The sequence below is a fragment of the Candidatus Poriferisocius sp. genome, from assembly GCF_965204145.1.
Taxonomy (GTDB): Bacteria; Actinomycetota; Acidimicrobiia; order Acidimicrobiales; family Bin134; genus Poriferisocius.
The window spans coordinates 1,313,871-1,371,541 of sequence record NZ_OZ241977.1; the positions used below are offsets into that span (position 1 = coordinate 1,313,871).

The 57,671-nt window shown below is 65.0% G+C and carries 53 protein-coding genes (2 of these 53 cut by a window edge); 33 read left to right on the forward strand and 20 right to left on the reverse strand.

The features are described 5' to 3' along the window. Positions 1-756, reverse strand: partial view of a chlorophyllase/cutinase-like alpha/beta fold protein gene (locus tag ACOGI7_RS05965; RefSeq protein WP_419850997.1) — the 5' portion only. 480 nt of this gene lie to the left of the window's left edge; the window shows 756 of its 1,236 coding nt (coding positions 1-756); the start codon lies at positions 754-756; its stop codon lies off the left edge, out of view. A gap of 91 nt (positions 757-847) precedes the next feature. Here ACOGI7_RS05965 and ACOGI7_RS05970 point away from each other — a divergent pair, with 91 nt between their 5' ends. Beyond that, positions 848-2,014: an amidohydrolase family protein gene (locus ACOGI7_RS05970; protein WP_419850998.1), complete on the forward strand. Its 1,167-nt coding sequence runs from the start codon at positions 848-850 to the stop codon at positions 2,012-2,014. 4 nt (positions 2,015-2,018) lie between these two features. Here ACOGI7_RS05970 and ACOGI7_RS05975 read toward each other — a convergent pair whose 3' ends face one another. Genes ACOGI7_RS05975 through ACOGI7_RS05985 form a run of 3 tightly spaced genes read right to left on the reverse strand, consistent with a single transcriptional unit; the run spans position 2,019 to position 4,295 of the window. Next, positions 2,019-3,143 carry a zinc-binding dehydrogenase gene (locus tag ACOGI7_RS05975; protein WP_419850999.1) on the reverse strand — a complete coding sequence of 375 codons (1,125 nt, stop codon included), beginning with the start codon at positions 3,141-3,143 and terminating at the stop codon, positions 2,019-2,021. 47 nt (positions 3,144-3,190) lie between these two features. Next, on the reverse strand, positions 3,191-3,934 hold the full coding sequence (locus tag ACOGI7_RS05980) for a hypothetical protein (RefSeq protein WP_419851000.1): 744 nt from the start codon (positions 3,932-3,934) through the stop codon (positions 3,191-3,193). A gap of 58 nt (positions 3,935-3,992) precedes the next feature. Then, a complete protein-coding gene (locus tag ACOGI7_RS05985) occupies positions 3,993-4,295 on the reverse strand; it encodes a DUF2510 domain-containing protein (RefSeq protein ID WP_419851001.1) in 303 nt (100 codons plus the stop codon). 54 nt (positions 4,296-4,349) lie between these two features. On the opposite strand from ACOGI7_RS05985, the gene ACOGI7_RS05990 reads away from it, so the two are divergent. From ACOGI7_RS05990 to ACOGI7_RS06005, 4 genes are read left to right on the forward strand one after another with little or no spacing between them, the layout of a single operon-like run. Continuing rightward, positions 4,350-4,889 (forward strand): nuclear transport factor 2 family protein, encoded by a 540-nt coding sequence (locus ACOGI7_RS05990; RefSeq protein ID WP_419851002.1) that lies wholly within the window; start codon positions 4,350-4,352, stop codon positions 4,887-4,889. Positions 4,890-4,924: 35 nt separating this feature from the next. Then, a complete protein-coding gene (locus ACOGI7_RS05995; protein WP_419851003.1) occupies positions 4,925-5,641 on the forward strand; it encodes a dienelactone hydrolase family protein in 717 nt (238 codons plus the stop codon). Beyond that, positions 5,638-6,435 carry a 3-hydroxyacyl-CoA dehydrogenase family protein gene (locus tag ACOGI7_RS06000; RefSeq protein ID WP_419851004.1) on the forward strand — a complete coding sequence of 266 codons (798 nt, stop codon included), beginning with the start codon at positions 5,638-5,640 and terminating at the stop codon, positions 6,433-6,435. Before ACOGI7_RS05995 ends, ACOGI7_RS06000 begins: the two co-directional genes overlap by 4 nt. Positions 6,436-6,454: 19 nt before the next feature. Next, entirely contained in the window at positions 6,455-7,552 is a 1,098-nt protein-coding gene (locus ACOGI7_RS06005) for a Zn-dependent alcohol dehydrogenase (RefSeq protein WP_419851005.1), read from the forward strand. Between the two features lie 24 nt (positions 7,553-7,576). On the opposite strand, the gene ACOGI7_RS06010 is transcribed toward ACOGI7_RS06005, so the two are convergent. The 6 genes from ACOGI7_RS06010 to ACOGI7_RS06035 form a co-directional block, all read right to left on the reverse strand. Continuing rightward, on the reverse strand, positions 7,577-8,605 hold the full coding sequence (locus ACOGI7_RS06010; protein ID WP_419851006.1) for a DNA-processing protein DprA: 1,029 nt from the start codon (positions 8,603-8,605) through the stop codon (positions 7,577-7,579). Beyond that, complete coding sequence (locus tag ACOGI7_RS06015; RefSeq protein ID WP_419851007.1) at positions 8,598-10,676, reverse strand: RecQ family ATP-dependent DNA helicase; 2,079 nt, start codon at positions 10,674-10,676, stop codon at positions 8,598-8,600. The genes ACOGI7_RS06010 and ACOGI7_RS06015 overlap by 8 nt, the downstream gene beginning before the upstream one ends. Before the next feature lie 2 nt (positions 10,677-10,678). Next, on the reverse strand, positions 10,679-11,326 hold the full coding sequence (locus ACOGI7_RS06020; protein WP_419851008.1) for an alpha-ketoglutarate-dependent dioxygenase AlkB: 648 nt from the start codon (positions 11,324-11,326) through the stop codon (positions 10,679-10,681). A gap of 38 nt (positions 11,327-11,364) precedes the next feature. Next, positions 11,365-11,907, reverse strand: coding sequence for a DnaJ domain-containing protein (locus tag ACOGI7_RS06025; RefSeq protein WP_419851009.1), 543 nt, complete (start codon positions 11,905-11,907; stop codon positions 11,365-11,367). A 28-nt stretch (positions 11,908-11,935) separates the two neighbouring features. After that, positions 11,936-12,724 carry an alpha/beta fold hydrolase gene (locus ACOGI7_RS06030; protein ID WP_419851010.1) on the reverse strand — a complete coding sequence of 263 codons (789 nt, stop codon included), beginning with the start codon at positions 12,722-12,724 and terminating at the stop codon, positions 11,936-11,938. 147 nt (positions 12,725-12,871) lie between these two features. Continuing rightward, the gene (locus tag ACOGI7_RS06035) at positions 12,872-14,989 is read right to left on the reverse strand and encodes a sodium-translocating pyrophosphatase (protein WP_419851011.1); all 2,118 of its coding nucleotides are present in this window, start codon (positions 14,987-14,989) and stop codon (positions 12,872-12,874) included. A 110-nt stretch (positions 14,990-15,099) separates the two neighbouring features. Between ACOGI7_RS06035 and ACOGI7_RS06040 the strand changes: the two genes are divergently transcribed. The 4 genes from ACOGI7_RS06040 to ACOGI7_RS06055 all read left to right on the forward strand — a co-directional run bounded on the left by ACOGI7_RS06040 (position 15,100) and on the right by ACOGI7_RS06055 (position 20,032). Beyond that, entirely contained in the window at positions 15,100-15,705 is a 606-nt protein-coding gene (locus tag ACOGI7_RS06040; RefSeq protein ID WP_419851012.1) for a 5-formyltetrahydrofolate cyclo-ligase, read from the forward strand. 66 nt (positions 15,706-15,771) lie between these two features. After that, positions 15,772-17,115 carry a Trk system potassium transporter TrkA gene (gene trkA, locus ACOGI7_RS06045; protein ID WP_419851013.1) on the forward strand — a complete coding sequence of 448 codons (1,344 nt, stop codon included), beginning with the start codon at positions 15,772-15,774 and terminating at the stop codon, positions 17,113-17,115. Positions 17,116-17,122: 7 nt separating this feature from the next. Further along, positions 17,123-18,427: a TrkH family potassium uptake protein gene (locus ACOGI7_RS06050; RefSeq protein WP_419851014.1), complete on the forward strand. Its 1,305-nt coding sequence runs from the start codon at positions 17,123-17,125 to the stop codon at positions 18,425-18,427. Positions 18,428-18,451: 24 nt separating this feature from the next. After that, positions 18,452-20,032 (forward strand): TrkH family potassium uptake protein, encoded by a 1,581-nt coding sequence (locus tag ACOGI7_RS06055; RefSeq protein ID WP_419851015.1) that lies wholly within the window; start codon positions 18,452-18,454, stop codon positions 20,030-20,032. Here the strand turns inward: ACOGI7_RS06055 and ACOGI7_RS06060 are convergent. Next, entirely contained in the window at positions 20,016-21,296 is a 1,281-nt protein-coding gene (locus ACOGI7_RS06060) for a M18 family aminopeptidase (RefSeq protein ID WP_419851016.1), read from the reverse strand. The two genes, ACOGI7_RS06055 and ACOGI7_RS06060, sit on opposite strands and share 17 nt — an antisense overlap. 175 nt (positions 21,297-21,471) lie before the next feature. Between ACOGI7_RS06060 and gltB the strand changes: the two genes are divergently transcribed. Together gltB and ACOGI7_RS06070 are read left to right on the forward strand one after the other, a co-directional pair. Continuing rightward, positions 21,472-26,064, forward strand: coding sequence for a glutamate synthase large subunit (gltB, locus tag ACOGI7_RS06065; protein WP_419851471.1), 4,593 nt, complete (start codon positions 21,472-21,474; stop codon positions 26,062-26,064). Continuing rightward, the gene (locus ACOGI7_RS06070) at positions 26,057-27,517 is read left to right on the forward strand and encodes a glutamate synthase subunit beta (protein ID WP_419851017.1); all 1,461 of its coding nucleotides are present in this window, start codon (positions 26,057-26,059) and stop codon (positions 27,515-27,517) included. The genes gltB and ACOGI7_RS06070 overlap by 8 nt, the downstream gene beginning before the upstream one ends. 12 nt (positions 27,518-27,529) lie before the next feature. Here ACOGI7_RS06070 and ACOGI7_RS06075 read toward each other — a convergent pair whose 3' ends face one another. Beyond that, complete coding sequence (locus ACOGI7_RS06075) at positions 27,530-28,213, reverse strand: alpha/beta fold hydrolase (protein ID WP_419851018.1); 684 nt, start codon at positions 28,211-28,213, stop codon at positions 27,530-27,532. 462 nt (positions 28,214-28,675) lie between these two features. Then, positions 28,676-29,431: a glycerophosphodiester phosphodiesterase gene (locus ACOGI7_RS06080; RefSeq protein WP_419851019.1), complete on the reverse strand. Its 756-nt coding sequence runs from the start codon at positions 29,429-29,431 to the stop codon at positions 28,676-28,678. Between the two features lie 37 nt (positions 29,432-29,468). Here ACOGI7_RS06080 and ACOGI7_RS06085 point away from each other — a divergent pair, with 37 nt between their 5' ends. From ACOGI7_RS06085 to ACOGI7_RS06120, 8 genes are all read left to right on the forward strand, one after another. Next, a complete protein-coding gene (locus tag ACOGI7_RS06085; RefSeq protein ID WP_419851020.1) occupies positions 29,469-30,254 on the forward strand; it encodes a SirB1 family protein in 786 nt (261 codons plus the stop codon). Positions 30,255-30,325: 71 nt separating this feature from the next. Next, positions 30,326-31,744, forward strand: coding sequence for a pyruvate kinase (pyk, locus tag ACOGI7_RS06090; protein ID WP_419851021.1), 1,419 nt, complete (start codon positions 30,326-30,328; stop codon positions 31,742-31,744). Between the two features lie 19 nt (positions 31,745-31,763). Further along, on the forward strand, positions 31,764-32,210 hold the full coding sequence (locus tag ACOGI7_RS06095; protein WP_419851022.1) for a DUF3151 family protein: 447 nt from the start codon (positions 31,764-31,766) through the stop codon (positions 32,208-32,210). A gap of 1 nt (position 32,211) precedes the next feature. Beyond that, the gene (locus ACOGI7_RS06100; RefSeq protein ID WP_419851023.1) at positions 32,212-32,775 is read left to right on the forward strand and encodes a flavin reductase family protein; all 564 of its coding nucleotides are present in this window, start codon (positions 32,212-32,214) and stop codon (positions 32,773-32,775) included. Between the two features lie 26 nt (positions 32,776-32,801). Next, on the forward strand, positions 32,802-33,356 hold the full coding sequence (gene mobA / locus ACOGI7_RS06105) for a molybdenum cofactor guanylyltransferase (protein ID WP_419851024.1): 555 nt from the start codon (positions 32,802-32,804) through the stop codon (positions 33,354-33,356). 10 nt (positions 33,357-33,366) lie between these two features. Then, positions 33,367-34,542: a ribonuclease D gene (locus ACOGI7_RS06110; RefSeq protein ID WP_419851025.1), complete on the forward strand. Its 1,176-nt coding sequence runs from the start codon at positions 33,367-33,369 to the stop codon at positions 34,540-34,542. Then, positions 34,542-35,054, forward strand: coding sequence for a phosphoribosyltransferase (locus ACOGI7_RS06115; protein ID WP_419851026.1), 513 nt, complete (start codon positions 34,542-34,544; stop codon positions 35,052-35,054). The genes ACOGI7_RS06110 and ACOGI7_RS06115 overlap by 1 nt, the downstream gene beginning before the upstream one ends. Positions 35,055-35,205: 151 nt before the next feature. Beyond that, complete coding sequence (locus ACOGI7_RS06120) at positions 35,206-35,424, forward strand: hypothetical protein (RefSeq protein ID WP_419851027.1); 219 nt, start codon at positions 35,206-35,208, stop codon at positions 35,422-35,424. A 21-nt stretch (positions 35,425-35,445) separates the two neighbouring features. Here ACOGI7_RS06120 and ACOGI7_RS06125 read toward each other — a convergent pair whose 3' ends face one another. Then, positions 35,446-37,062, reverse strand: a complete 1,617-nt coding sequence (locus ACOGI7_RS06125; RefSeq protein ID WP_419851028.1) for a chloride channel protein — start codon at positions 37,060-37,062, stop codon at positions 35,446-35,448. A 130-nt stretch (positions 37,063-37,192) separates the two neighbouring features. Here ACOGI7_RS06125 and ACOGI7_RS06130 point away from each other — a divergent pair, with 130 nt between their 5' ends. From ACOGI7_RS06130 to ACOGI7_RS06145, 4 genes are read left to right on the forward strand one after another with little or no spacing between them, the layout of a single operon-like run. Further along, on the forward strand, positions 37,193-38,635 hold the full coding sequence (locus tag ACOGI7_RS06130) for an FAD-binding oxidoreductase (RefSeq protein WP_419851029.1): 1,443 nt from the start codon (positions 37,193-37,195) through the stop codon (positions 38,633-38,635). Continuing rightward, on the forward strand, positions 38,636-39,547 hold the full coding sequence (locus tag ACOGI7_RS06135; RefSeq protein ID WP_419851030.1) for an FAD-binding protein: 912 nt from the start codon (positions 38,636-38,638) through the stop codon (positions 39,545-39,547). Positions 39,548-39,582: 35 nt separating this feature from the next. Then, entirely contained in the window at positions 39,583-40,746 is a 1,164-nt protein-coding gene (locus tag ACOGI7_RS06140) for a (Fe-S)-binding protein (protein ID WP_419851031.1), read from the forward strand. Then, positions 40,736-40,912: a hypothetical protein gene (locus ACOGI7_RS06145; protein WP_419851032.1), complete on the forward strand. Its 177-nt coding sequence runs from the start codon at positions 40,736-40,738 to the stop codon at positions 40,910-40,912. Before ACOGI7_RS06140 ends, ACOGI7_RS06145 begins: the two co-directional genes overlap by 11 nt. On the opposite strand, the gene cofH is transcribed toward ACOGI7_RS06145, so the two are convergent. From cofH to ACOGI7_RS06170, 5 genes are all read right to left on the reverse strand, one after another. Then, positions 40,909-43,149, reverse strand: coding sequence for a 5-amino-6-(D-ribitylamino)uracil--L-tyrosine 4-hydroxyphenyl transferase CofH (cofH, locus tag ACOGI7_RS06150; RefSeq protein WP_419851472.1), 2,241 nt, complete (start codon positions 43,147-43,149; stop codon positions 40,909-40,911). The genes ACOGI7_RS06145 and cofH overlap by 4 nt on opposite strands. A gap of 53 nt (positions 43,150-43,202) precedes the next feature. Beyond that, positions 43,203-44,345 (reverse strand): transaldolase, encoded by a 1,143-nt coding sequence (tal, locus tag ACOGI7_RS06155; RefSeq protein WP_419851033.1) that lies wholly within the window; start codon positions 44,343-44,345, stop codon positions 43,203-43,205. A 2-nt stretch (positions 44,346-44,347) separates the two neighbouring features. Beyond that, the gene (gene tkt, locus ACOGI7_RS06160; RefSeq protein WP_419851034.1) at positions 44,348-46,324 is read right to left on the reverse strand and encodes a transketolase; all 1,977 of its coding nucleotides are present in this window, start codon (positions 46,322-46,324) and stop codon (positions 44,348-44,350) included. An 81-nt stretch (positions 46,325-46,405) separates the two neighbouring features. Then, a complete protein-coding gene (locus tag ACOGI7_RS06165) occupies positions 46,406-47,521 on the reverse strand; it encodes an FIST signal transduction protein (protein WP_419851035.1) in 1,116 nt (371 codons plus the stop codon). A 68-nt stretch (positions 47,522-47,589) separates the two neighbouring features. Further along, positions 47,590-48,342 (reverse strand): fatty acid desaturase, encoded by a 753-nt coding sequence (locus ACOGI7_RS06170; protein ID WP_419851036.1) that lies wholly within the window; start codon positions 48,340-48,342, stop codon positions 47,590-47,592. Positions 48,343-48,498: 156 nt separating this feature from the next. Between ACOGI7_RS06170 and ACOGI7_RS06175 the strand changes: the two genes are divergently transcribed. The 8 genes from ACOGI7_RS06175 to ACOGI7_RS06210 are packed head-to-tail and all read left to right on the forward strand — an operon-like array spanning position 48,499 to position 54,397. After that, positions 48,499-49,143: an acetate--CoA ligase family protein gene (locus ACOGI7_RS06175; RefSeq protein WP_419851037.1), complete on the forward strand. Its 645-nt coding sequence runs from the start codon at positions 48,499-48,501 to the stop codon at positions 49,141-49,143. Then, positions 49,140-50,609: an acetate--CoA ligase family protein gene (locus ACOGI7_RS06180; protein ID WP_419851038.1), complete on the forward strand. Its 1,470-nt coding sequence runs from the start codon at positions 49,140-49,142 to the stop codon at positions 50,607-50,609. Before ACOGI7_RS06175 ends, ACOGI7_RS06180 begins: the two co-directional genes overlap by 4 nt. A 22-nt stretch (positions 50,610-50,631) precedes the next feature. Next, the gene (locus tag ACOGI7_RS06185) at positions 50,632-52,125 is read left to right on the forward strand and encodes a D-alanyl-D-alanine carboxypeptidase (protein WP_419851039.1); all 1,494 of its coding nucleotides are present in this window, start codon (positions 50,632-50,634) and stop codon (positions 52,123-52,125) included. 23 nt (positions 52,126-52,148) lie between these two features. Then, a complete protein-coding gene (locus tag ACOGI7_RS06190; RefSeq protein WP_419851040.1) occupies positions 52,149-52,787 on the forward strand; it encodes an LON peptidase substrate-binding domain-containing protein in 639 nt (212 codons plus the stop codon). A 27-nt stretch (positions 52,788-52,814) separates the two neighbouring features. Continuing rightward, positions 52,815-53,183, forward strand: coding sequence for a hypothetical protein (locus ACOGI7_RS06195; protein ID WP_419851041.1), 369 nt, complete (start codon positions 52,815-52,817; stop codon positions 53,181-53,183). Next, entirely contained in the window at positions 53,180-53,401 is a 222-nt protein-coding gene (locus tag ACOGI7_RS06200) for a hypothetical protein (RefSeq protein WP_419851042.1), read from the forward strand. The genes ACOGI7_RS06195 and ACOGI7_RS06200 overlap by 4 nt, the downstream gene beginning before the upstream one ends. 13 nt (positions 53,402-53,414) lie before the next feature. Next, positions 53,415-53,627: a hypothetical protein gene (locus ACOGI7_RS06205; protein WP_419851043.1), complete on the forward strand. Its 213-nt coding sequence runs from the start codon at positions 53,415-53,417 to the stop codon at positions 53,625-53,627. Continuing rightward, positions 53,624-54,397 (forward strand): tRNA (adenine-N1)-methyltransferase, encoded by a 774-nt coding sequence (locus tag ACOGI7_RS06210; protein ID WP_419851044.1) that lies wholly within the window; start codon positions 53,624-53,626, stop codon positions 54,395-54,397. Before ACOGI7_RS06205 ends, ACOGI7_RS06210 begins: the two co-directional genes overlap by 4 nt. Before the next feature lie 21 nt (positions 54,398-54,418). On the opposite strand, the gene ACOGI7_RS06215 is transcribed toward ACOGI7_RS06210, so the two are convergent. Beyond that, a complete protein-coding gene (locus ACOGI7_RS06215) occupies positions 54,419-54,652 on the reverse strand; it encodes a ferredoxin (protein WP_419851045.1) in 234 nt (77 codons plus the stop codon). 144 nt (positions 54,653-54,796) lie between these two features. Here ACOGI7_RS06215 and arc point away from each other — a divergent pair, with 144 nt between their 5' ends. Together arc and dop are read left to right on the forward strand one after the other, a co-directional pair. Then, positions 54,797-56,554, forward strand: coding sequence for a proteasome ATPase (arc, locus tag ACOGI7_RS06220; protein WP_419851046.1), 1,758 nt, complete (start codon positions 54,797-54,799; stop codon positions 56,552-56,554). Between the two features lie 99 nt (positions 56,555-56,653). Beyond that, positions 56,654-57,671, forward strand: the 5' portion of a protein-coding gene (dop, locus tag ACOGI7_RS06225) for a depupylase/deamidase Dop (protein WP_419851047.1). 506 nt of this gene lie beyond the right edge of the window; the window shows 1,018 of its 1,524 coding nt (coding positions 1-1,018); its start codon is at positions 56,654-56,656; the stop codon falls past the right edge of the window.

Consider the following 57,671-nt stretch of genomic DNA (forward strand, 5'->3'; position numbering starts at 1 on the left):
GGCTCCGGCGGAATGGCCGATCACCCCCACCCGGGCGGTGTCGGCGGCATCTCCGAACGAAGCTTCCAGTGCAGCCAGGGTATTGGCGACATCGGCTTGGTCTTTCTCAGGGCTGAACTCTGCGGTGCCAAAAGCCTGGGCGGGCAGATTCCTGTGGATGTGCTCGGGAGATGCAACCACGAAGCCGTGGGAAGCCAAGTGGGTGGTTAAGAAGATGGCAACGTCACGGTGACCGCCGAAGCCGTGGCTGTAAATGACCACCGGATAGGGGCTCCCGTCGGCCAGCGGGGCATCGCGATAGGAGTTGGTTTCAACCGCGCTCTGCATGCTCTCGGGGATCAAGGCTCGAAAAGCCGCGGGAATAGCCTGGGCGGAGTCATAGACCTCCGTCTCCATACCGGCCACCGCGTCTGGATCGGCGGGATACCAAACGGACAGGGGTTGCTGGCCGGGTTCGCCTCCAAGCTCGAGGGTCCTGACCCCAACGGGGAACTCGCCGAACTCGGTGAAGACCAGTGGGGGCGCGGGCGTGGGTGCCGGGGTGGGCGGTGGAGGCGGCTCGGGGGTTGATACTGGTGCCTCGGTGGGCTCAGGGTCGGGTGTCAGCGCTTCGGTGGGCTCAGGGTCGGGCGTTGCCGTTGGCGTGGGTGCTTCGGTTGGGGCGGGCGTTGGCGCCTCGGTGGGTTGGTCAACAGTGGGCGCGGCGGGCTGCGAATCGTCGTCGTTGGAGGAGCACCCCGCGGCGAGCAGAGCCAAGGCCAGCCCAAGAGCGATCCAGGCCGCGAGCGCTCTGTTCTTGAACAGTCCAGGTTTACTTGGTTCCGACTGAGAGGAATAAGCTCCGTCCATGGGCCGAAAGTACAAGGTAATCAGCGCTGACGGGCATGTGGAGACGCCGCCCGATGTATTCGTGAAGTATGTCCCCGAGCAATACAAGGACCGGGCGCCCCGGTTGATCCACCTGCCCGAAGGGGGAGAGGGGTGGCTGATCGAGGGCCAGCCGCTGCTTCGCAACGGCCAGAACATCGCCGGGCGCGACAAGGTGAAGTTCTCTGGGGGCACCTATTTCAACGCCGACGGCAGCCCGGCTGAGGGTGCCGGCCCCGCCGAGCAGCGCCTCCGGGAGCAGGATCTCGATGGCATCGACGCCGAGGTGCTGTTCCCGCCGGTGTTCGCCAGCCGATTCCTCGAGGGCATCAAGGATCCCGACGTGTACCGCTCCATGATCCGGGCCTACAACACCTTCTTGGCCCACGACTACTGCTCGGTGGCCCCCGACCGGCTCATCGGCAACGCGGTGACTCCCATCACCGGCATCGACCATGCCGTGGAGGAACTGGAGTTCGTCGCCGAGGCTGGCCTGCCATCGGTGGCGTTCTACAACTTCCCCAACGGCTCTCCCTACGCCGACCCGGTGGACGACCGGTTCTGGGAGAAGAGCCTGGAACTGGGTCTCAAGCTGGCCCCCCACTTCGGCTTCGGCGCGGGGCAGGCCCCGCTCCAATCGGCGGCCAAGGGAACGTCCGACAGCCCGTGGGCGAGCGCGCTGGTGCAGCGGGCCGGCAGCCACTCCCCGGTGTACTGCATGGCCCAGCTCATCGCCGCCGGCGTGCTGGAGCGGTTCCCGGAGATCAAGTTCTATTTCGCCGAGACCAACGCCAGTTGGCTGCCGGGCACGCTCTACTTCATGGACGACAACTACGAGCTGTTCGGCGACTGGTTCAAGGTGAGCTACGAGCGCAAGCCCAGCGAGCAGATACTCGACCACTTCCACTTCAGCGTGATCCGCGACCCGGTGGTGTTCGACATGGTCGACATCATCCCGTGGGACAACATCATGTGGGGCACCGACTTCCCCCACTCGGTGGGGTCGTTCCCCGACTCCCAGGAGTTCATCGAAGAGAACTTCACCAAGGTGGACGAATCGATCTCCCGCAAGGTGCTGCTGGAGAACCCGGCCAAATACTTCGATCTAGACCTCGACGCCGACATCACCGAGACGCCGGCGGCCTGAGCTGTCAGCTCAGTTCCAGCACGCCTCGGGCCAGTTTTCCGGCCTCGAGGTCTTCGAACGCTTTGTCGAGTTCGGTCAGGTCGTAGCGCTCCGACACCAGCTCATCCAGCAGCAGCCGGCCGTCAAGATAGAGATCCACCAGTGCGGGTATATCGAACGCGGGGCGGGATGATCCGTAGCGACAACCCATGATCGACTTATCCTGGTAGAGCTTGAACGGGGCGACCTCCATCACCGCGTCCATCCCGGCCACTCCCAAGATCACCATCTTCCCGCCGGGGCGCAGCATCTCAATGGCTTCTGTCATCAGCGAGGTGTGGCCCACGCACTCCACCGAGCAGTCCACCCCGCCCGACGAGATCTCCTGCACCGTCTCCACCGCCGGAGTTTGGCTGGAGTCCACGAAGTGGGTGGCACCAAATTGGCGGGCGAAGGTCTCTTTGGTCGGGTTGTTGTCGACCGCGATGATCTTGGTGGCCCCGGCGATGCGGGCGGCCTGGATCACGTTGAGGCCGATGCCTCCAACACCGATCACCGCCACGCTTTCTCCCCGGTACACCTTGGCCCGGTTGAAGATGGCTCCGGTGCCGGTGAGCACTCCGCAGCCGATGAGGCAGGCGCTGGTGAACGGCACTCGTTTGTCGATGGCGACCACTTGGCCTTGGCCCACCACGACCTCTTCAGCGAACACACCGGTATTGGCGAAGCCGAGCACGCGGCTGTCTTGATAGGTGAAATAGGCCGGCAGGTCTTCGGGGCTGGGATCCTCCCCAGTCAGGGCGCGTCGGGCGATGGCTGCTCCCAGCTTGGAGTTCTGGCACAGAGTGGGATGGCCGGTGGCGCACACCGAGCAGTGGCCGCAGTTGTCGATGGTGGCGATTACCACGTGGTCGCCAACCTCAACCGTGCTTACGCTGTTGCCTACGGCCACAACCTCGCCGGCTCCTTCGTGGCCCATCACGAATGGCGGTGGGATCATCTGACCAAACGTTCCGTTGACCACCGACAAATCGGAATGGCACACCCCCGCTGCACCAATGCGCACTCGCACTTGATCGGGTTCCAGATCAGTTGCCTCCAGTTGATCGGTGACAAACGTCTGCTCTCCGTCGAAAAGGATGCCTCGCATAATTCTGCTCCAGTCTGCCCAGTCGCTCGCCTACGAGTGATCGATGCCTAATTCCGGTTGATATACGTGTCGTCTTCGTAGGCCTCGGGGCCCGTGAGCGAGCCGGGGGCTGGGGTCATCAGCTCCTCCCGAAAGCGGGTGGTGTACTGCTGGGCCGTGGCCCGCCACGCCACCAACCGGTCGTCACCGTCGGTGCCCTCGTCGAAGCCGGCGGCGGCGTCGGCGGCCTTGTTCAAGCGAATGTAGGCCTCAGGGGAAGCGGCCCACACGGTGCACACCTCGTAGTCGTGGTGCAGCACCTCCCAGAGTCCCATGCAGGTGTAGCCATAATCGGCGGCGGCGGGCAGGTAGTCGGCGGCCATGGCGGCCAGGTAGTCCCGGCCCGACCCCGGCCGCACCTCGGTCAGCTCGTGGATGTACAGCGTGCCCCGCACTTCACCGGCAAGCACCGACGCCACCGGGGGCGATTCGGGCACCGAGCCTAGAACCCGGTCGTAGCCGCCGGTGCGGAGCTTGTAGGCCTCTTCCCACCAGTCGTCGAGCAGGTTGTTGGACTTGCGCTTCAAGTTGAGTCTGTCCACCCGCTCCAGCCAGCCATCCCAGCCGCCGGAGTCCCACAGATTCACCACTTGGGGCCAGCGGGCGGTGATCCCCATGGTGTACCAGGTACCGAGCAGCTCGAAGCCGACTCGGGCATCGCGGTTCTGGATCTTGATGTGCTCCATGTAGGGCCATGCCGCCTGACCCGTGATGTCGACGTACTCGTGCAGAATGATCTCTCTCTTGCCCACGGGCAGGACACTATGGCAAGAGATATCGGCAGAGATATTCAGAGGGCCGCGAAGACGGCTAGATCACCACAGCCACAACGATCACCAGCACGATCACCGCAGCCAATGCCACCGAGGCCAGAAGCATCGCCCCGGGCAGGCGCTTTCCGAACAGCCGGATCGTGCGACGCCCGGGTATGGGGGATGCGGGCTCGTTGAGGGGCACTCCCCGGGGGGCAACGGCTATGCCGGGCGGGTCTATCCCCGACTGATCTCCGTCGCGGACTTTCTCCGTCCACTTTGTGCCGTTCCACCAACGGGCCTCATGTCGCCCGAATGGGTCGGTGTGCCATGAGGCCGTGGGCTCGGGGTTCGCAGCCACCTCGGGCTGAGTCTAACCAGACGGGCCGCAAGTTCGCGGGGCACAATGGTGGGCGTGGACAACCAGGCCAAACTCGCCGACATCCTGGCCAAACAGGAGATCACCGAGTTGCTGTACCGGTACTGCCGGGGAGTGGATCGCCTCGACATGGATCTGGTTCGATCGTGCTACCACCCCGATGCCACCGATTCCCACGGCACCTTCGAGGGCACCGTGGACGAATACCTGGTGTGGAGCGAGCGCCTGCTGCGCCGGTACACCGGCTCGGTCCACAACGTGTTGAACGTGCTCGTAGAAGTCGACCCCGAGTCGGCGGCCTCGGCCGATGGGGGCACCGTGCAGTGGGCCCGCTCCGAAGCCCACGGCATCGCCCGCCATTGGACCGAGGGAGGCCCCCCAGAGCTGAACCTGTCGGTGGGCTTCCGCTTTGTCGACGACGTGTCTCGGCGCAATGGAGGCCCGTGGCTCATCTCGCGGCGGGTGGCCACCACCGAGTGGGTGCGAGAAGAGCAGTTCCGCCCCTTTGACAAGCGCTTCTTGCGGGGCAGCCGAGACCGCTCCGATCCGGTTTATGCTCCCCGGCCCGACCAATAGGCCACTGGTCGAACCGAGAACTACCATCGGCTGCCATGCAAACCGAGAACGTAGAACTCTCCACCGCTGACGGCCCGATGAGGCTGTATGTCGCCCGGCCTGACGGCGATCCGCAGGCCGCGGTCATCGTCATCATGGAGGCCTTCGGGCTCAACGGCCACATCGAGGATGTGGCCCGGCGGGTGGCCGCTGAGGGTTATCTGGCCGTGGCGCCCGACCTGTACCACCGCTATGAGAACAATCTGGCCGGCTACGACGAGATGGACAAGATCTTCGAGATGATGGGGAATCTCCTCGACGAACACTCCCTGATGGACGTGGACGCCGCCCTCGGTTATCTGGCCAGCCAGGGGATCTCGTCTGACAAGGTGGGGATCACCGGGTTCTGCATGGGCGGACGGGTGACGTTCCTCACCGCCATCAGCCGCCCAGTGGGCGCGGCGGTCACCTACTACGGCGGGGCCATCGTCACCGAGGGGTTCACCCCCGGCATGCCCAAGCTGGCCGACCGCCACAGCGACCTCCAGTGCCCGTGGCTGGGTCTGTTCGGTGACCTCGACGGAATGATCCCCGTCGAAGGTGTCGAGCAGCTTCGGGCCGACCTCGAAGGTAACGCCCAGCCCACTGACATAGTGCGCTACGCCGATGCTGACCACGGATTCCTGTGCGACGAGCGCCCGTCGTACAACGCCGATGCCGCGGCCGACGGGTGGTCGCGCATGACAGCCTGGTTCGGCACACACCTGTCGTGACCGCTGACAGCCAGTTGGCCGCCAACCAGGGACAGCCCGTCGCCGGCTCAGAGAAAATCGGGGTCATCGGCTCGGGGGTGATGGGCTCGGGCATCGCCCAGGTGATGGCCATCGCCGGCCATCCCGTGGTGGCCTTCGACGTAGATCCCGGCGTTGTTGCGGCCGCGCCCGGCCTGGTGGCCGAGGGCCGATTCGGCATCCAGGGGGCAGTGGCCAGGGGCAAGATGACCGAGGCCGAGGCTGAAGCTGCGCTGGCCCGCATCGACTTCACTACTGACCGGGACGCGGCCGCGGGTGTCGATGTGATCATCGAGGCGGTCCCCGAGCGCTTGGACCTCAAGATCCAGCTATTCCGAGACTTGGACAAGGAATGCCCGGAGCACACCATCTTGGCGTCCAACTCCAGCGGGTATCCGGTGCAGGCTCTGGCGGTGGCCACCGATCGGGCCGACCGGGTGATTGGATGGCACTGGGCGTCGCCGCCACCGGTGATGAAGCTTGCCGAGATCGTGCGGGCCCCCCAGACCTCCGATGAGACCACCGAGACCATCTGCCGCCTGGCCGCGGCTGCGGGCAAGAACCCTGTTGTGATCAAAGACTCGGCCATGAGCTGGGGATATGTGACCAACCGGGTGTATGGGGCCATGATCCGGGAGGCCAACGCGGTGGTGGCCGAGGGTGTGGCCAGCCGGGAGGAAGTCGACCAGCTCATGGTGGACTGCTTCCGGTGGCCGTCAGGCCCCTACGGCATGGTCTCCGGTGCCACCACCGGTTGGAAGGCCGGCAAGAAATAGACCCAGAAAAGAGATTCTCATGAAGGCAGCACTTTTGGCATCGCCGGCCACGCCGTTGGTGATGGCCGACGTGGACTGCGTCGATCCCGGACCAGGGCAGGTGCGGGTGCAGGTCACCCACTGCGGGCTGTGCCATTCCGATCTGACCATGATCGACGCTCCCGAGATGATGACCCCGATCATTCTGGGCCATGAGGCTGCCGGGATTGTCGACGCGGTGGGCCCCGGGGTGGACTCCCTGGCCGAGGGTGACCACGTGATGCTGTCGCCGTTCGGCCCGTGCGGGACGTGCTACTGGTGCGTGCGGGGGGAGACGACGCTGTGCGCGTCGGCAGCGTCGATGTTCATGGGCACGATGCCCGACGGCTCGATTCCGTTCTCGATGGACGGCCAGCCGGTGTACCGGGGTCTTGGTGTGGCCGGATTCGGCGAGTTGACCCTGGTGGCCGAATCGGCCGCCGTCAAGATCAATCCCGACGTGCCCCTGGAAGTGGCCGCGGTGATCGGCTGTGCCATCCAGACCGGCGTCGGCGCGGTGCTCAACACAGCCCAAGTGGAGGAAGGCGCCACCGTGCTGGTGATGGGCCTGGGCGGTGTGGGCATGTCGGTGGTACAGGGTGCCCGCCTGGCCGGTGCGTCCCGCATCTTCGCCTCCGACCCGGTGGCCGACCGCCGCAACGCCGCAGTGGCCTTTGGGGCCACCGATCTGCTCGATCCCAACGAAACCGATGTGGTGGCCCATGTTCAGGAGGCCACCGCCGGTACTGGAGCCGACTACGCCTTCGATGCCGCCGGAGCCGGCCCGCTGGTGGAGGCGGGCCTGGCCGCCACCCGCAACGGCGGCACCACGGTGATGGTTGGTGCCCCTGCCGTCGAGCACACCGTGACCATCAACCCCGCGGTCATGTACCTCACCGCCGAGAAGAAGCTGCTGGGCTGCCTGTACGGCGGCTGCAACTCTCAGCGCGAGGTCCCTCGCCTACTAGCCCTCTGGCAAGCCGGCCGCCTAGACCTGGAACCCATGATCACCGCCCGCCGCCCCATCGACGAGATCAACGACGGCCTAGACGACCTCCGAGCCAGCATCGGCATCAGAACCGTCTTCAACCTGAGCTGAACTGTCGTCGGTTCCGAATTGCTCTCAGCTCTGGCTGCTGAACTCTGAGGAGAACGGAAGCCGAGCCTCTCCTTCAGGTGGCATCTGCTGCCCGTCAGGCATCGGCTTGTCCAGTGCCTTGATGAGCAAGTCCCCCAACTCATCCAAAGAGCCGACCGGCATGGCTCCCATTTGCTCCAAGCGTTCATTGCCTGGACCTTCACCCGGCCCCCGCCACACGGCGACCGGCCCGAAACCGTGTTTGAGCGATTCGACCGCGCCCGCCCATGTCCCGCCGGTTTCGATGTCGCTGGCCACGACCAGTGTGTTCAACGAACCGGCATAGATGAGCTTGTTCCGTCCCATGGCTGTCCCGGCAGTGAAACGGGCGTCGGGCTTATAGGGAGTACACAACAGAGCGCGGCCATCGAGGATCACCCGTCGGTTGTCCGGCCGTTTGAGTTGGCGCTCCATCGAGTCGGCCAGAAAGCCGATAGCGGCACCCGCTGCTCCCTCCTCACCAACAGCCGCGTTCATGGCCAGCTGATCCACTCCCCGAGCACCGCCGGAAACCACCGGCAAACCCAGCCGGGTAGCCAACCGGGCCGCGTTCTTGGCCACTTCAGCGCCTTCTTCGCCAATATCTCGGCTTCCGACCACTCCGAGACCTGGGCGGTCGAAGAGATCAAGGGGGCCAGCAGCGTGTAACACCACCGGGGCCTTCTCCTTCAGCCGGTACCTGAACAGACATGGATAGTGCTCATCAAACGGAGTGATGGTGTGAATGCCCGATTGCTTCAAGCGGTCGACCTCAAAGGCCATCGCGATAGCTCGATCAAAGAGGGCGGCAATCCTGGAAGCCATCTCTTCGGCAAGACCGTGCACGCTGCACAGCGCTCCAGGCGGTGCGTCAAAGAGCGCGCTCGGTCGGCTGGCAAGATCAGATCGCTGCCAGTACTCCGCAGAGGTAAACGGCTTGACCCCTTCCGAAGCCAGCCTGCTGGTGAGCAACAGCGCGGCCAGCGAGTCCTGGTTAGCCGTGCTCCCGCACCCGATTCGTCCGAACTCAGTCACGCGCCGACCTTCCCGCCGTATCTGCCAAGGCGAACGGGTAAACCGGTCCGGCACCAGCTCTCCGAAGCTGAGCAGCGATTACTGTGAACGTCCACCGGGAGTCCACGATGTCGTCCACTAACAGCACAGGCTCAGAAGGAATCTCTGAGACGATCCTGAATGCATCCACGATGTTTGCGTATTGCTTGGCACTATTCTGCATGAACTTCTGCGGCTGGGTGTCCTGAGTTTTGACAACTGCATCATCGCACGGTAGCCCCAGTTCCTGGGCGATGCGCTGGGCGAATCCTCGGACAAGCTCAGGATTCTTGAGGGAAGGCACATAGGTCACCCAGGCAGGTGCAGGGTCAGGCTTCCAGTTTTCTAGGATCAAGTTCGCTGAAGCCTCAACCAGTTTGTCGTCTAATCGTCCTTCGGCCTTGCCTTCTTGGACGAGTGCTCCCCAGCCCCCATCACCCCACAAGGCCAGCACGCGACCAGATTCACAGCGTTGATCCGTGGGGATACTGCCCCCGCCAGCGAACTGTTTTCGGGGCTTAATCGCGAGCTCTGCTCCCCGTAGGAAGTCGACTGCGGCCTGAACCGCTTGGGTGCTCACCCCGAGCTCTCTGCGGTCTGAGAGGCAGTTGTCGCAGATTCCGCAAGGATGCGTCTGTGGATCGTCCAGGTACGACCTGAGTAGGTTCATTCGGCACTGGCCAGTGCTGGCATATTCAGCCATCTGAGCCTGTTCCGCCCACCGCAGGTCAGTGACTTTTTCAACCCGCTCACTGTCGTAGTTCCACGGTTGAAGCCTCCGCTGCCAACCGGCAGGGACACGCTCAACTGCGCCGTCGACCTCCAGAATCTTCAGGAGCTGCTCAAGCCGCAAGCGTCGGATGTTCACGGCACGCTCAATCTCAGTGAGCTTCAAGGGGCTTGCCGTTCGTTCCAACAGCCCCACAATTTCATGGGCTTGGTCAACGGTCGGGAATGCCGTGTCGATGAAGTGGCTTTGGATGGCAGCGTCCTCGTAGCCCTGAAGCAGGATGCCCCACGACTCGGTCAGATTACGCCCGGCCCTTCCCACCTGTTGGTAGTAGGCAATCGGGGAGCCCGGTGCCTGATAGTGGATGACGAAGGAGAGGTCGGGTTTGTCGAATCCCATTCCCAGTGCGGAAGTCGCAGCGACGACCTTCACCTGATTGCCTAGCAGTTGTTGTTCGATCTCCAATCGGCTGTCATTGGCAGAATCGCCCGAGTAGGCGACAGCGATTATTCCCTGAGAGGAAAGCCAGGCTGCAACTCTCTCAGCGTCACGGACCGTGAGGCAGTAGACGATGCCGGTCCCAGACAGCTTGGGAATTGTTTCAGCCATCCACGCCAGTCGTTTCTGCTGGGGTGCTGGTTCGTAGACGCGGAGCCGGAGCCCCTCACGGCCCAGGGGACCTCGAATGCGATCCAGTTCAGCCCCAAGCTGTTCAGCTACATCTGCCACGACCCGATCATTGGCCGTCGCAGTGCAGCCCAAGACGGGAATTCCTTGAGGAAGCAGGTCCAAGACTCTCTTGATTCGTCGGTAGTCGGGCCGAAAGTCGTGTCCCCAATCGGAAATGCAGTGAACTTCGTCGACCACCAAGAGGCCGCCCCGCTGGGCGAGCGACGGGAGGTGCTCGGTGCGGAAATCCCGATTGGCTAGCCGCTCCGGTGAGATCAACAGAATGTCAATCTGGTCCGAGGCAATGGCGGCATACACCGCCTCCCATTCCTCCTGGTTGGAGCTATTGATCGTGGTCGCCCGGACACCCATGCGCTGAGCGGCTTCCATCTGGTTCCGCATCAATGCCAACAAAGGAGACACCAACAGGGTGGGACCCGCACCTCGATCGCGCAAGAGCCGAGTAGCGATGAAGTAAACCGCGCTCTTCCCCCAACCTGTTCGCTGAACCAAGAGAACTCTCTTTCGCTGCAAGACCAGTCGTTCAATGGCCTCAAGCTGTCCAGGGCGGAAGGTCGATGACTGATTTGCAGTCAACGCTCGTAAGCGGTCATGAGCTTCGGAAGCAAAATATTCTGCTTGCGGGTCCGGCATATTCAAGGGCTCCTTTCTGGGGATTCGTGGCGGAAGGTGATACTGAGGCGGGGGGCGGTGGGGTGGGTGAGTTTGGGGACGGCGTGCTCGAAGCGGTGCTGGCAAGTGCCGCCCATCACTAGTAGGTCGCCAGAGCCGAGGACGAACTTTCGGGACTTGCCGCCGCCGATGGGGCGGAGCAGGAAGGGGCGGGCTGCGCCCAGCGACACCAGGCCGATGACGGGCTGGTGCATGACCCAGCCGATCTTGTCGGCGTGCCAGGCCACGCTGTCGCGTTCGTTGCGGTAGAGGTTGATTCCCACCCGGGTGAACGCTTTCTGGTAGCGGTCGCCCAGCATCGTGGCGATTTCGCTGATCACCGGTATGGCAGAGCCCACTACGGCGGTGGGGAGATGGCCTGACAGCCGGGGGACATCCACCATGTTGTCGTACATGGGCCGTCTTCCGGTGGACAAGGGCACTGTGTTCACCAGAGTGCCCAAGAGGGAGTCGCCGCCCCGGACGAAACCGGTCATCGTGTCAACCCATGCCTCGTCGCCCAGGTCGACCCGGTTAGGGGCCAACTTGAGTGCGATGGGCTCTTGCATACTCCACAGCGCGGGCTGGGCAATGGCATTGCGTCGCTCGGATTGTGGGGCAACAGCTGACATGGGCCGACCACTCTACGGACGACCGGTGACAGTTTGAGCTAGAGGCTTGTGCGTTGGAAGATGCGGGCGAATCGGGCGACTACTTGGTCGATGGGTGGGGCCTCGCCGCTGGCCAGGGGATCGAGGGTGAATTCGACTCTGGCTTCGCCCGGGCTGGTTCGGGACGGTATTGAAACGACCGTGGCTGCCAGTTGGCAGACAACTCCGTTGTGGGCAGTGAAAGTGACCTGCACGATGCCGGCGTCGCGGTCGATATAGCTCACCTCACCCAGTTGGTGCCCTGCCTCGACCAGCCGGGCGAATATCTCGCCCGGCGGGAGCCGTAGTGAATAGCTGCCGTCGGCCTTGTCGGTGGCTGGTTGGTCTGGCTTAGGCGGGGGAGGGGGTGTGGGAGCTTGGGGAGGCTCAACTCCGGCCCGCTGGAGCCAGTGATAGGCCTCGGTGATTCGGGCGGCCACCGCGGTGCTGCCCCCCGCATCGGGATGGGCTTGGCGGATCAGTGCTCGATATGCCCGGTTGACTTCGTCGGCCCGCGCCCCCTTTTCCAGCCCAAGCGTCCTGAGCGCCCGCTCCCGGTTCATGCAAACACCGTAGGGCGTTCGCTGCTCCTCAGTCTTCGGTGAGGAATTCCAGAATGGCTGGGTAGGCGGTGGGGTCTTGCATCATGAAGATGTGGCCGCCGTCGAAGGTGGCCAGGCGGGCGTTGGGGATTCGGTCGCGCAGGAGTTCGCTGTTTCGCATGGGGGCGATGCCGTCGTGGACGCCGGCGCACACCAGGGTGGGCACGTCGATCTCGCTCAGGCGGTCGACCACATCGTGGCCCCGGCGGGCCTCAAGCTGGCCGAGCGCGCCGGGGGTTTCGAGCGGCAGGGCGGGGCCGTCGGGGCGGGCGTTGGCCACGAATATCTCCACGCCGGGGGGCAGCGGGCCGCCTCGCTCATAGCGGGTGTCCATGATCTCTAGCGCCACCTCGCCCCGCTCGTCGGGATCGAGGTCGGCCAGGGTGTGCAGGGGCCATGAGCTGTAATCGGGGCCGCCCGGCGAAGTGCAGTTGAGCACCAGCTTGCTGATCCGCCCCGGATGGAGCACGGCCATGTTCATGCCCACCATCCCGCCGAAGCTGGTGCCCACCACCGGTACCGAATCCCAGCCCAAGAAGTCCAAGAAGGCGACGGCGTCGGCGGCGTAGTCCGCCATGGTCCATGGCAAGGGCGGGGTAGAGGTCTGGCCCAGTCCCCGCTGGTCGTAGTGGGCCACGGTGAAGGCTCCGTTGAGCGGGTTCAGTTCGGGAGCGGTCATGCGCAGGTCGCCCCCGCTGCCGCTGATGTTGAGCAGGGGCGGCCCCGACCCGTGCAGCTCGAAGTAGAGGTCGAGGTCGCGGACTTTGGCTATCGGCATCGAGTCATGTTGCCACTGCTAGCTGGCTGAGCATGGGCCGGAGCGAGGCACCTCAAAGGGGTTCTACCACCCTCGCTCCGGCTCACTTGGGATGGTCGTATGACCGATCTGATTATAAGCAGATCGGGGTCCCGTTCGGCAATGGCTTTAGACGAACGCTGAGGCGAACACCAGGGACACGATGGTCATCACCTTGATGAGGATGTTCATCGACGGCCCGGAGGTGTCCTTGAACGGGTCGCCGACGGTGTCGCCCACCACGGCAGCCTTGTGGGGCTCAGAGCCCTTGCCGCCGTGGGCGCCGGCCTCGATGTACTTCTTGGCGTTGTCCCAGGCACCGCCGGCGTTGGCCATGAAGATGGCCAGGGCGAAGCCGGTCACCAGGGCCCCGGCCAAAAAGCCGCCAAGGGTGTCCACGTCGATGAAACCGAGAATCAGGGGTACGGCCACTGCCAAGGCGCCGGGCAGCAGCATCTCCCGCAGCGAGGCCTTAGTGGAGATGGCCACGCACCGGGACGAGTCGGGGTTGACCCCCTCAGCGCCCTCTCGCAGTCCGGGGATCTCCCGGAACTGGCGGCGGACTTCCTCGATCATCTTGTTGGCTGCTCGGCCCACCGCGTCGATGGTGAGCGCGGCAAACAGGAACGGCAGCATGGCGCCTAGGAACAGACCGATGAACACGTCTACTTCCCCAACGTTCAAGGAAAGCGCGAAGTCGCTGTCCTCCAATCGCAATGCCCATTCGAAGGTCTTGAACAGAGCTAGAGCGGTCAGGGCAGCTGAGCCCACCGCGAACCCCTTGGCGATGGCGGCGGTGGTGTTGCCCAGTGAGTCGAGGGCATCGGTCACCTCTCGTACCTCAGGGTCGAGTTCGGACATCTCGGCAATACCTCCGGCATTGTCGGCGATGGGCCCATAGGCGTCCACCGACACCACCACGCCGGTGGTGGCCAGCATGCCGATGGCGGCTACCGCGATCCCGTAGATGCCATTGGCCGTGTCGTCGCCAAGCAATGTCTGCTGGCCGCCCCAGTAGGCCACTAGGACGCCAGCGCCGATCAGGATCACCGAGGCGGCAACCGACACCATGCCCGCACTGATGCCCGATAGAACCGTCGTAGCCGGGCCGGTCTCGGACTGCTGAGCGATCTTCTTGACAGGGGCGTAGTGGTCGCTGGTCCAGATCTCGGCCACCTTGCCGATGGCCCATCCGACGGCTAGACCGCCGATGACTGAGATGGGCAGTCCCCACCAGTTCTCGAATTCGTCACCAGTGAAGAACCACAATCCGATCAAGATCGTGCCGATCACGGTGAGGCCCATGGCCACGTTGGTTCCCATGTGAAGTTGGCGGGACAGGCTCTTCACGTCGGCTTTGGCGCTGCCCCGCACCGCAAATGAGCCCACGATGGCGGCGAGCATTCCCACAAAGGCCACGGCCAGCGGGAACATGAGCTGGGCCAGGCCGACGCCGCTGGCGCCGATGGCGTCACCAGTGGCCTGAGTCTCCTCGATTACCGCAAATGAGAATGCGGTCAGAGCGATGGGAGCGATGATTGACCCGCTGTAGCTCTCGAACAGGTCGGCGCCCATGCCGGCTACGTCGCCCACGTTGTCGCCCACGTTGTCGGCGATGGTGGCCGGGTTGCGGGGGTCGTCCTCGGGGATGCCGGCCTCCACCTTGCCCACTAGGTCGGCGCCGACATCGGCGGCTTTGGTGTAGATGCCTCCCCCCACGCGGGAGAACAGGGCGATGGAGCTGGCCCCGAGGCCGAAGGCGGTAAAGATCTCGAACGGGTCGTCCACGCTAAGCCACTCCACAAACAGCAGGTAGGTGAAGGCCAGACCCAGAAGGCTTAGCCCAGCTACGGAGAAGCCCATGACCGCGCCGCCCCGGAAAGCCAGCGGCAACGCCTTGGCCGGTCCCTCTGTGGCCGCTTGAGTGGTTCGGGCGTTGGCCATGGTGGCCACTGTCATTCCCACGTACCCAGCCCCCGCCGAGAGCACTGCTCCCAGGATGTAGCTGATGAACGTGAGCTCAACGCCGGTGAGCAGGGGGATGAGGATGGCCATGATGATGACGAAGCCGGCCACCCAGGTGTATTCCTGCTTGAGGAAGGCCCGAGCCCCGGACTGGATCTCGTTCATGAGATGGACCATGCGGTCGTTGCCCGGCGGGGCCGATTTCACCAGCCTGTAGAAGAGAAAGGCGAGTGCGAGCGCAAGAATCGCGCTCAGTCCGGCAAGATACGGTACGGCGTCCACGTTGACCCCCTGTTTGAGAGAACTAGGCGAAGTTAGCCAGCGAGAATATGACCTGCCAAGGTTGCCATTTGGGATAACCAATTTCGGGTCATTAGCGATAATCTGGAACCGTGGTCAGCCTCAGCCGGTTGCGGACCGAAGCCCGGGAGGCCCGGCGCTCGTTTTCTGACCCCGAGGGTGCGGCGCGAGCAGTGTGCAACGCGGTTACCTCCCTTGGCTGGCTGGACGGTGTGGGTCGGGTGTCAGCCACGGTGGCCGACGACGGCGAGATCGATCCGGCCCCACTGGTGACCGCTTGCCGTCTGCGGGACATCGAGGTGTATTTCCCGGTGATGCGCGATCCCGCTCCCATCCAGTTCGCCCCCGCCGGGCCGGACACTACGTTCGTGCTCAACCGGTTTGGGATTCCCGAGCCCGATGTCAACGTCCAACTCTTGGTGTCGGCCCGGGAGCTTGATGTGGTGTTCGCCCCTGTGGTGGTGTTCGACGCCGCTGGTCATAGGGCAGGTCGGGGCCAGGGCTATTACGACCGGGCGCTGTCCTTTTTGCTTAACGGGCCCCGTCCAGCCAAGCCGCTGGTAGTGGGGCTGGCCTATGAGTGCCAGCTGGTAGATGGCGTGCCGTCGCACCCCGGCGATGTGACCATGGATGCGGTGGTCACCGAAGAGCGGGTGCGGGTGTTCAGCAAAGCGTTGTCGCGCCGGGCCCGCCGGTGATCGGCGTGGGAGCCCAGAACCGGGGGAGTGCTCGCACCCTCGTGGATTTTCAGTAAGGATGTAGCAGTGCGCATCGTGGTCGTGGGCGCTGGCGAGGTGGGTTCCCACGTCGCTCAGATTTTGAGCGAAGAGGGCAACACCGTGTCGGTCGTGGAGGTGAACGCCAAGAAGCTGCACAGCCTGGCTGAAGACCTGGACGTGTTGGCGGTGGAGGGGAGCGGCACCCATCCTCACGTTCTCGTCGAGGCGGGCATCAACAAGGCCGACCTGCTGGTGGCGGTCACCGCCCATGACGAGGTGAACCTGGTGGCTTGCTTGCTGGCCAAGCAGCACGGGGTGGAACGCACCATCGCCCGTATCCAGGACCGCAACCTGCGAGAGAAGGACGCCCGGGAGTTGCGGGAGGCGATGCAGGCCGACACCATCATCGACCCCGACGAGGAGACCGCCCACGAGATCATGGACCTCCTGTCATATCCGGGGGCCACCGACGTTGCGGTGATGGCCGATGGAGAGGTGGTGGTGGTGGGGGCGAAGCTCACCGCTGACGCACCTTGGGCCAATCGGCGGTTGGCCGACATCGCCGAAGAGTATGAGCCCGACTGGGACTTTCTGGTGGCCGTGCTCACCCGTGCGGGCAAGACCCAGATTCCCCGGGCCGATACCACACTTGAGCCCGACGATCTTCTGCGGGTGGTGTGCAAGCGGCGGGCCCGATCGACGCTGCTGCCGCTCTTGGGCCTGGCACCGGGCACCCATCGCCGGGTGATGCTGCTCGGCGGGGGCCGGACGGCTGAGATCTTGGCCCGGCGACTGAGTGAGCGCCATGCCGAGGTAGTGCTCATCGAGCGGAATCTGGAGCGGGCCCAGACGCTGAGTGAGGAACTGGATGCCGTGCTGGTGATCCACGGCGATATCACCGACGCCGAGTTGCTGGAATCCGAGGATGTGGGCAAGTTCGACGCAGTGATCGCTCTCACCGGCAAGGACGACGCCAACATTCTGGCCTGCCTGTACGCCGAGTCGATGGGGGCGAGCGCGAGCATCGCTGTGCTGCACAACCTGGCGCTGCGCACGCTGCTGCGAGATGTGGGGATCGACGTGGCATTGTCGCCCCGCACGGCCAGCGCAAACGGAGTGCTCCGCTATGTGCGGGGCGAGGTGGCCCAAGTGGCCACCTACTTGTCGGGCGACTTCGAGGTCATCGAGGTTGAGATCAAGGCGGGGTCGAAGGCCGATGGGACCGTGGTGAGAGAGCTGGGCCTGCCCAAAGATGTGCTCATCGGCGCCTATGTGCGAGACGGCAAGCCGCAGATCGGCCGGGGTCGCAGCCAGCTCCGCAGCCGCGATCACATCGTGGTTTTCGCCCGGCCTGACACGGTTGACGAAGTGAAGCGCTTCTTCGGGTGAGTCGCCGATGAGCGACCCGTCTCGGGTTCGCTTCCCCTGGCACCGCTCCGCGGTCAGGGTGCTGACCACCGTCGTGGTCACGGCCTCCTCCCTTGTGGTGATTTCCACCGTGGTGTACCTGGCCTCGGGAGAGATAAGTGGAGTGGACGACGCCATCTTCGAGTCGGTGGCTGGCTTTACCACTACCTCTCTCACTGTGGTGGACCCCGAGGCCTTGCCCACCTGGCTGCTCACATGGCGGGCTTTGACCCAGTGGCTGGGCGGCTTGGGCGGCCTGGTGCTCGCCTTGGTGGTGGTGCCGGCCTTCGGAGGACAGCGGCGGCTGAGCGAGGTGGCCGAGGGCCGGGGGCGACGGGCAGTGCTGGCGAGGACGTGGTCGCACAACACCCAACGAGTGGTCTTGACCTATATGGGCCTCACGATCCTGGTGTTTGCGGCCTACTACGCGGCGGGTATGGACGTGTTCGACGCCGCCACCTTCGGGCTCACCACCGCATCCACCGGAGGATTCGCCAACTACCGAGACTCATTCGCCCACTTCGACTCAGCAGCAATCGAGTGGGTGGGCGCCGGGGCCATGGCCCTTGCCGGCGTGTCGGTGGCAGCGTTGGTATGGATGGTGCGGGGGAAAGTGCAGGCCTTGTGGCGTTCGACCGAGCTCAAGCTCTACACCTGCCTGATTATTGGGTCGACGGTGTTGGTGGCGGCATGGACGTGGACCGATACAGGAGGGGGCGAGGACACCATCCGGGAGTCGTTTTTCGTCGTTGCCTCGTCGATCAGTACCACTGGTTTCCGGGTCGCAGATTGGGGACATTGGGTGGCCGCGCCCCAAATTCTGCTGCTCTTGCTTATCGGGGTGGGTTCGATGGCGGGTTCGGCCGGAGGTGGTTTCCGGGTGCTCCGGGTAGTCGAGATCCTGGGCATCGTGCGGCGGGAACTGGTTTTGCAACTTCATCCCCGGGCATTGGTGCCGGTGAAGGTGTCGGGAGCGGTGGCTTCAGAGGCGTCGCTCACCCGGGTCCACAACTTCCAGATTCTGTGGGTGCTGGCCGCGGCCTCGGGGGTGTTCGGCATCGCCTCGCTGGGGGGAGACCTGCCGACCGCGGTGTCGGGGTCGATCTCCGCACTGGCTACCGCCGGACCTGGTTTGGGCGATCTCTCGGGTTTCGCCGATGCCACGGTGCTGGCGGCCCCGGCTCGAGGGGTGTTGATTGCCCTGATGTTCTTGGGCCGGCTGTCGATCTACCCGGTTGTGGTGGTGATCGGCTGGGGTATAGGCGAGATCCAGCGGATGAGGCTGAGACGATGAGGATGGGACGATGAGGCTGGGGCCATGACGGCGATAGTGACTGCTGCCCGTCGGGGAAAGGCAGCGGTGAAATGGGCTGTGTCCCAACTACTGGTGGACCGCCCCTGGAATGTGACCAGCAGAGTGGGGTTCGTGGTGGGGCTAGGGCTGCTGTTCATGGTGCCGGGAATGCTGTTGGCCACCCTGGTGGAGTGGGGTTCGTCAGTATCGGACGATGAGATTGCCCTGGGAATGGGGGCGCTGGTCACGCTTGTTGGAGGGGGGCTGTTGGTGGCCTTCACTCGGCTCGACGAGGACATGCCCCCGGCATCGGTCTTCGCGGCGGTGGCATGGACGTGGATCGGCTTGTCGCTATTCGCCGCGCTGCCGCTGTGGTTTTCCGGCGCGCTGGGGAGCTTCGACACTGCCCTGTTCGAGGCGGTGTCGGGCGTTACCGCCACCGGCTCCACCGTGCTCAGCCCCATAGAGGGGACGGGCCGAGGCGTGCTCATGTGGCGCCAGATCATGCAGTGGTACGGCGGCATGGGCATGGTGGTGCTGGCGGTGACCATTCTGCCGTTCCTAGGGGTTGGAGGGCTGAGCCTCATCACTGCGGAGGCTCCCGGTCCCACGTCCGACCGGCTGGCGCCTCGGGTGAGTTCCACCGCTCGGAGGTTGTGGGCACTATACGGCGGCATCACCCTCGCAATAGCGGCCGCCCTGATGATCGCCGGATTGAGCCTCTACGACGCAGTGGCCCATGCCTTCACCAGCGCAGGCACCGGGGGCTTCTCGCCTTATGACGACTCCATCGGCCACTTCGACAGCATTGCGGTGGAAGCGGTGATGATTGTTGGGATGCTGGTGGGAGGTGTGAGCTTCACCCTCCACTGGCGGGCGGTGTCGGGCAACCCGGGGGTTTACGGACGGTCTTCTGAATTTCGCACCTATCTCCTTGTGATATTCGCGGTCGCGTTGTTCGCGTCCCTGCTGAACTGGCTGAACGACCTGTCTGATCTGGCCAACAGTCTCCGCAACGGGATCTTCGGCGCGGTGACCTTGGGCACCAGCGGCGGTTTCGGCAACGCCTCCAGTGCCAATCCGGCCGGCAATTTCGCGGCATGGACGCCGGGGGCACAGGCATTGCTGCTGCCCCTCATGGTGATGGGGGGCATGACCGGGAGCACCGCCGGGGGGTTGAAAGTGTTGCGGGCCCAAGTGATGGCGAAATACATGCGGGTCGGGCTGCTGCGAGTGAAGCATCCCAGGGTGGTGGCACGGGTGAAGCTCGGCCAAATGGTGGTGTCGGAGCCGATACTCCAGCGGGTGGCGGGGCTGGTGGCCCTCTACGCGCTGTCGGCGCTTGTGGCCACCTTGGTGCTGGCCGCGTTGGGGCAAGACCTGATCACCTCCTCGTCTGCGGCCATAAGCGCGTTGAGCAATATGGGACCGGCCTTGGGCGACGCCGGACCCACCTCCAACTACTTGGTGTTCTCCCGCCCGGCCCGGGCGGTGCTGATGTCGATGATGCTCATCGGCCGACTTGAGTTCTTCGCCATCTTCTTGGTGTTGGTGTCGGCCTACGAGCGGAGTCGTCGGCTGGCCCGAGTCAACCTGCGACGCTGAGGAACGCGCTGAGGGCGAGCGCGAAGTCGAGGGGGTCTTGGGCACCGCACATCTCGCGGGCGGAGTGCATGGAGAGCTGGGCGACTCCGGCATCCACGGTGGTCACCCCAGTCGTGGCCGCCGCGAACGGCCCGATTGTCGAGCCGCAGGGCATGTCGTTGCGGTGGGCGTAGATCTGGTGTCCTACCCCGGCCTTCTCGCAGGCGGCGGCAAACGCGGCCTCGCCCACCGCGTCGGTGGCATAGCGCAGATTGGCGTTGCGCTTGATCACCGGGCCGTCGCCGATGGCGATGTGGTGGTCGGGCTCGTGGCGCTCGGGATAGTTGGGATGGGTGGCATGAGCGCCGTCGGCCGATAGGCACAACGATCGGGCGAGGGCGGGATGCAGCGAGTCACGGCTGCCGGCGATCCGCTCCAACACGGTGGGCAGTAGCGGTGATGTAGCGCCCTGGGCCGACACGCTGCCCACCTCCTCATGGTCGAACAGGCACAGCACCGTACTGGGGACCGCTTCGGCGGGGGCGTCGAGCAGGGCCTGGAGCCCGGCCCAGCACGACACCTGGTTGTCGATCCGAGGGGCGAAGATGAATTCCCCGTCGATGCCCGCGACGGTCGAGGGAGTGAGATCGTGGAGCATGGCATCCCAGGCCAGCACCTCGTCGGCGGCCAAACCAGCGGCCTCGGCGACCACGTTGGCGAACTCGCCGGGCGACCGCAGCCCCAGCCCCCATACCGGGGCCAGGTGGGTCTGGGGGTTGAGCAGCAGGCCCTTCTGGTTGACCTCTCGGTCCAAGTGAATGGCCAGCTGCGGCACCCGCAGCACGGGCTGGTCGATGCGGAACAGCCGGGTGCCCGACGGGGTGGCCAGCCGGCCAGCCACCCCGAGGTCGCGGTCGAGCCAGCTGTTGATCAGTGCTCCGCCGTATACCTCCACTCCGAGTTGGCGGTAACCAGCCTGGCCGGTGTCGGGCTGGGGGGTGATGCGCAGGTTGGGGCTGTCGGTGTGAGCGCCGATGATGCGGAAACCCGCCTCGCAGGTGTGGTGACGCCAAGCCACCAGGCTGCCGTCCCGGCATACGAAGCGGCTCCCGGAGGCGTCGGGCCAGTCGGCGGCCTCGTCCATCGGGGCGAATCCGGCCGCCTGCAATACCGCGGCGGCCCGCTCCACCACGTGGAACGGCGTCGGACAGGCGTCAATGAAAGCGAGAAGCCCCGCTACGCCGTCATCTTGGCCGTCTACAGCCACTCCAGCCCCATCTGCCACAGGCGCATCCACCCCTCAATCATGCCCGTCCGCCCCCTACGGCGCGAAACGGACTTGGAAGGCAGCAGAGTTTCAACGGTAAAATTGCAGCCCTGCCGCTGGCCAATGTCGTCTCGGCGCGCACCGCAAACACGCTGGAAAGGACGCAATGAGGAACTGGCCGCAGCTTCCCGGTCTGCCACACCCCCAGGGCCTTTACGACCCCCGAAACGAGCACGATGGCTGCGGGGTCGGCTTTCTGGTGGACCTGAAGGGCCGGCCCCGGCACGAGATCGTGTCGGTGGGCTACGGCGCCTTGTGCAATCTCCAGCACCGGGGGGCGCTGGGTGCGGAGGTGAACACCGGCGACGGCGCAGGATTGCTGATCCAGGTGCCCGACGACTTCTACCGCCAGGTGTGCGACTTCGATCTACCGGCGGCGGGGCATTACGCCACCGGCCTCGGCTTTCTGCCCGACACTCCTGAGGCAGCGGCCCACGCCCGGGAGGCCATGGATGCAATCGCGACCTCAGAGGGGCTGACCTCTCTGGGCTGGCGGGAGGTGCCTACCTGTCCCGAGGAGTTGGGGGCGCAGGCGCTAGCCACCATGCCCTCGTTCTGGCAGCCGTTTTACTCAGGCGACGGGCTCGATGCCGACGCGCTTTTGCGGCGGGCCTACATCGTGCGCACCCGCATTCGCAACGAGGTTGCCTATGAGACCGACGACCAGGCCGATACCGGGGCACTGGGGTCGAAGACCCGAAAGCTGACCTATGGCTACTTTGCCAGCCTCTCCAACCGGACCATCGTCTACAAGGGCATGCTCACCACGCCGCAGCTCGGCGAGTTCTATCCCGATTTGAGCGATTCCCGGGTGACCAGCGCCTTGGCCATGATCCACTCCCGGTTCTCTACCAACACTTTCCCGTCCTGGCCGTTGGCCCATCCCTACCGCTTCATTTCCCACAATGGCGAGATCAACACGGTGCAGGGCAACCGCAACTGGATGCGAACCCGAGAGGCGCTGCTGAACTCGTCCCATCTCCCCGGCGACCTCGAGCGGCTGTTCCCAGTATGCGCCGAGGGGGTGAGCGACACCGCCAGCTTCGACCAAGTGCTGGAGCTGCTGTATATGGGCGGCTACTCGCTGCCCCAGGCGGTGCTCATGATGATTCCCGAGCCGTGGGAGAACCATGAGTCGATGGCGCCAGAGCTTCGGGCCTTCTACCGCTATTACGCCTCGCTGATGGAGCCGTGGGACGGTCCCGCCGACATCGTGTTCAGCGACGGCACCCTGATCGGCGCGGTGCTCGACCGCAACGGTCTGCGTCCGTCCCGCTATTGGGTGACCGACGACGACCTGGTGATCATGGCGTCTGAGGTCGGGGTGATGGACGTGGACCCGGCGGCCATCGTGGAGAAGGGCCGCTTGCAGCCCGGCCGCATGTTCTTGATCGACACCTCTGAGGGCCGCATCGTGCGGGATACCGAGATCAAAGAGCGGCTGGCCTCGGCCCACCCTTATGGGCAGTGGCTGGCCGAAAACCAGGTGGACCTCGACGACTTGGCCGAACGGCCACTGCCCGAGGCCGACGACACTCCTCTGCTAGTTCGCCAGCAGATGTTCGGCTACACCCACGAAGAGCTCAAGATCCTGCTAGCCCCCATGGCCCGCGACGGCAAAGAGGCGCTGGGGTCGATGGGCACTGATACCCCGGTGGCTGTTCTCTCCAACCGATCTCGTTTGCTGTACGACTACTTCCAGCAGTTGTTCGCCCAGGTGACCAACCCACCGCTGGACGCCATCCGGGAGGAGATCATCACCGCCACCTGTGGATGGCTCGGCCCCGAGGGGAACCTGCTCGATCCCCAGCCCGAGTCATGCCGCCAGATCTTCACCCCCCACCCGGTAATCACCGACCAGCAGTTGGCCAACCTGGTGGAGGTGGACGGGGCCGGAGGCCACAGCCATTGGTCCACTGAGGTCGTTCCCTGCCTGTATGCGGTGGACGACGGTGGGCCGGGGCTGAGGATCGCCATCCAGCGCATCCGAGAGCAGGTGAGCCGGGCCATCGAAGCGGGCAAGAACATCATCGTGCTGTCGGATCGGGGGGCCGGCCCCGATTCGGCCCCGATCCCCTCATTGCTGGCCACCGCGGCGGTACACCACCACCTCATTCGAGAGAAGACCCGGACCCGGGTGGGTTTGGTGGTGGAAACCGGCGACGCCCGCGAGGTACACCACATCTGCTTGCTGCTGGCGTACGGGGCTACCGCGGTCAACCCCTATCTGGCATTCGAGACCATCGACCAGATGATCGACGAGGGTCTGTGCGGCTTCTTGCCCGATGACGACAAGGCGCTGGCCCATCGCAACTACATCAAGGCATGTGACAAGGGTGTGCTGAAGGTTATGTCCAAGATGGGCATCTCCACGGTGAAGTCGTATGTGGGGGCCCAGATCTTCGAGGCCATCGGCCTGGGGCACCCCATCATCCAGGAGTGCTTCACTGGCACGGTCAGCCGCCTGGGCGGCATCGGCTTCCCCCAGCTTGCCGAGGAGGTGCGGCTTCGCCACCGCATCGCCTACCCGGAGAACCCCGATGAACGGGCCCACCGCACCCTGGAAGGAGGAGGGGAGTACCAGTGGCGCCGGGAGGGCGAGTACCACCTGTTCAACCCCGAGACGGTGTTCAAGCTCCAGCACGCCACCCGAGAAGGCCGCTACGACATCTTCAAGCAGTACACCGAGAAAGTAGACACCCAGTCGGAGCGCCTGGCCACCCTGCGGGGGCTGTTCCGATTCCGAACCGGGCGGCGAGAGCCGATTCCCATCGAGGAAGTGGAACCAGTCTCCAGCATCGTCACCCGGTTCTCCACCGGGGCCATGTCATACGGGTCGATCTCCGCTGAGGCCCACGAGACCCTGGCCATCGCCATGAACCGCATCGGCGGTAAGTCGAACACCGGTGAGGGGGGCGAGGATCCCGCCCGCTATGTGCCCGACCCCAACGGTGATCTGCGCCGCTCAGCCATCAAGCAGGCCGCGTCGGGGCGGTTCGGGGTAACCAGTGAATACCTGGTCAACAGCGATGACATCCAGATCAAGATGGCCCAGGGGGCCAAGCCGGGCGAGGGCGGCCAGCTTCCCGGCCACAAGGTGTGGCCGTGGATCGCCGAGGTCCGCTACTCCACCCCCGGCGTGGGGCTGATCTCGCCGCCCCCGCATCACGACATCTACTCGATCGAGGATCTAGCCCAACTCATCCACGATCTGAAGAACGCCAACCCTGAAGCCCGCATCCACGTGAAGCTGGTGTCGGAACTGGGAGTGGGCACGGTGGCCGCCGGGGTGTCAAAGGCCCATGCCGACGTGGTGCTCATCTCGGGTCACGATGGCGGCACCGGGGCCTCGCCGTTGACCTCCATCAAGCACGCCGGCACCCCGTGGGAGTTGGGCCTGGCCGAGACCCAGCAGACGCTGCTGCTGAACCGGCTGCGGGATCGGATCGTGGTGCAGACCGATGGCCAGCTGAAAACCGGCCGGGATGTGATGATCGCCGCGCTGCTGGGGGCCGAGGAGTTCGGGTTCGCCACTGCGCCTTTGGTGGTTGCGGGGTGTGTGATGATGCGGGTCTGCCATCTGGACACCTGCCCGGTGGGGGTGGCCACCCAGGATCCCGAACTGCGCAAGAAGTTCACCGGCGAGCCCGAATTCGTCATCAACTTCATGGAGTACATCGCAGAGGAGGTGCGCGAGCTGTTGGCCATGCTGGGGTTCCGCACGCTGGCCGAGGCCATCGGTCACGTGGAGTGCCTGGACGTGAGCGACGCGGTGGACCACTGGAAGGCGTCGGGACTGGACCTGTCGCCCATCCTGTATGCCCCTGATATCGATCCTGAGGCCGACCGGCACTGCACGCAACCCCAGGACCACGGGCTCGATCGCGCCCTCGACCAGCAGCTCATCTTGATGGCTGAGTCCGCTTTGGAAGACGGCCTCCCGGTGGAGATTGACCTCCCCATCGGCAACGTGAACCGAACAGTGGGCACGATGCTCGGCCATCAAGTGACGTCCAAATGGGGGGCCGACGGCCTGCCCGACGACACCATCCGCATCAACTTCTCCGGGTCGGCCGGCAACAGCTTTGGGGCGTTTCTACCCCGGGGCATCACCATGAAGCTGACCGGCGACGCCAATGACTACGTGGGGAAGGGCTTGTCGGGCGGGCGAATCATTGTGACCACCTACCCGCAGGCCCGCTTTGTGGCCGAGGAGAATGTGATTGCGGGCAACGTGATCGGCTATGGGGCCACCAGCGGCGAACTCTTCCTGCGGGGGCTGGTGGGGGAGCGGTTCTGCGTCCGCAACTCCGGTGCCGTCGCGGTGGTGGAGGGGGTGGGGGACCACGGCTGCGAGTACATGACCGGCGGCCGGGCCGTGGTGCTCGGTCCCACTGGACGGAACTTCGGCGCTGGCATGTCGGGCGGCATCGCCTATGTGCACGACCCCGAAGGAGTGTTTCCCGCCAAGGTAAACCCGGAGATGGTGGACTTGGAGGCGCCCGACGACGACGACCGGGAGTGGCTGCGGGACCGCATCAGCCAGCACATGGTGAACACGGACTCGGCCGTGGCCGAGCGGATATTGGCCAACTGGGCCACCGAGGCTGACCGCTTCGTGAAGGTGATGCCCAAGGACTACAAGCGGGTGCTCGCCGCGCTGGCCGAGGCCGAGCGCACCGGCACCGATGCCGAAGCAGCCATCATGGCGGCCGCCCATGGGTGACATTCGCGGGTTCATCAAGCACGGTCGGGAGCTGCCGGTTCGCCGAGCGGTGCCGGTGCGGGTCAAGGACTGGAACGAGGTCTACCGGGATTTCGACGAAGAGTCGGTGCGCACCCAGGCGTCGCGCTGTATGGACTGCGGGATTCCGTTCTGCAACAACGGCTGTCCTCTGGGCAATCTGATCCCCGACTGGAACGACCTGGTGTACCGGGACAACTGGCGGGAGGCCATCGAACGGCTGCACGCCACAAACAATTTTCCCGAGTTCACCGGACGGCTGTGCCCGGCGCCGTGTGAGGCGGCCTGCGTGCTGGGCATCAACGAAGACCCGGTGACCATCAAGCAGGTCGAGGTGGAGATCGTCGACCGGGCTTGGGAGGAGGGGTGGATCACCCCGGTGGTGTGCGATGACCGAACCGGTCGTTCGGTGGCCGTAGTGGGATCGGGACCGGCCGGTCTGGCCGCTGCCCAGCAGCTCACCCGGGCGGGCCACGATGTGGTGGTGTTCGAGCGGGCCGACCGCATAGGCGGGCTATTGCGCTATGGCATCCCTGAATTCAAGATGGAGAAGCGCCATCTCGACCTCCGGCTGGCCCAGATGGAGGCCGAGGGAACGGTATTCAAGACAGAGGTGAACGTCGGGGTCGACATCAGCGCGGCCGAGCTGACCGAGCAATACGACGCGGTGGTATTGGCCGGTGGGGCCACCCAGTGGCGCGAACTGCCCATTCCGGGCCGGGAGCTCGAGGGCATCTACCAGGCCATGGAGTACTTGCCGCCAGCCAACCGGGTGCAGCAGGGCGATCTGGATGAGCACCCGTTCTCAGCCGAAGGCAAGCATGTGATCATCATCGGCGGGGGCGACACCGGCGCCGACTGCCTGGGGACTGCCCATCGCCACGGGGCGGCTTCCATCCACCAGTTCGAGATCTTGCCCCGGCCACCCGACGAGCGGGATGACTCCACCCCGTGGCCGACCTGGCCGCTCATGTACCGGTCGTCGTCGGCTCACGAGGAGGGCGGCACCCAGATCTACGCCATCAACACCGTGGAGTTCACCGGGTCGGGCGGCAAAGTGGAGGCGCTGCACACGGTGGATGTAGAGCAGTCGTTCGAGGGCGGGCGAATGACCTTCAACCCGATTGAGGGAACCGAGCGGGAGTTCGCAGCTGACCTGGTACTGCTGGCCTTGGGCTTTGTCGGTCCAGAGACCGACGGCCTGCTCGACGAGTTGGGTGTGGATCTCACCGACCGGGGCAACGTGGCCCGCGACGACAACTGGATGAGCACCGTGCCCGGCGTGTTCGTGGCCGGTGACATCGGTCGAGGCCAGAGCCTCATCGTGTGGGCCATCGCCGAAGGCCGAGCCTGCGCCGCCGCGGTCGACGAATACCTCACCGGCGACACCCTCCTGCCCACCCCCCTGGCTCCGACTGCCCAGCAGCTCCGCTAGCTGTTGTCCCGATTAGAACGGTCGGGCGTCGAGAAAGTCGAGGGCGGCGTCGATGAAGTCGAAGGACTTGGGGGTGGCGAAGTGGTCGACGCCCTGGAGGACCACCAGGCGGGCGTCGGGGAGGGCTTCGACCAATTGGTCGGCGGGGTAGGCGAAATCTTTGTCGCCCACGACCACGAGGGTGGGCACGGCAACGTCGACAAGGCAAGCGGTGTCGAAGGCGGTGCGGCTGGCCAGGAGGGCGGCCAGTGCCTCACGATCGGCCTCGGGATCGTCGGCCAGGGTGGAGAAGTGGAGGGCTTCGGGGTTCTCGGGGTCGGGCTCTCCGGTGACGGCGTGAAGAATCATGCGGCTGTGGTCCTCGTCCCGCTCGAAGAGGTTCTTCCCCACCCCGGACACCACCAGCCGATGGAACTGCTCCGGGGTCTTGGAGGCGATGGACAACAGGGTGTAGGCCCCCAGTGAAAACCCGATGGCGTCGATGGGCGCCTCGGGGAAGTGGTCGATTACGTGCTGCTCAAAGCCCGCGTAGCCCTCGGGATGGTGGGGCTTCGGAGCGGCCCCATGGCCCATCAGGTCCACCCCGATCACCTCTCGGCCCGCATCGGCCAGAAGGTCGAACCAGGCGTTGTCGCCCCATGTCCTTCGGGCCGAGCCGGCCAGTCCGTGCAGCAATGCGACCGCGGGTCCGCTCACCGCGCTCACCCTAGCGACGGATGAAGAGCGAGTAGCGAAGCGCCAGAGAAAAGCAGGAGGCCCCGAGTAGCCTCCCGGTCGAAACCGGTCGACTTCTCGGGGCCGTCCCGTGCGGTTTCGGAGCCTCAGCGGGCTTGCGCCCCCCGGTTCCCCGGTACCTACCCCCCAGACACTCGCGGCACCTGGCCTCCTTCCCGGCCCTTGGCTTTCGGTGGTGCCACCGACTTCCTCGGCCCGTTCCAGTGACCCTGCGGACTCTTGCGAACCCTCGCCCTTTCGGGCGCTTGCTCTCTCGAGTCACCCCGCTTGTCTCTGGTAGGTGGGCATACCATAGCGCGGAGAAAACCCAGGTCAAGCGAAAAAATGAAATCCACAGGGTTTTCCACCGCTGTGAGTAGAAATCCCCAAGAAACCTTGAATTAACCACAGGAGCGAGCCTCATTTCGGGCCTGAAATGACCCCTCAATTCCAGGCGCCGCGCTCCACGAGCACGTCACGCAGCACGGTGGGTCGGTCGGTCATTATGCCGTCCACCCCTAGATCCAGCAGATTGCGCATCTCATCGGCGTCGTCGATGGTCCACACATGCACTGCGATGCCCTGGGCATGAGCAGCATCCACGAACCGCTTGTGAACCAAAGGCACACCTCTTGCCGTGGGAGGAACCTGGGCGCAGGCCCCGGCCTTGATCTTTATCGGCAGACCGGCTGACGCGGCCTGGAGCTGGCCTACTTCCTTGGGGCTGAGTCCTGTACACAACCGAGGCCCACCCAGGCGCCGGGCGGTAGCGAGACGACGACCGGAGAATGAACCGACGCAGACTCGGTCTATGGCCGCGGCGTGCTGAAGGATGTCGATGAGCGGAACGGTGGCCTGGTCGTGCTTGGGGTCGACCGCAATCCGAAGGTCAGGCCATGCCTCCAGCAGCTCTTCGAAGCGAGGGATGGCGTGCCCTCCGCCGACCCGTACTGTTTCGAGATCTCTCCAGTCGAGGTCGGCGATGGACTCAGGTCGTCCACTTAGCCGTTGCAGCCCCTCGTCGTGGAACGCCACCAACACGCCGTCACGGGTAGCGTGCACGTCGGTCTCGACATATCGGTAGCCCAGGTCGATGGCGGCGGCAAACGCGGCCATTGTGTTCTCCGGTCCCTCCAAAGCTCCACCCCGATGGGCAATGGGGATCGGACCGTCGTGGTCCAAGAATGGCCAACCAGACACCAGCGAAAGCGTAGTGGTCGGGATAGATTCACTATCCGTGGCGTGGGACCCGGCGGAGAAATTCGGCCAATTGCTGCAAGACGACGAGTTTGCTCTCCATGAGGGCGCCTTGTGCATTGCCGCCCTTGGCTGCCCGGACATGGACTTCGATTCCGAACTCGTCAGGCTGGACGCGCTGGCTGACCGCTGCGATCAATCAAGCCGCGATCGAATGCTGCACTCCCTTTTCAGCGAGCTGGGCTTTCACGGCAACCGGGTGGACTACTACGACCCCCGCAATTCCTTCCTGAACGAGGTGATGCGCCGGCGCACGGGGATCCCGATCAGCCTCTCGGTGCTCGCGATAGCCGTTGGCAGGCGGATCGGCTACCAATTCGAGGGCATCGGCCTGCCCGGCCACTTCCTGATCAGGGATCGCGGCGAGCCTGACGCGTTCATCGACGTTTTCGCCGGGGGAGCACTTCTCGACGCGCAGGGTTGCGAAGAGCTGTTTCACCAGATCACCGGGGGAGACAAGGGCTTCCATCCCGCCTACTTGGCCCCGGTGGACCACTCGTCGATTATGGAGCGGATGCTGGGAAACCTTCGGGCCATTTACGCGCAGAACAAGGACTACGCCAACCTGGAGTGGGTGCTGGAGTTGCGGACGATGTGCCCGTCGGTCCCGACTGGCGAGGCCAAACAGCTGGGGATGATCAACATGGAGCGGGGCCGATTCGATGAGGCGGCCCGTCGGTTCGAAGAGTTGGCCCAGGTTGCCGAAGACGATGACGAGGAGCAGCTTCAGCGTCTGGCCACTCTGGCTCGAGCCCGGATGAACTAGCGGAAGAACACGGGTGAACTGCCCGTTATAGACCGCAAAATCAACCCGATTGGGCGGTAGCGTTAAACCTTGTGCCCCGCCGAACCAAGATCATCGCCACCATAGGCCCGGCATCGGAGTCGCCCGAGATGCTGCGGGCCATGGTGGACGCCGGTATGGACGTGGCACGCATCGGGCTGGCTCACGGAACGCTGGACGAGGCCCTCGGGCGGATGCGCCTCGTGCGCCAGGTGGCCCAGGAGGCCGGCCGGCGGGTGGGAGTGCTGGTGGATTTGCCCGGCCCGAAGGTGCGCACGGCAAGTTTTGGCCAAGAAGGTGTGGCGTTGCGGGCCGACACCGAGGTGGAGATCAGGGTGGGCGATACTCAGAGCACCGCTGCGGTGGTGGAAGTGGACTATGAGAATCTCCTCCACGACATCGCCGTTGGCGACCAAGTGGCGCTAGGCGACGGACAAGTCCGGCTGCAAGTTGCCGATGTCTCCGCCGACAAGGCCACCGGTGTGATCCTCCATGGCGATGTGATCCACGGCCGGCCCGGTTTTCGAATCCCCTCTGACCGGCTCAGCATGCCCACGCCGACGTCAGAGGATTTGCAGTGCTTGGACGCGTTCGTCAGCGAAGCGGTGGACATGGTGGCTGTCTCGTTCGTGCGGTCGGGAGATGACATCCGCCGGGTGGACGTGGAACCACACCCCGACGGCCCGTTGGTGATCGCCAAGATTGAGACGCAGGCGGCCGTTCAGAACCTGGACGACATCATCGAAGCGTCGGCAGGCATCATGGTGGCCCGCGGCGATCTCGGAACCGAGTGCCTGTTGGAGGAGACCCCCCATCTCCAGAAGCGGATCATCCGAGACTGCATTGCCGGGGGTTTGCCGGTGATCACCGCCACCCAGATGCTGGACTCCATGGTGCAGGCGTCGACTCCGACCAGGGCCGAGGTGTCGGATGTGGCCAACGCGGTGTTCGACGGCACCAGCGCGGTGATGCTGTCGGCCGAGACCGCCATCGGGGCTCACCCCGCGGCCACGGTGGCCACCATGGCCCGAATCGCCGAGCGGGCTGACGAGGAGTTCGACTACGTCCGCTGGGGGGAGAACATCCGCCGCCTGCGCATGACCGATGCCGACGCCCCCACCTCAGTCACCGATGCCATGACCGGTGCCGCCGCCACTGCGGCCAACGAGTTGAACCTGGCCGCCATCGTGTGCATCTCGGCATCGGGGTTCACTGTGCGGTCGATGGCCCGCTTCCGCCCCCAGGCGGCCATATTGGGATTCAGCACTTCCGAGCGCACTGTCCAGCAGCTCACTTTGAGCTGGGGAGTCACGCCCATGCTGGCTTGCGAACCGGGCACCTATGAGGCCCGGGTCGCTGAGGCATTGAGCCTGGCCAAAGAAGCCGGGCACGTGGTGCCGGGCGACGTAGTGGCGGTCTTGGCGGGAATGGAGGAGGCCACCGACGTGCTGCGCTTGGTGCGCATCCACTGACCGTAGAAGGATTGCGCTTATGAGCGATGCGCCGGTGAATCTGACCCGGTCAGGGCCGCCTGAGACGGTTTTGGATCCTGAGCCCCCCGAAGCGCTGGCCGCACTGGCTGAAGCGATGAGCCAGCCCGAGGCTCAAAGAAGAGACGCCGTGGCCGAAGTGGTGGCCCGCTTTCCCCGATTCCTGGACGGCTGGGCCCGACTGGGGCTGTTGGCCCGCGATCAGGCGGAGGCCTATGCCGCCTTCCGAGTGGGGTATCACCGGGGGTTGGACCGGTTGCGCCAGAACGGATGGCGGGGGTCGGGCTATGTGCGCTGGGCTCACGAGGTGAACCGAGGCTTTCTCCGCGCCTTGGCCGGGTTGCAAGCCACCGCGGCAGCCATCGGCGAGCGAGACGAAGAAGAGCGCTGCCTGCACTTCTTGTACCAGCTCGACCCGTCGTGGCCCTCGGCCGACTGGAGAGAGTGACATGGCGGCGCCCGGCGGCACCGGACCCATTGGCCCGTTCCCAGAACAAGTAGGAGACGACCCAGAGGCTCAAGACGCCTATGACCGGCTACGCCGGCGAGTCCTGTGGAGCCTGCCCTACGGGCTGTACGTGGTGGGGTCGAGGGCAGGGGAGCGGCGCAACGGCATGACCCTAAATTGGGCCACGCAGCTGGCCTTCGAGCCGAAGCTGATCGGCATCGGGGTCGAGCATCCCGCCTACACCCACGAGCTCATCTCCGAAGGCGGCGTGTTCAGCCTGTGCACCATCGCCCGAGAGGACCGAGCCATCGTGCGCAAGTTCACCAAGCCGGTGGAAGTTGACTTGGCGGCCATGACCCTGAACGGCTTCGCCTTCCATGACGGCGTCACCGGTGCGCCCATCTTGGACTGCGCACCGGCCTATCTGGATTGCGAGGTGCGCGACTCAGTGGTCACTGGGGCCCACACCCTGTTCATCGGCGAAGTGGTTGACTGCGGCTTCCAGCACGACGAGGACACCCCCGTTTTGCGCATGGAGGACACCCGCATGAACTACGGGGGCTAGAAATCCCGTCCGAGTTCACTGGTGCAGTGCTGGCCGGAGGCAAGAGCCGGCGGATGGGTACCGACAAGGCGTTCATCGAGGTAGAGGGCAAGTGGCTCATTACCGGTGCCCTGGAGGCGTTGGCCGGTGCTTCGCAGCGGTTCATCGTCGGTGGGACCGAGCCGAAGCTGGGAAGAGCCGCAGCCGTTGCAGATGCCCAGCTTGTGGCCGACCGCTGGCCCGGGGAGGGTCCCCTGGGAGCAGTGGCCACCGCGCTGGGTCTGGCCCGCCATCCCGTGACCGTGGTATTGCCCTGCGATCTTCCCACCATCAGCGCCGAGGATGTGGCGGCGCTCGTGCGGGCCGTTCTGGAAGCGCCCCCTTCAACGGCTCCAGCAGCGGCGGTATTCACCGACCAACGCCGCCACTACCTGCCGCTGGCCATTGACACAGCAGCCGCAGCATTGGCGGAGCGCTTGTTCGAATCAGGCCTTCGGGCCGTGGCTTCGCTGTTGGATGAAGCTGCTGTTGTCGACTTGCCCGCGCCCCCGTCGGCTGTGGCCGACATCGACAGTCCCGAAGACCTCCGGCCCGACCGCTAATCTCAACCGGGTGGAAATCCCCGAGCCGGTCACCTCCCGGCGCAAGCTGTCGGCGGTGGTGGCTGACGCGTCGGCCGCGGATGCCTACGCCCTCGATACCGAGTTCCACCGAGAACGCACCTATTACCCCCGGTTGGCGCTGGTCCAGATCGCCTGGCATGACCAGTTGGCCGTCATCGACCCGCTGGCGGTGCCTATTGCCCCGCTGGCCAAGCTGCTGGACGGCGAAGGGCTCGCCGTGCTCCATGCCGCCGAGCAGGATTTGGAAGTGCTCTACCACGAGTGCGGGACACGGCCTCGGAGGATTTTCGACACCCAGATCGGAGCCGGGTTCATCGGCTACAGCTCGCCGTCGCTGGCCACGCTTCATGATCGCCTGCTGGGAGTGGAGTTGGCGAAGGAGGCTCGCCTGTCCGACTGGTTCCAACGGCCGCTGCCCGACAACATGCTGGCCTATGCCGCGGCAGACGTGGAGCGCCTGTTGGAGATCAGCGACATCCTGCAAAAGGAGCTGCATGCCCGGGGACGCCTGGAATGGGCTGAGGAGGAGTGTGCTCTCTTGTTGGAGCGGGCCGATGCGGGCCGATCTCCCGATGCCGCGTGGCTTCGGATCAAGGAGGTGCGGCGCATGGAGGGCCGGCCCCGAGCTCTGGCCCAAGCGGTGGCCGGATGGCGAGAAGAGTACGCCGCCCAGCAAAATCAGCCGGTCCGCCATGTGCTGTCGGATCTCGGGGTAGCCGTCGTGGCTCAGCGCATGCCCAAGTCCATTGCCCAGCTGCGGGAGATCAGGGGAGTGGAGCCCCGCAACCTCCGCAAGGGCGCCGACAAGGAGCTGCTGGCCCTGCTCGACGAGATCAGAAACGCCGACTTGGCGGTCGAACCTGCTAGCAATCCGCCCAAGCTGGATCCGGCGCTGAAACCGGCGATCAGCCTCATCACATCGTGGGCCGCCCAGCACGCCGCTCAAGCGGACCTCGATCCCGCGCTGGTGGCCACGCGTAACGACATCGAGGCGCTGCTACGGGGTGATCCCGACTGTCGGGCTTCGAAGGGGTGGCGGGCCGACATCATCGCGGCGCCGGTTCAACAGCTTCTGGAGGGGACCGCGGCAGTAGCCTTCGACAGCCAGGGCAAACTCACCCTCGAAGAGCGTTCCGGGCGACCGATTTCAGCGAAAGGAAACTGATGGGCGAGGCGACAGATCGGGAATGGCTTGATTGGGACTCCTATGGCCGGGCTGTGCGGGAATTGGCTGCGATGGTGGCCGACGACGGGTACCGGCCGGAGATGATCCTGGCCATTGCCCGAGGAGGTCTTTTTTGTGCCGGGTCGCTCGGCTACGCCCTGTCGATCAAGAACATCTACGTGATGAACTGCGAGTACTACACCGGAGTGGACGAGCGGCTCCCGGTTCCGGTGATGCTTCCCCCCGCCGTCGACTTGGTGGATCACCGGAATTCCAAGATCCTCATCGCCGATGACGTCGCCGACACCGGCCACACGCTCAAGATGGTCTACGACTTCTGCGTGGACCGGGTCGGCGATGTGCGTTCGGCAGTGCTCTATGAGAAGTCGCATTCGCTGGTGAAGTGCGACTATGTGTGGAAGCGCACCGACCAGTGGATCAACTTCCCGTGGTCCACGGACCGTCCGCTGGTGAGCGCCGAGGAGGCCCGCCACAAAGTGCTCGACGCTTGAGTTGCCGGCCGGCGCGGGCCAGTCTGGAAATTTGCGGTGTGCCAAACAACTGAACAGAGTGGTTAGACTGGCCTTTATGAGACGTTAGGGGGCGGAGTTCCCCCTGCTGCCGGGGCCAGATCGCTCCCGGCTCGATATTGCGGAGCCGCCCATGAAAAAGGGACGCCACCGTCGTTATGAAGAGGCTCGTGCGCTCAAGCACACAAGCGACGACTTCGACGTCATGTTCGAAGAAAACGAGGATCCATGCGTGGAGTGTGGAGCCATCCCCGGAGAGGAATGCCGACTCGTCAAGGTAGGGGCCAAGCCCTGGTGCGAGTACCGGGACACCCCAAGCGCTGACAGCGTCGACGAGCTGTTTCCCGACTGAGTCGGTGTGACCGGATCCCGGTCACACTCCTTCGGTCTCGTCGAGGATCTCGTCCAAGCGGAGGATGTCGTCGGCTCGCACCACGCCGATGAACGTGCTGTCGTCGTCGGTCACCGGCAACTGATCGGTGTCGTTGGCATCCATCTGCGCCACCGCATCGCGCAAGGTCCACGACGGTCGGGCAGTGGGTAGATCGCGCCGGGCGATGTCAGCCACCAGCGTGTCGTTCCACGCATCTCGTTCCAGGTCGCTCATCTGCTCGAGACCGCACATCCCGAGATAGGCCCCGCCGTCGACAACCGGCACCTCCCGCTCCCGTCGGCCGAGAAGGTGGATGTACACCAGCTCGCTCACCGTGGCGTCGGGGGGCACGGTAAGGGTGTCGGTGGTGAGCGCGGAGGTGAGCGGCAGGGCGAGCCGGCGCTCCACAAGACCCTCCCGTTTGTCCAACTGGTAGGAGGCCACCGAACTGGATCCGGCCACCAGCTGCGACACCGCGGCGGCGATGAGCGCGGGGACCACGAACGCGGATGTGCCAGTGCTCTCGGCCACGAACATCACGGCGGTAATGGGTGCCCGGTATCCGGCGCCCAAGAAGGCGGCCAACCCCAGGGTGCGGTACAGCCCCATATCGGCTGTTCCCAAGGCTTGGCCCACGAAACTGCCCACGATCACCCCTTGAACCGCCAGGGGAATGAACAAGCCGCCGGTGCCTCCGGCCCCCACGGTGGTGAGGGTGGCGATGATTCGGAAGGCCAGCAGGCTGCCAATGAGCAGCAGCGTGTGATTGCCGTCTCTTAGCCATTGGGTGGCTTCCACGCCGGGTCCCAGGCTGAGGGGCTGGTCGAAGACCGCTTCGGTGGCCAACACCAGTCCGGCCAGCACCGCCCCGCCGATCAGGATCCTGACCCCGATGGGGAACTGCCGCTCCAGTCCCTTGGCCTGGCGCACCAGCCAGGCAAAGCCCCGACCCCCCAGTCCGGCGACCAACCCGAGCAAGGCCCCTCCGCCCAAGTGGATGATGCTGAGGTTGCTGTCGTGGCTGCCCAGATCGATGACCGGGTCGGTGCCCAGCAATGCCACGTACACCAGATAGCCCGACGCCGAGGCCAGCAGAGCCGGCAGCAGAGCGCGGCGGGCCACGTCGTCGCGATAGGGGGCCTCCAACGCGAAGATCACCCCGGTGGCCGGAGTCTTGAACACCGCGGCGATGCCGGCTGCCGCCCCCGCGGTGAGCAGCATCTTGGCCTCCTCACGGCGCAGCCACCGGGCAAACAAGCCTTGGGTGCTGTGGCCGACGGTGGCCCCCGCGTACACCGAGGGGCCCTCCAGTCCCACCGAGCCCCCCAGGCCGATGGTGGCCACACCGGCGAGGAGCTTGGCGGGTAGTTGGGAGAGGGGCAGCCGGGGATGGCGCTCGTGAAAGGCTCGCACGTACTCATCGGACGTCGACGGAGAGGCACCCCGCCCGAGATGGCGCAGAATGGCCACCGCGGCGAACAAGCCGATTGCCGGGGCCGCTGCTTGCCACCAGAGCGGTCCTTCCAAGAGCCGTTTGAGGAGCACTTCGACGGTGAGCTGCTCGAAACCGGCCACCAGCAATCCGACGAGAGCGCCGGTGACGATGGAAAGTACCATTACGGCGGGAAAAGCTCGGCGCGGTCGGAACGAGGCGAGCAACTCCACGCCCGACCTTGCGATTCTTCCTCCTAGAAGTGCTTGGAGAGCTTGCATCCTGTGTGACTCACTGCCGGTATTCTACTGGCGGATGAAGTTTCGGAAGGCCGACCCCTTGATGCGAGATCTTCGGCGGGTGCTGCCCCCCGACCGGGTGAGGGTAGCCCCGTTGGAGCGCTCGATCATGGGCCGGGATGCCTCGATCTTTGAAGGGGGCCAGGCCGGCCCGGTGTGCTTTCCGATCAACACCGCCGAGGTGCAGGGCTGTGTGGACGCGGCTCGGCACCATGGCCGGGCGGTGGTGCCCCGGGGCGCGGGTACCGGGTTGGCCGGGGGAGCGGTGCCCTTGGAGGAGCCGGTGGTGGTGGTCACCACCAAGATGAACCAACTCATGTCGGTCGACGCCGACGAGCGAGTGGCCTGGGTGCAGCCGGGCATGATCAACCTGGACCTCAGCCGGGCCTTGGCGCCTCATGGCCTGCACTTTGCTCCCGACCCCTCCAGCCAACAGGTGTGCTCGTTGGGGGGCAATGTGGGCACCAACGCGGGCGGCCCCCACTGTTTGGCCCTTGGGGTGACCAGCGCTCATGTGTTGGCCGCCGAGGTGGTGCTTATGTCGGGCGAGGCTGTGGTGCTGGGCGATCCCGACGGCTGGGCCCCCGGGTTGGACCTGCGGGGGGCGTATGTGGGCTCTGAGGGGATGCTCGGTATCACGACCGCCATTGCGGTGCGGCTCACCCCGAACCCGCCCGCGGTGCAGACCCTGCTGTTGGCCTTCGACTCAGTTGACGCCGCGGCCCAGACGGTGAGCGCGGTGATCGCCGACGGCATTGTGCCTGCGGCCATCGAGATGATGGACAAGAACATCATCTGGGCAGTGGAGAACTTTGTGGGGGCTGGATTCCCCACCGATGCAGCTGCGGTGGTGATCGTAGAGGTTGACGGGTTGCCCGGCGGAGTGGCGGCGGAGGCCGACCGGGTGGCCGAGTTGGCCGTGGAGCGAGGCGGGAGTGTCCGCCAAGCGGCCGACGACGACGAGCGGGCCTTGATATGGAAGGGGCGTAAGAGCGCGTTCGGGGCCATCGCCCAGATCAAACCCAACTACTACCTGCACGACACGGTGGTGCCGCGGACCCGACTGGCCGAGGTGATGAACCAGGTGTACGAGATCGTCGAAGAGCACGATCTCCAAGTGATGAATGTGTTCCACGCCGGTGACGGCAATCTCCATCCGCTGCTGCTGTACGACCGCCGGGAGCCGGGGATCATGGACCGAGTACACGCGGCGGGATCGGCCATCATTGAGGCTTCACTGGCCGCGGGCGGGGTGCTGTCGGGCGAGCACGGCATCGGCATAGAAAAGCGCGACTTCATGCCGCTTATGTTCAGCGAGGCCGACTTGGACGCCCAGGCTCGGCTGCGGCGGGCGTTCGACCCCGACGAAATGGCCAACCCCGGCAAAGTGCTGCCCACCGGAGCAAGCTGCGCTGAAGTGAACGCTCTTGAGAAAGTTCCCGAGGGGGTGTGGGGCTAGGTGACCGGCGAGGAGGCCGGAGAAGAGCTGAAGTCGTTCGCCGCCGAGGTGGGGGACGACGGCCCGGTGGCGGTGGTCGGTGGGCGCACTCAATGGGAGATTGGGGGCCGGTGCCCGGAGGAGACCCGCTTGGTGCGGGCCCCGGCTGGAGTGCGGGATTTCGATCCCGCAGACATGACCATTCGGGTGGGCGCCGGTACACCGGTAGAGGAACTCGACGCTGCGTTGGCCGAGGCAGGCCAACGGGCCAACTTGCCGGTATTGCCTGGAGCCACGGTGGGCGGTGTGCTGGCCGTGGGCCGCGATGACCTGCATGCTCTCGGCCGTGGCCGGCTTCGGGACGCCCTGCTGGAGGTGGTCTACGTTGGCGACACTGGGCGGCTCGTCACCGCGGGCGGACCGACGGTGAAGAACGTATCGGGCTTCGACTTGTGCCGTTTGCTGGTGGGATCGCTGGGCACGCTGGGATTGCTCGGCGAAGTGATACTGCGCACGTGGCCCCGGCCGGCGGCGCAGCAATGGCTGGCGGGATCGTGCGATCCAGTGGACTTGCGCCGCAGTTTGTATTGGCCGTCTTCCATCCTGTGGGACGGCGAGATGACGTGGGTTCATTTGGAGGGTCACGATTCCGATGTGGAGTCCGAGGCTGAACTGGCCCGCTCGCTGGGGTGTGAGCCCACTGATGGACCGCCACCCCTGCCGGCCTATCGGGTGCCGACTGGAGCGCTGGAGGCGGGGCAGTCAACGGGCAGTTATCTGGTGCAGGTCGGTACCGGGATGGCCTATGTGTCTGAGCCCCGCCCGAACCCCGATGCCGATCCGGCAGTGGTTACCCTGCACAAACGGTTGAAATCCGAGTTCGACCCCCGAGGTCGGCTCAATCCCGGGCGCGACCCGCTGGCGGCGGGATGACGGCGAAGACACCGCTCGGAATCGGTCCCGAGGAGATGGCTTCCAGATCCGCATTGGGAATCGACACCGAGGAACTGGCCTCATGCGTGTCGTGTGGGCTGTGCTTGCCCCATTGCCCGACATTTCGGGTGACCGGCGAAGAGTGGGCCTCGCCGCGGGGGCGCATCAGCGCCATGCGCCAGGTGCAAGATCACGGCATGGCCGTGGACGAGTCCTTCTTGGCCTCGATGGATTCGTGTGTGCAGTGCCGGGGATGCGAGCCGGCCTGTCCGTCCGGGGTGCCCTTCGGCTCGATGATGGAGGCCACGCAAGCTGAATTGTCCCGACGGCGGCGCGTGGACTGGCGCCGGTGGGGATTCCGGGTTCTCGGCCATCGCAGGCTGTTGAACCTGCTGTCTCGGGCGCTGGCCGTGGTCCAGCGGCTCCGGTTAGTGCCTTCCAAGCGGCTGGGATTGCCCAAGATTCCCCTGGTGCAAGAGCGGCTTCGAGCCACCGGCGATGACGTATGGCTGTTCACCGGCTGCGTGATGGACGCCTGGCAACGATCAACCCATGCCGCGGTGAAGCGGGTGGTGGAGTCGGCTGGCGCTGGCGTAGCCCTGCCTGGCCCAGGCGCGGCGTGCTGTGGCGCTTTGTCGCTCCATGCTGGTTTGGAAGATCATGCCCACGCCCTGGCCGCCCGAACGATGAGGGCCTTGGAGGGTTCAGCCCCGATTCTGGTGGACTCGGCCGGCTGCGGGGCCGTCCTCAAGGAGTACGGGAAGCATTTGGGCACCCCAGAAGCCGTCGCCTTCAGCGAGCGAGTGCTAGACGTCCATGAGTGGCTGGCAGTCCACGGAGACCGCCTGCCATCGGCGAGGGAGCGGTGTCAAGACGTGACCATCGCCGTCCACGACCCATGCCACCTGCGCCATGTGCAGCGAGCCCACCAGCCGGTGGTCGAGGTGCTGGCCCGCTACGCCACGGTGGTGACCCTGGACGACGATGGCCTGTGTTGCGGAGCGGGCGGCGCCTATGCGGCCATGCAGCCAGAGCTGGCGGCATCGATTCGAGATCGCAAGCTGGAAGCCATCAGGCGGTCCGGTGCCGAATTCGTGGCCAGTGCCAACCCCGGCTGCACCATTCATCTGGCCAATGCCGGGGTGGCCGTGCGCCACCCCCTGGAAATACTGGACGAGGCAATTCACGATGACCGTTGAGCACATCCGCGAACAGCTGGAGCAAATTGCCGAGCAACTGGACGACTTGGCCATGTCAGTGCTGCGCGATGCAGTGGAAGAAGGAGCCACAAGCCGCCCCGAAGAGGAGAAGAAGCTGGCCCGAGCCCGGCGCTCCGTCGAGAAGGCGATCCAGATTTTGGGTTAAACGGCTACCGCGTCGTAGAGGGTGGTGCGTTGGCGGAGGGTGCGGCCCAGCGGGGCACAGAGGGCGCGGAGGTCGTCCTCGGTGGCTTCTTGGCCGTGGGACGCACCGGCGGCGCGGGAGATGTTCTCGTTGATGAGGGTGCCGCCCAAGTCGTTCACGCCGGCTTGGAGCATTTGGGCGGCGCCGGCCATGCCCAGTTTCACCCATGACGCCTGGATGTTGTGAATCCAGCCGTGGTAGGCGATGCGGCCCACGGCGTGCATGAGCAGCGCCTCCCGGAAGGTGGGTCCCCGCCGTGATCGCTTTTGCAGATAGATGGGAGCAGCCATGTGCACGAAAGGCAGGGGCACGAACTCGGTGAACCCACCGGTCTCCTTTTGGAGCTCGCGGGTGCGAACGAGGTGGCGGGCCCAGTGGACCGGCTGCTCGACTGTGCCGAACATGATGGTCACGTTGGACCGCAAGCCGAGCCCGTGGGCGGTGCGGTGGGCATCCAACCACTCGCCGGTGTCGATCTTGTCGGGGCAGATCACCGCCCTAATCTCATCGTCGAGAATCTCCGCGGCGGTGCCGGGCAGCGAGCGAAGGCCGGCGTCCATCAACCGGCGCAGATAGTCAGCTAGCGGCTCTTCCAGCCGTCGGGCGCCCTCAGTGACCTCAAGGGCGGTGAAGCCGTGGACATGGATGTCGGGTACTGCGTCCTTCACCGCCCGGGTGACGTCGATGTAGTAGTCGCCGTCGAAGCTGGGGTGGATGCCGCCTTGCAGGCAGACCTCGGTGGCGCCGGCCTCGGCGGCTTCCGCGGTGCGCTCGGCAATATCGTCCAAGGTCAGCAAGTAAGGGTCGCCTCGCAGGTTGAGCGACAGCGGCCCTTTGGAAAATCCGCAGAATCGGCACTTGAACGTACAAACGTTGGTGTAGTTGATATTGCGGTTGGACACCCAGGTGACCTCGTCACCCACCGCGGCCTGGCGGAGCTCGTCGGCCACCGCGGCCACCGCTCGGACCTCGGGTCCCCGAGCACCGAAAAGGGTGACGATCTCGTCCACCCCGACTTCCTGACCGGCGCGCACGCCGACGATCACCTCGTCTACCGCGCCGCCGGCTGTGGCGCGCACGTCAGCGGCGCCGTTCTGTTGCGGAGGAGTCAGCAGCATCGGCGGCGCGGCGTCGGCACCGGAGTACCAGCCACCATCGTCGGACCGCCCCAGTCCCTCGGCGTCGCTGCGGTCGAGCACCGGGAACCGCATGTCCTCGTCGAGCCAGTGCGCTGGATCGAGGGCATACTCGGGGTACACGGTCAATCGGGGGGCGAGACAGAACCCCTTGGCCTCGGTGACGACCCGCAAGCGGTCGAGGGCGGGCCAAGGGCGCTCGGGATTCACATGATCGGCGGTGACCGGGGAGACCCCGCCCCAATCGTCGATGCCGGCATCGACGAGATGTCCGAAGTCGTCAGAAAGGTTGGGCGGGGCTTGGAGATGGATCTCTTCCGGCAGAATGAGGCGAGCGAGCGCGATGGCCTCCAAGTACTCGTCATGGTCGCAGGGCGGGGCGGCATGCATGCCTGTGCCCGGCTTGGGCAGGAAGTTCTGGACGATGACCTCTTGGACATGGCCCCAGCGCCGGTGGGACTCGGCGATGGCCTCCAGCGCTTCGACTCGGTCAGCTCGGGATTCGCCGATTCCCACCAGGATGCCCGTGGTGAACGGAATGGCCAGCTCGCCGGCAGCATCCAGGGTGGCCAGACGTCGCTCAGCGGTCTTGTCGGGCGATCCCCGATGGCAGTCCAGGTCGGCCAGCGTTTCCAGCATCATCCCCTGCGATGGCGCGGTCTTGCGGAGGAGGGCCAGCTCCTCGGGGTAGAGCGCGCCGGCGTTGGCATGCGGCAACAGCCCGGTCTTGTCCACCACCAGTCGGGCGGCATGGGCCAAGTAGTCCACCGTGGAGTCGAAGCCGTGGCGGTCCAGCCACTTCGCCGCGTCCGGATAGCGCAGCTCGGGGCGCTCACCGAGGGTGAAAAGCGCCTCGTGACAGCCGGCTGCTGCCCCTGCCTCGGCAATGGCCAGCACTTCGTGTTCGCTCAGATACGGCGATTCCAAGCGGGCGGGTGGCTGGGCGAACGTGCAGTAGCCGCACTTGTCCCGGCACAGCATGGTGAGGGGGATGAACACCTTGGGGGAGTAGGTGATCCGGGTGCCATGCACCCGGTCCCGGATCGCCCGAGCCCGGGCCATCAGGTCGGCCAGGCTCAACTCCAGCAGGTCACGATTGTCGGTATGGGCAATCGTCACCGATGGCCTTCCATTTGGTCCAGCCAATTGGATTCAGCGCGAGCGCCTTCCATCAATCGGTCAGCGGTGGCGGTCAGGCTCTCCAACAGGTCTTCGAATGACTTCACGAAGGCCGACACTCCCTCATCCTCCAGTCGGTCGGCGACCGCTTCCAGATCAACGCCGACGTCGGTGACTCTATCGAGAATGGCTTGGGCAGCGTCGGGGTCGGCGTCCACCGTGCGGGCCAGCGTGCCGTGATCGGTGAACGCCTCCAATGTGGCGTCGGGCAGCGTGTTCACGGTGTCCGGTCCGATGAGCTGGTCGACATACAGGGTGTCAGGATAAGCCGGGTTCTTGGTGGAAGTGGAAGCCCACAGCGGCCTTTGCACCCGGGCGCCTCGCGAAGCCAAGGCATCCCAGCGGGGTCCGGAGAACTTCTGCTTGAAGATCTGGTAGGCCACTTGGCCCTGGGCCACCGCAGTCTGGCCCCGCAGGGCCAGGGCTTCGGGGGTTCCGACAGCCTCGAGCCGGCGGTCGACCTCGGTGTCGGTGCGGCTGATGAAGAATGACGCCACCCCGGAGACTGACGAAAGATCACCCTGGCAATCTTCCAGACCGCGGAGATAGGCCTCGATGACCTCGGCATAGCGGTCCAGGGAGAACAAGAGGGTCACATTGACGCTTCGACCCTCAGCGGTCATCGCCTGGATGGCGGGCAAGCCCTCGACGGTGCCGGGGATCTTCACATAGAGGTTGGGTCGGTCGACCCGCTGGTGGAGCGCCCGGGCCGCGTCCAGGGTGCTCTCGGTGTCCCGAGCCAGCTTGGGATCGACTTCCACCGAGACGAAGCCGTCTAGGCCGTCGCTTTCCTCATACACGGGGGCGAGCACGTCGAGGGCGCCGACGATATCGGTGAGCACGAGTTCCCAGTAGGCATCGGCAACACCCATGCCGTCGGCCAGCAGCCTGGCGAACTGATCGTCGTATTCGTTTCCCGCGGTCATGGCCTTCTGGAAGATGCTGGGGTTGGAGGTGAGCCCCCGCACCCCCCGCTCTACCCAGCGATCCAACTCCCCGTCGTTGATCCACTCACGGCGGAGATTGTCCAGCCATGGACTCTGTCCGTGGTCGCGATACAAGTCGTGGAGACTGCTCATCGTCATTGCTCCTCACTCTTGATCAGGGATGCCGCGTGGGCGGCGACGTTGGCCGAGTTCATACCCAGTTTGTCCAATACCTCCGACCCGGGTGCCGACGCCCCGAAGCGGTCGATGCCCACGGGAAGATCCACCCACCGCTCCCAGCCCAGTGTCACCCCTGCTTCTACCGACAGCGTGGGCACTCCTGGCAACAGCACACCTTTCTGGTAGCCCGGGTCTTGCTCGGCAAACAGCTCCCAGCAGGGCATGGAGACCACTCGGGCGGCGATGCCCTGCTCGCCAAGAGCAGCCGCGGCGTCCACGCAAACCGACACCTCGCTGCCAGTGCCCACCAGGACCACATCGGGGTTGAGACAGTCCACCAGCGTGTAGGCGCCTTGGGCCACACCGTCTGCGGTGGAGGTTCCTTCCAAGGCGGGAACGTTCTGGCGGGTCAGGATCATGGCGCTGGGGCCATCGAGTTCGACGGCCAGCCGCCAAGCCTGGGCCACCTCATTGCCGTCAGCCGGTCGGAACACCCGCAGGCCGGGGATGGCTCTCAACGACATGACGTGCTCGATCGGCTGATGAGTGGGACCGTCCTCGCCGACGCCCACTGAGTCGTGGCTCCACACGAAGATGCTGTGGGCCTTTGACAGCGCGGCCAGGCGAACCGCAGGCCTCATGTAATCGCTGAACACCAAGAAGGTGCCCCCGACCGGTACCAGGCCGCCGTGCAGGGCGGCCCCGTTGAGCACCGCCCCCATGGCGTGCTCCCGAATGCCGAAGTAGATCTGGCGCCCAGCAGGATGGGCTGGGTTGATCGGCTCGGCGTCAGAGAGGCTGGTTCCGGTATTGCCGGTGAGGTCGGCACCGCCGGCCACCAAGCCGGGGACCACGTCGGCCATGGCGTTGAGGCACGCGGAACTGGCCTTGCGGGTGGCGACCGACTCGCCAGCCGGCCACGACGGCAACTTGTTCTCCCAGCCAGGCAGCCCCCGCCCGGCCAGGCACGCCTCGTACTCCGAGCGCTGGGGGCCGAGAGCCGCCATCCGCTGCGTCCAGGCCGACCGCTCGGGGGCACCCCGTCGGCCGGCTGCCCGGTAGGCCTGAACCACCTCGGCGGGCACGTAAAACGACTCGTCGGCGGGCAGTCCCATGACTGCTTTGGTAGCGGCGATCTCCTCGTCGAAAAGCGAGTAGCCGTGGGCCTCGTGGTTGTCGGTCTGGCCGGGGGAGGGGTAGGCGACGTGGCTGCGTACGATGACCAGAGAGGGGGCATCTTCAACCGCCATGGCTGTTCGGATGCCCGCTTCCAGCGTATCGAGGTCCTCGGCCGCTTCGCCCAGGTTCACGACATGCCAGCCGTAGGCGGAGAACCGCTGCGCGGCGTCGTCAGACAGGGAGAGATCGGTGGGGCCGTCGATGGTGATCCGGTTGTCGTCATAGAAGCAGATGAGGCGGTCGAGCCGCTGATGCCCGGCGAAGGAGGACGCCTCGTGGCTGATCCCCTCGGAGAGGTCGCCGTCGCTGCACAGGGCGAACACCCGATGGTCGCAGACGTCGGCGCCAAAGCGGTGGCGCAGCCACCGCTCGGCCACTGCCATCCCCACCGCATTGGCGATTCCCTGGCCAAGCGGCCCGGTGGTGACCTCGACTCCCGGGGTGTGGCCGGCCTCCGGGTGCCCAGGGGTTTGGCTGCCCCATTGTCTGAAGTCCTTCAGATCGTCGAGGGTGAGCCCCTGGCCGGTCAGGTGGAGCATGGAGTACAGCAGGATCGACGCATGGCCGGCGCTGAGAACGAAGCGGTCCCGATCGGGCCAGGCCGGGTCGTCAGCGTCGTAGCGCAGGATGCGAGTCCATAGCACATGGGCCAGCGGAGCCATGGCCATGGCGGTTCCCTGATGCCCGGAACGGGCTTGGTGGGGAGCATCCATGGCCAGACCGCGAATGACGCTGATGCCTTGGGCTTCGAGAGCGGCGGGAAACGCAGCCATAGAAGGATCGATCCTTTCAGGTGGTCATGGGAACAACACCACTGAAGCGGTGGCTGGATGGGAGAAATTGCCTGTAGTCAGTCATGGGAACAACACCACCGAGGCAGTAAAACCGTGGAGAAAATTATGGCCGCCAATCGGTCCGAGCTCGCCGGCGCAGAACATTCCGGCCACCGGCACTCTTTCCAGGGCCTCGTGGACCACGGCGGCATCGTGGTCGGGGCCGTCGAATAGATGGGTGCCTCTGCCGTTGCAGGTGAACACCAACGCCGAAGCAGCGGAGGCATCGGCCATCAGCTCGCGCAAGTCCTCATCAGCGGTGGCCGCGTCCCGCACCTGGAACTGGACCGTGGTGCCCACGTTGACCGAGTCGCCCACGGCCAGCGCGCCGGTTTCCTCGTCGGCGCCGACCAGCCCTCGGATCAAGAAGTCGCCGCGGCCGAACTCGGACTTGTGCTCGTCGATGACGATGCCGATATGCAGTCCCCTCGACACCAGGGCACGCTCGGCCTCGTCCAACCCCAGCAACGTCTCCCGCAACCGGTCCACCGCGGGACGTCCTCCCATCTCGGACACGATGTTGCCCTCGGACTTGGTGATGGTGAAAGGCTGGCCGATGGGACGACAACCCTGGGAGACCACGGTGCGAACCTCGACTCCGGGGTCGAGAAGTACACCCACTGCCCCATCGTTGAAGACCTGCTGGCCCAAGACCAGTCGATTGCCCCCTGGCCGTCCGGCGGCCGAAGCCAGCCCTCCGACCACCGTCATCTGCGAACCCGTTGACAGCAGGGCATCGCTTGGAAAGGTAAACGGGTCGGGGAGCACCAGAAGGGTTCCCTCGGCATTGACCGGCATTCCCCCCACCGCCCATCCGTCGGGACCTCTGACCGCCTCGAGTCGAATCGGTTGGACCGGGCACTGGGCCGCAGCCCAGAGGGAGATGGCCGGTCGCTCCTCTACCTCGAGAGGTCCGCCGATCACCGACACCGCGGTGGCTCCGAGAAGCGCGGATGGGGCCAGAACCTGGTGGATGGCATCGGCGACTTCGCCGATCGCCTCGCGGTGCGAGGCCGAGGTGAACAGCACGGCCAAGTCGGGCGAAGGGCCAACTGCTTCGAGAATCTCGCCGATTACCTCTCCGACGGCGCTGGCCGAGTCGGGATGCTCGGATAAAGCGGCCCCATACCTGCTCACTACCTGCACGCTAGCCCGACGAGGCGCGCCGCCAGTGGAAAAAACGTTATGTTACATAAACAGGGGGGTTATACCTGGGCTGAGGTGGTCGCCCGAGAAGCCAGCGAGTCGACATCGGCATGGCGAACTTGGGCCAGTCCCAGACTGCGGGCCGCGCTGATAAACCACCAGCCCAAATCAAAATCGTGCCAGCGGCGGGCAAAGCGGGCCGATGTCGGGGCGGCGTGGTGGTTGTTGTGATAACCCTCGCCGCAGGTGAGCCAGGCGAGCCAGGTGACGTTGGTCGCGCTGTTGTCGAACGGTCGGCGCCCGAATGTGTGGGCCACGGCGTTGACCGAGCCTCCCAGGCCGATGTAGCCCACGGTATGGACCACCACAGCCACGATGCCCGGTACGACGCCCAGCCACCAAACGAGGATGGCGATTCCCAGGGCCAAGCCGATGATCCCGCGGTTGAGCAGCCAACGATCGGGCGCGGTCACCGGGATGTCCTTGGCGTAGCGCTCCGTGGTGCGGGGATCTCGAGCTGATCGCCGGTAGAGGGCGGCATTGGTGAGCTGTACCCGCAGCCAGCCCAGCCGGGCCGGGGAGTGGGGGTCTTCATCAGTGTCGGTGAACGCATGGTGCTTGCGGTGGACTGCCGCCCACTGCCGAGCGCAGATCCCAGTCGCCATCCACAAGAACACTTTGAAGACGCTGCGAAGCACGGGATGGAGTTGCACCGCCTTATGGGCCAGGTCCCGGTGCAGATACACCGTGGTGGCCAGATTGGCCAACTGGGTGAGGGCAAGCCCTACTGCGATCGCGATCACTATCTGCACTGGTGGAACTCCCAACAGGTCACAGCCGACTGCCGACTGCGACAGCCACGGATGTGACCCTAGAGGACAGACGGAGGTTACATGAGGTTGTGGCCCCGCCACCGCGAAAGCCCTTGGGGTGAGGGGAGACGGAATGGCCGGGTAGCTTGTCCGGGAATGGGGGCGCTGTCGGAGTTCGAGTCGAAACAGCTTCTGGCCAGCCATGGCGTGATGGTGAGCCGAGACAAGCTGGCCCACTCAGCGGACGAAGCCGTGGCCGCGGCGACGGATATCGGCGGACCGGTGGCGGTGAAGCTGTGCGGCCGGTCGCTGGCCCACAAGAGCGAGCGCGGGTTGGTACGGCTGGGGCTGGACAACCCCGATGGAGTGCGGTTTGCGGCTGAGGAACTGCTGGCCACCGCGACTGAGGATGACGGCGAGGTGGCACTGCTGGTGTCGGAGATGGTGGCCGGACACCGGGAGCTGATCGCCGGCGTGGTGCTCACCGAGCAATTCGGCGCGGCACTCATGCTCGGCTTGGGAGGGGTGCTGGCCGAGGCGGTGGGGGAGGTGGTGTTCCGGCTGCTTCCGGTGAGCGAGCCTGATTGCCAGGACATGATCGACGAATTGGGCATGGCCGCTTTGCTGGGGCCGCTGCGGGGTGAACCGGCAGTAGACCGGGATGCGCTGGCGGAGACTCTGTTGGGACTGGCCGATGCTGCCGATAGGGAAGGCATTGGCGCCATCGATGTGAATCCTCTGGTGATCAAGGATGGCCTGCCGGTGGCGGTGGATGCCCTTGTGGTGATGAGCGGCTCATGAGTCGGTCTCCGTTCGATCTGCTGTTCAACCCCCGGGGAATCGTGCTAGCCGGCGCATCCACCCATCCGGGGAAGTTCGGCTTTGTCGCCCTGCACAACATTCTGGCCGGGGGCTTTGCCGGGCCGGTGTTCGCCACCAACCCCGACAAGCCCACCATCCTCGGTGTCGAGACCCTGGCGTCGGTTGATGAGGTGCCGCAAGGGACAGCAGACTTGGTGATGGTCTGCACGCCGCCGCAGACCTGCACCGACATCTTGAAGTCGGCTGCAAATCGGGGAATTGGCGCGGCGTTCATCGCTTCGGGGGGGTTCCGGGAGGCAGGTTCTGAAGGAGCTCGAGCCGAAGAAGAACTGGTCGAATTGGCCCAATCCCTGGGGATGGTGTTAGCCGGGCCCAATGGGCAGGGGCTGATCTCCAACCCAGCCAAGCTGGCTGCCCAGATTGTGGCCCCGGTTCCGCCCCCGGGCCCCATCTCGGTGGCCAGCCAGTCCGGCAATCTGGTGTCGGCGTTCATGAACTACGCCGCGCACAGCGGGGTGGGAATCAGCCGGGCGGTGAGCGCGGGCAACGCGGCCATGGTCGAGGTGGTCGACTATCTGACTTGGTTTGCGGGCGACTCCCACACCAGGGCCATGGCCGCGTACGTCGAGGGGGTGGGCGACGGGCGGCGATTCGCGGCGTCCATTCGAGAAGCAGCGGAGCAGAAGCCAGTAGTACTGGTCAAAGGAGGGACCACTCCACGCGGAGCCCAGGCGGCCGCGAGCCATACCGGAGCGCTGGCCACCGACGACCGAGTGTTCGACGGGATGGTTCGCCAGAGCGGAGCGGTCCGCGCTTTCACCATCGAAGAGGCGTACGACGCGGTGGCCGTCTTTGCGACCCAGCCGCTGCCCGCCGGCCCCCGGACGCTGGTGCTGTCCAGTGCAGGCGGTTGGGGGGTGATCGCCGCGGATGCGGTGTCGCAGTCGAGCCTCGATCTGATCCCTCTTCCCGCTGATCTGAAATCGGCCATCGACGGGTTGGTGCCACCCCGCTGGAGTCGCAGTAACCCGATCGACCTGGCCGGGGGCGAGAGCCGCGACACCATTCCGGAGGCCATGAATCTGGTTGCCGACCATCCGGAGGTCGACGCGGTGATCTATCTCGGGATGGGCATCCAGGCCAACACCGCATCCCACTTGCGATCAGGCCCGTACTTCGAGTCGGCCGAGCTGGCCCGCATCTGCGAATACCACGAGCGCCAGGACAGCCGCTTTGCCCGAGCGGCGGCCGAGGCCTCGGATCGAACCGGCAAGCCAATATTGGCGGCCACCGAATTGGCCGTCACCCAACCAGCCAATTCCGGCCCGGCCACTATGGCTGGTGAACACCGCTACTGCCTCCCCTCTGCTGACCGAGCGGTGAGGGCTCTGCACCACCTGTGGTGGTATGCCCGATGGCGTCAACGCCATCTAGTCGGCAAATAGACGCACCACTAGGATGACCGCAGTGCGCCGGATTGTGATGCCCGTTCTGCTGCTTGCGGTTGCCCTCGCGTCGCTCCTCGGCTCCAACTACCTGAATGATCAGCTGCACGAAGACCTCGGAGAGGTGGCTGACGACGACACGGTGCCCCCCGGTGTCGGCACCCCTCTGGTCTCCACCCGCCGACTCACGGCCATGCTGGCCCCGCCGCTGACCGAACCCGGCTTCTTCAACGCGTTAGACGGAATGATGGCCACCGCGCCGGCGTCAGCCTGTTTGAACGTAACCCTCGACAACCGGGCCTTTTACGAGAGCAATGCCAACATCCAGGTGATGCCCTCCGAGGCCTTTCTGCTGCTTACCTTGGCCACCGCCCACAAGGAACTCGGCCCCGATCACACATTCACCACCACCGTGCAATCGGTCGTCCCCATGGAAGACGGGGTGGTGAACGGCGATATCTACCTGGTCGGCGGGGGTGACCCACTGCTGTTGACCCCGGAATTCGTCGCCACGCTGGACGAGAGCGAGAACCGGCTCCACACCCCCGTAGAAGATCTGGCTCAAGACTTGGTTGACGAGGGCTTGGCCCTGGTGACCGGGGCGGTGGTGGGCGATGCCACCCGCTACGACGATCTGCTCTACGTCGGCTCGTGGCCGGAGAGGATGATCGAATCCGAGAACATCGGCACCCTGCTGGCCCTGCAATTCGATGACGGCTGGGTGCAGTTCCCCATGCCGGAACCGGCGCAGGATGACGAAGAGGCTTCTGGTGAGGCCTCCGAAGAAGAGGTCGGCTATCTCGCTGCTGAGAATCCTCCGTTCTATGCGGCGGCACTGTTCGATGACATGCTCGAAGCCCGCGATGTGGTTATCCGCCGCAGCCCCCGATCCGAAGCGGTTTCCAACGAGGAGGAGGCGTACATCCTGGCGTCCATCGAGTCGGCGCCCCTGTCGGACCACTACCAGCAAATCCTCGACAATCGGGATATCGAGACCACCGAGCTGCTCCTCAAGGAAATCGGTCGGGTTACGTCGGGCACGGGAAGCACCCGAGCCGGAACTCGGGCAGTCGAGACGGTACTGGCGGGGGTCGGCGTGGATGACGAGGAGTTCCAACTGCTCCAGTTCGACGGTTCCGGACAGGACCCTGCCAGTGTCGCGACTTGCCCGGTGTTCACCTCGATGTTGGGCAGCGAAGAGTTCAGCCCCTTCTTCCACGAGTTGCTGCCCACCGCCGCCGAACCGGGTCCGCTTCAAAGCAGGTTCGCCGGCGTCGACGACCCAGGGCGAATCAGGGCACTGTCGGGCGGGTCATCGAACACCACCGTGATGATGGGCTACATCGACATCGGCCGTGGTCAGGAAATGACGTTCGCCTTTATCGCCAACCAGCAGGGCGCGGAGTCCAACCAAGCGATCCGGGAGCTAGAGGGGCGCATCGTGGGCCATTTGGCCACCTTGGAGGCCAAGCCGAGTCTTGACGACATCCAGCTTGAAGATCTTCGGGCGGGCTGACGGGGCCCCACGGTGAGAAGACAATGAGCGACGCGTCGATCTTGCCCATGTTTCCGCTGGGCATGGTGCTGGTGCCCACGATGGTGGTGCCCATCCATGTTTTCGAACCCCGTTACCGGCAAATGACCCAGGACTGCCTGGACGGCGATCGGGAATTCGGAGTTGTGCTCATCGAGCGGGGCAGCGAGGTGGGCGGCGGGGACGTCCGCACCGATGCTGGCACCGTGGCCAGAATCATCGAAGCCCAGGAGCTTCCCGACGGGCGCTGGGGCCTCGTTGCCGGAGGCACCCGCCGGGTTCAGGTCTGCCGATGGCTGGAGGACGATCCCTATCCCCGAGCCGAGGTCACAGACTGGCCCGATAGCGAATTTTGCGACGACGAAGGCAGCGACATCAACGCCGCGCTTTCTTCGGTCACGACCACCTGGCGTCGGGTGCTGGCATTGCAGTCCGAGTTGGGGGCTCCCGGACTCCCGGCGAACTTTGAGGTCGCCGAGGATCTCTCGACCGCGGTTTGGCAGATCGTCGCCTTGTCTCCGATGGGACCCTTGGACCGTCAGCGGCTCTTGACCGCGGGCAATGCTGCTCAGCGGTTGGACCTGCTGGCCGAGTTCCTTGCCGACGCCGAAGAGCTCATCCGAGCCAGAATCGAGATGGGGTAGCAGAACCCGCCGGGATAGGCTGGCTGATTGCTGAAGAGACTTGCAGGAGGACAATTGCCGAAGCGTTCAAAGGCAGCCAAGAAGGGCAGTTCGCCCAAAGAGGTGGCAGAAGAACTAAAGGACCTGTTGGTCGGCTATGCCCGTCAAGAGATATTGACACCGCTGACACAGCTGGGAAAGACGCTGAAGCTGGGCATGCTCGGCGCGTTGAGCATCGGTGTGGGGTTCGTCTTCCTGGTAATCGCCGGCCTGCGCCTGTTGCAGACCGAGGCCTCTGGTGTGTTCGACGGGAACATGAGCGCTCTGCCCTATGTGGTCGTGCTCGCCGGGGTAGTGGTGGTTCTCGCGGCCGCTGTTGTGATCAGGACTCGGCTATCGAAAGGAGGCCGCTCGTGAGTGATCCCTATCTGGACCACGAGGTCATCAGCCGGAACGACATCAGGGACAAATTCGAAGAGTTGAAGGGCGGTTTCGACCAAACTGCGGAAGCGGCTCGCACTCCGATGCTGGGCGGGGGCATAGCAGTTCTGGCGGCTCTGGTAGTGGTGGCCTTTTGGCTGGGGCGGCGGCGTGGTCGGGCTGGCCGGACCGTGGTCGAAGTCCGCAGGGTCTGATCGGATACGGAAAATGCCTGGTCCTCTGGGGTATCTGCGACGCCAGGCCATTGTCCGCGGCCTGGTAGGTGGGAGCCGGGGATGGCTCGTCTTGGGCGGTGTCGCCTGGGCGATTCGGCTCTTGAGCCGGGTGGCCAGCACCCGCCGGCTGCGAACGGTGTCGACTGAAGAGTTGCGCCCGGGCGAGAGACTGCTCATCTCCCATCTTCCCGACGAATCGCAGTGAGCCGGGCGCTCCAAGCCGGCGAATTGGTCCTGCTGGCCGACCGCAAGGGCCGTCACTATATGGTCACGCTGGCGGAGGGCCGCGAATTCCACTTCCATGCGGGATCGGTGGACCACGACGCGTTGATCGGTGGCACCGAGGGCATGCAAGTGCGGACGAGCCGCAATGCCGAACTGACCGTGTGGCGCCCCACCCTCTGCGACTATGTGCTGAAGATGCCCCGGGGGGCGCAGGTGGTCTACCCCAAAGACAGCGCGGCCATATTGATGCAGGCTGACGTGTTTCCCGGTGCCCGAGTATTCGAGTCAGGGGTGGGATCAGGCGCGCTGTCGCTGAGCCTGTTGCGGGCCGGGGCGGAGGTTCTGGGCTATGAGATCAGAGAGGACTTCGCCCAACGGGCAGTCGAGAACGTGATGGGCTTTCTTGGCTCCGAGGCTGCCGATCGATTCCAGGTGGAGGTCAGAGACTGCTATCAGGGGATTGACATCGACGGGTTGGACCGGGTCGTGCTGGACTTGCCCGAACCCTGGCAGGTAGTGCCCCACGCCGCCGCATCAATGCTTCCCGGCGGCATCCTGGTGGCCTACACCCCGAGCATCGTGCAGGCGGTGCAACTGCGTGAGGCTTGCCAGTCGGGACCCTGGGCCTCGGCGTCCACTGTGGAGATCCTCCATCGGGACTGGCACATCAAAGGAGACGCGGTCAGACCCGAGCACCGAATGGTGGGCCACACCGGCTTCGTTACGACTGCGAGAAGACTGGCGGATTAGCAGGAGGGTTTGAGGCCGGGCTCAAACCTCGATGAAGATGCACTCTCCAGGGCACTCTTCGGCTGATTCGATGGTTGCCTCTTCTTGACCCTCAGGCACGATGGCGAGTCCTTCGACTCCGCCGGGTTCGCTGAAAACCTTGTCGCCCTCTTTCACATAGGCCAGACCGTCGTCGAGCAGGGTGAAGACATCGGGGGCGATCTCTTCGCAGAGACCATCGCCAGTGCAGAGATCTTGATCGATCCAGACCTTCATTTGCATCGGTGCTCTGGCCCTTTCATGACAGGCAGCGGACGGCAAGCATGGTAGACGCTGGGTGGACTCTTAGTGTAACCGACCAGAAGTCAACCTTGGCCATACAGCGGCAATTGAACAAAGCGCGTGTAAAGTCGGACTGGTATGGCAGACGGCGACGGGGCGGAAACAGAAATCCCACCGGAGGAGACTTCTCCGGCAGAGCAGATGGCAGCGCTGGAAGAAGAGGTGGCCGTTCTCCGCCAGCGGTTGCAGGACGCCCCCAAGCGGGTCCGCACCCTGGAAGAGCGGCTGCTGGAGACCAAAGGACAGCTGGCCAAGGCAGTTTCTCAGAACGAGAAGCTCACCTACACCCTGCGCGAGGCCCGAGAGCACATCTCCGCCTTGCGGGACGAAGTGGACAAGCTGACCCAGCCTCCGTCGGCCTACGGGACCCTATTGGGCCGGAACGACGACGGAACCGTGGATGTGTTCTCCGGTGGTCGGAAGATGCGTGTCGCGCTCCATCCGGAGATCGAGTCCGAGGAGCTCAGCCGAGGCCAAGAGGTGGTATTGAACGAATCGCTCAACGTCGTGCTGTCGCGGGTGGGCGATGGCACCGGCGAGGTGGTGACCGTCAAAGAGGTGTTGAGCGGCGGTGTGCGAGCCCTGATTGTCGGCCGGGCCGACGAGGAGCGGGTGGTGGAACTGGCCACCGAGATGATCGACCAGCCGCTGAAGAGCGGAGACACTGCGCTGATGGACTCCCGCTCGGGCCTGCTCGTCGAGCGCCTGCCTCGGCCCGAGGTGGAAGATCTTGTTCTGGAGGAGGTGCCCGACATCACCTACGAGCAGGTCGGCGGGCTGGACGAGCAGATCGAGCAGATCACCGACGCAGTCGAGCTTCCCTTCATTCACCAGGATCTCTTCGCTGAGTACCAGTTGCCCGCCCCCAAGGGCATCTTGTTGTACGGCCCCCCAGGGTGCGGCAAGACCTTGATCGCCAAAGCGGTGGCCAACTCCCTGGCCAGCAAGGTGGCAGACATGAGCTCCGATCGGGAAGCGCGGTCCTACTTCTTGAACATCAAGGGGCCGGAACTGTTGAACAAGTACGTGGGCGAGACCGAGCGCCAGATCCGACTGGTGTTCCAGCGGGCCCGGGAGAAGTCGGCTGAGGGATGGCCGGTGATCGTGTTCTTCGACGAGATGGAGTCGCTCTTCCGCACCCGGGGCACCGGGATCAGCTCTGACATGGAGTCCACCGTCGTGCCGCAGCTCCTCGCCGAAATCGACGGGGTGGAGGCGCTTCGGAACGTGATCGTGATCGGGGCGTCGAACCGCGAGGACCTCATCGACCCGGCCATTCTGCGACCAGGGCGCCTGGATGTGAAGATCAAGATCCAGCGTCCCGATGCCGATGCGGCCTGTGCGATCTTCTCCCGCTACCTCACCTCCGATCTGCCCATTGCCGCAGACATGGTGGAGGGGCTTGGCGGCGGCGACCCGGACAAGGCCATCCAGGCCATGGTCGAGCAGACGGTGGCAGAGATGTTCTTGGAGGAAGAGCGCAACCAGTTCTTGGAGGTCACCTATCAGAACGGTGACAAAGAGATCATGTACTTCAAAGACTTCGCCTCCGGGGCCATGATCGAGAACGTGGTCCGGCGGGCCAAGAAGCTGGCCATCAAGCGCTTGCTGGCGGGGGGCGCGCCGGGCATCCATGTCAATGACCTGTTGGAGTCCGTGCACCAGGAATACCGGGAGCACGAGGATCTGCCCAACACCACGAACCCCGACGACTGGGCCAAGATCTCCGGCAAGAAGGGGGAGCGGATCGTATTCGTCCGCACGCTGCTGTCGAATGAGGAGACCAGCCAGGGCGGACGATCTATCGAGGCAATCGGCCCCGGCCAGTATCTCTGACCTCGATAACCATCAGGCCCCCCGCTCAAGTCGGCGGGCTGAAACCTCAAATCCCGATTACCGCTAGTCCCACCGCTTAAGTCATGTAGCGTGCCGAGCATGGCGGTTCCCAAGATCTGCGGCATTGAGATCGAGTTCGGGATCGCGCACACCGGCACCGAGGACCCCAATCCGATCGCGGCCTCATCCCTGCTCATCAACTCTTATCTGTCAGAGGTGGAGCGCACCGGGGAAGGTGGACCGGCGGCCGGGGTGAACTGGGACTTCGAGGACGAGATGCCCGGCAACGACATCCGCGGTATCGCCCCGTTGGGGTCGTTGGCCCCGGAGATCGAGACCCATCTGGTGAACGCCGTGCTCACCAACGGCGCCCGCTACTACGTGGACCATGCCCATCCCGAGCTGTCCACTCCCGAATGCAGCAACGCTTTAGACGTGACTCGCTATGACAAGGCAGCCGAGCTGATCTTGATCCGCTCGATGGAGGCGGCTGCCCAAGTGCTGCCCTACGGCCAAGACTTGGTGGTGTACAAGAACAACTCCGATGGCAAGGGCAACAGCTACGGATGCCATGAGAACTACCTCATGGCCCGCTCCACTCCCTTCTTCCAGATCGTGGTCCATGCCACCGCCCACCTGGTGACCCGCCAGATCTTTACCGGTTCGGGCAAGGTCGGCTCCGAGGCCCCCGGGCTGACAACCGCAGAGGTGCCGTTCCAAATCACGCAGCGGGCCGACTTCTTCGAAGAAGAGGTGGGCTTGGAGACCACGCTGAAGCGGCCCATCATCAACACCCGGGACGAGCCCCATGCCGACGCTCGACACTACCGTCGCCTCCACGTCATCACCGGCGACGCCAACATGTCGGAAGTGTCCACCTTCCTTAAAGTGGGGACCACTGCCATCGTCCTGGCCATGGTCGAGGACAACGTCTTGCCCCGGGAATTCCGCTTTCGAACGCCGGTGCAGGCCATGCGGCAGGTGTCTTACGACTTGAGCCTGGACAAGCCCTTGGAGCTGGCCGACGGGACTTCCGCCACCGCCTTGGAGATCCAATGGGACTTGTTGGACCAGGCCCGCAAGTACGCCGATAGCCACGGGCTTGACGCAGTGGGAA

Coding starts and splice junctions, on each gene's coding strand:
- arc (WP_419851046.1), top strand. CDS start 54,797: ATGGCAGACGGCGACGGGGCGGAAACAGAAATCCCACCGGAGGAGACT.
- ACOGI7_RS06125 (WP_419851028.1), bottom strand. CDS start 37,062: ATGGTACTTTCCATCGTCACCGGCGCTCTCGTCGGATTGCTGGTGGCC.
- ACOGI7_RS06050 (WP_419851014.1), top strand. CDS start 17,123: ATGAGCGACCCGTCTCGGGTTCGCTTCCCCTGGCACCGCTCCGCGGTC.
- ACOGI7_RS05970 (WP_419850998.1), top strand. CDS start 848: ATGGGCCGAAAGTACAAGGTAATCAGCGCTGACGGGCATGTGGAGACG.
- ACOGI7_RS05995 (WP_419851003.1), top strand. CDS start 4,925: ATGCAAACCGAGAACGTAGAACTCTCCACCGCTGACGGCCCGATGAGG.
- ACOGI7_RS06175 (WP_419851037.1), top strand. CDS start 48,499: ATGGGGGCGCTGTCGGAGTTCGAGTCGAAACAGCTTCTGGCCAGCCAT.
- ACOGI7_RS06130 (WP_419851029.1), top strand. CDS start 37,193: ATGAAGTTTCGGAAGGCCGACCCCTTGATGCGAGATCTTCGGCGGGTG.
- tkt (WP_419851034.1), bottom strand. CDS start 46,324: ATGGCTGCGTTTCCCGCCGCTCTCGAAGCCCAAGGCATCAGCGTCATT.
- ACOGI7_RS06180 (WP_419851038.1), top strand. CDS start 49,140: ATGAGTCGGTCTCCGTTCGATCTGCTGTTCAACCCCCGGGGAATCGTG.
- tal (WP_419851033.1), bottom strand. CDS start 44,345: ATGAGCAGTCTCCACGACTTGTATCGCGACCACGGACAGAGTCCATGG.
- ACOGI7_RS06115 (WP_419851026.1), top strand. CDS start 34,542: ATGGGCGAGGCGACAGATCGGGAATGGCTTGATTGGGACTCCTATGGC.
- ACOGI7_RS06205 (WP_419851043.1), top strand. CDS start 53,415: ATGCCTGGTCCTCTGGGGTATCTGCGACGCCAGGCCATTGTCCGCGGC.
- ACOGI7_RS06025 (WP_419851009.1), bottom strand. CDS start 11,907: ATGAACCGGGAGCGGGCGCTCAGGACGCTTGGGCTGGAAAAGGGGGCG.
- ACOGI7_RS06140 (WP_419851031.1), top strand. CDS start 39,583: ATGGCTTCCAGATCCGCATTGGGAATCGACACCGAGGAACTGGCCTCA.
- ACOGI7_RS06070 (WP_419851017.1), top strand. CDS start 26,057: ATGGGTGACATTCGCGGGTTCATCAAGCACGGTCGGGAGCTGCCGGTT.
- cofH (WP_419851472.1), bottom strand. CDS start 43,149: ATGGCCCGGGCTCGGGCGATCCGGGACCGGGTGCATGGCACCCGGATC.
- ACOGI7_RS06215 (WP_419851045.1), bottom strand. CDS start 54,652: ATGAAGGTCTGGATCGATCAAGATCTCTGCACTGGCGATGGTCTCTGC.
- ACOGI7_RS06005 (WP_419851005.1), top strand. CDS start 6,455: ATGAAGGCAGCACTTTTGGCATCGCCGGCCACGCCGTTGGTGATGGCC.
- ACOGI7_RS06145 (WP_419851032.1), top strand. CDS start 40,736: ATGACCGTTGAGCACATCCGCGAACAGCTGGAGCAAATTGCCGAGCAA.
- ACOGI7_RS06100 (WP_419851023.1), top strand. CDS start 32,212: ATGGCGGCGCCCGGCGGCACCGGACCCATTGGCCCGTTCCCAGAACAA.
- ACOGI7_RS06120 (WP_419851027.1), top strand. CDS start 35,206: ATGAAAAAGGGACGCCACCGTCGTTATGAAGAGGCTCGTGCGCTCAAG.
- ACOGI7_RS06030 (WP_419851010.1), bottom strand. CDS start 12,724: ATGCCGATAGCCAAAGTCCGCGACCTCGACCTCTACTTCGAGCTGCAC.
- ACOGI7_RS05975 (WP_419850999.1), bottom strand. CDS start 3,143: ATGCGAGGCATCCTTTTCGACGGAGAGCAGACGTTTGTCACCGATCAA.
- ACOGI7_RS06190 (WP_419851040.1), top strand. CDS start 52,149: ATGAGCGACGCGTCGATCTTGCCCATGTTTCCGCTGGGCATGGTGCTG.
- ACOGI7_RS06020 (WP_419851008.1), bottom strand. CDS start 11,326: ATGTCAGCTGTTGCCCCACAATCCGAGCGACGCAATGCCATTGCCCAG.
- ACOGI7_RS06015 (WP_419851007.1), bottom strand. CDS start 10,676: ATGCCGGACCCGCAAGCAGAATATTTTGCTTCCGAAGCTCATGACCGC.
- ACOGI7_RS06095 (WP_419851022.1), top strand. CDS start 31,764: ATGAGCGATGCGCCGGTGAATCTGACCCGGTCAGGGCCGCCTGAGACG.
- ACOGI7_RS06055 (WP_419851015.1), top strand. CDS start 18,452: ATGACGGCGATAGTGACTGCTGCCCGTCGGGGAAAGGCAGCGGTGAAA.